Origin of the sequence: Sphingomonas sp. FARSPH, from assembly GCF_003355005.1 — a bacterium.
Classification (GTDB): domain Bacteria; phylum Pseudomonadota; class Alphaproteobacteria; order Sphingomonadales; family Sphingomonadaceae; genus Sphingomonas.
On record NZ_CP029986.1, the window covers coordinates 169,353 to 226,355 of the forward strand.

Here is a 57,003-nt window from a genome sequence, read left to right on the forward strand (position 1 = left end):
CAGCAGATACTGGATCGGTTCGAGGGTCATGCCGCTTTGCCGATCTTATGCGGAGCCGCCATCCATTCATGGCCTTTCAGCATGCCTTGCCAGTAAATCGGGGGCAGCATCCGCTCCTTCAGGAACCAGGCAGCGCGCGTCGGGCGCGTGCCGTTCAGCAGCCACGACGGAAAGCTGGGGAGCAGTTTTCCACCATAGCCGAACTCGGCGAGGACGATCTTGCCGCGCTCGACGGTGAGCGGGCACGACCCATAGCCGTCATAGTCGACAACAGGAGGCTTGCCTTCGAGTGCGGCGAGCGCGTTGACCGCCACCACGGGTGCCTGCTTGCGGGCTGCCGCAGCCGTCTTCGCATTGCTCGTCCCCGCAGCATCGCCCAAGGCAAAGACGTTGTCGTATCGCTTGTGGCGCAGCGTCGCCTCATCGACCTCGACGAAGCCGTTTGCCGCCGCGAGCGAACTTTTGGCAACGACGTCATGCGACACCTGCGGCGGCACGACGTGGAGCATGTCGAACCCGCGCTCGATCCGCTCGCTGACACCGTTCTGCTTGCGCTCGAAGGTGGCAATACGCCGATCGGCGTCGACCGCGACGAGGTTGGATTCGAGCTTGAGGTTGATCCTATACTTCTCGACATATTCCATCAGCGCAGGGACATAGGTCGCGACGCCGAACAGCGCCGCACCGGCGTTGTGAAATTCGACGTCGATCGCGGGGAGAACACCGCGTTCGCGCCAGATGTCGCAGGACAGGTACATCGCCTTTTGAGGCGCGCCGGCGCACTTGATCGGCATCGGCGGTTGCGAGAACAGCGCGCGTCCCCGCTGCAATTCCTGGACAAGCTGGTAGGTGTAGGGCGCCAGATCGTAGCGGTAGTTGGACGTGACCCCGTTGCGGCCCAACGCTTCGGTAAGCCCCGCGATCTTCTCCCACGCCAAACGCAGGCCGGGGGCGACGATCAGGACACGATAGGCGATCGTATCCCCGTCGCCCAGGGTGATCGCCTGACGCTCGGGGTCGATGGTGATCGCCGGCAGCCGGATCCATTCGACGCCCTTGGGCATGACATCGGCTTCGGCCTTGCGGGTCTGTTCGGGGGTGAAAACGCCTGCCCCGACTAACGTCCAACCGGGCTGGTAATAATGGTCCCGGGCCGCATCGACGACCGCGATCGACACCTTGGCGTTACGTTTCAGGATGCTGGCGGCGGTTGCGATGCCCGCAGCTCCGCCTCCGATGATGACGATGTCGTAGGTCATTTGCCGGTTCTTTCGGACCGGCGAGCGAGCGCCGGCTTCAGATCGGCCAGGTCGTACCCGGCTGCCTTGGCCTGACCGACGATCGTTTCGGGATCGGCATGACTCGCCTCCGCCAGCGCCCATAGGGTAGCCGCCCGCGTGCCGCTTCGGCAGAAGCCGAGCGTCGGTCCCGGCAGCGCAGTCAGCGCTTCCTTCATCCGGTCCGCATCGGCATCGGTCGCCTTGCCCGGCACGATCGGGACATGGGCGAACGCAAGGCCGTGTTCTTCGGCGATCCGGGCCATCTCGTGTGCGCTCGGCTGTCCCTGCTCCTCGCCATTTGGCCGGCTCGAAACGATCGAGCGAAACCCCGCCTGTGCGGCGGCAGCGACATCATCCCGGGTGAGCTGGGGAGCAGCCGAGAAGGACGGTGTGATCTTCTTGAAGGCCATGTAATGTCTCCTGTCCGGTCACGCCGAACGGCGTGGGATGAGTGCGAAGCGGTGGATGGCTGCGCCGAGCGCCATTGCAGCGGTGAAGAGCAGCGCGGGGGCAGGCTGGATCGCGAGCGCGGCGATGGCGGGGCCGGGGCACAGGCCGACAAGGCCCCAGCCTATGCCGAACAGGGCGGCACCGCCGAGGAGGCGCGCGTCGATCGGCGACGTGGCCGGCGTATGGAATTGCTCCGCGACGATCGGCGTAGAGCGTCCACGCACGATGAGCCAGGCTATCGCCATCGGCAGGATCGCTCCCGCCATGACGAATGCCAGGGTCGGGTCCCAGGCACCGGCGACGTCGAGAAACGCCCGTACCCGCGCAGGATCGATCATGCCGGACACGGCGAGGCCGGCGCCGAACAGCGTGCCGCTGACGAGCGAAAGAAGGCTCTGGCGCATCACGATACCACTCCCGCGAGACGCATGAGGGTCACGGTGGCGATGCCGGTCGCCATGAACGTGCCGGTCGCGACGATGGACCGCGGCGACAGGCGCGACAGGCCGCAGACGCCGTGACCGCTGGTGCACCCCGCGCCGAGCCGCGTCCCGATCCCGACGATCAGCCCGGCGACGGCGATCAGCCCGAGCGACGTCGGGAAGCGAGCTTCCACATTCACATTGGCTGCGGTCAGCGCCGCGCCCAGGGGCAGCCCCGCCGTGAAAAGCAAGGCCATCATCCAAGGCGCTCCCCCTTCAGAGAGAGCGAGGACACGCGCGAACATGCCGCTGACCCCGGCGATGCGGCCGTTGCCCAGCAACATGATCGCCGCAGCGAACCCGATCATCAGGCCGCCGATGAAGCCGGCAAGCGGCATGGCATGGGGAAATCCGGGCATCACAGCGTATCCAGTGGAATCTTGAGGTAGCGGGTGCCGTTGACTTCCGGCTCCGGCAGATGGCCGCCGCGCATATTGACCTGCACCGATGGCAGGATGAGCTTGGGCATCGACAAGGTGGCGTCCCGACTGGTGCGCATCGCGACGAAGTTGTCTTCGTCCACCCCCTCATGAACGTGGACGTTGCCGACGCGCTGCGCGCCCACGGTCGTCTCCCAGACATACCGGTCGCGCCCCGCAGCCTTGTAGTCGTGGCACAGGAACAGCCGCGTCTCGTCGGGCAACTGCATCAGTCGACGGATCGAGCGGAATAGCTGGCGCGCATCACCACCGGGGAAGTCTGCGCGTGCGGTGCCGTAGTCCGGCATGAACAGGGTATCGCCGGTGAAGACTGCGTCGCCGATGACATAGGCCATATCGGCGGGGGTGTGCCCCGGCACATGCAGCGCGATGGCCTCGATGTCGCCGATCGTAAAACGGTCGCCATCGTCGAACAGGTGGTCGAACTCGGAGCCGTCCCGTTCGAAGTCGGTGCCGGCGTTGAAAATCTTGCCGAAGACGTTCTGCACGCGAATGATGTCGCGGCCGATCGCGAGCTGACCGCCCAGCGCCTTTTGCAGATAGGGCGCCGCAGACAGGTGGTCGGCATGAGCATGGGTTTCGAGCAGCCAGTCGACCGAAAGGCCGTGCTCCCGCACATAAGCGATTACCGCATCCGCCGACGCCGTATTGGTGCGACCGGCCGCAGCGTCGAAGTTCAGGACACTGTCAACGATCGCCGCCTTTCGCGTGGCGGGGTCCCAGACGACGTAGGTCGCGGTGTTGGTCGGCTCGTCGAAGAACGAGTGAACGACCGGCGCTACCGCCGCCTTCGCACGTTCAATCTGCGCAACTGCCTCATTCAACGCCGATTCCACGATCGCCTCCAATTATTGATTTCATGGTTTATGTAGTTGTGTAATCCGCTTGCGTCAACGGGCTGCCCGTGCCATCTGAAAAGCATGGAAACGATGGATGCAGACGTACCGCGCTCGTTGCGCATCGGGGACGCGGCCCCGAATTTCACCGCCCGCACGACGCAGGGCGCGATGTCGCTCGATCAGTATCGTGGTCGTTGGGTCGTGTTCTTTTCGCACCCGGCTGATTTCACGCCGGTCTGCACCAGCGAGTTCGTGGCCCTGGCGAAGGCCGCACCGCAATTCGAGGAGCTCGACTGCGCCTTGCTCGGGCTGTCGGTTGACAGCCTGTATTCGCATGTCGCCTGGTTGCGCGCGATCAAGGATGTCTTCGGTGTAGAGGTGCCGTTCCCGGTCGTGGAAGACCCGTCGATGGCGGTGGGTTACGCCTATGGCATGCTTGACGAACAGGCCGGCGACGCCTCGGCCGTGCGCGCGACCTATTTCATCGATCCTGAGGGCATCATCCGTGCGCTCAACTGGTATCCGATGAACGTCGGGCGATCGGTCGACGAGATGCTCCGCACGGTGAGGGCATTGCAGCGATCGGCCGATGGGCAGGCCTATACGCCGGCCGACTGGCAGCCGGGTGACGACGTCCTGCTCCCGCCCGCCTTGCCGTGCAGCGCCGGTGCCGACTGGTTTCATCAGTTGAAGGCCGATCGATGACGGCGATCCATCAATCCCGCGCGATCGCCGATGCGGCGGTCGAAAAGCTGCGCGTGTTCGCTCAACCCCAGCGCCTCATGATCCTGTCCTATCTGCTGGGCGGTGAGCGGCAGGTTGCGGACATAGAGGCTGCGACCGGCGTGACCCAGCCGGCCCTCAGCCAGCAGCTTGCCGAGCTGCGCCGCGCCGAGCTGGTGAAGACGAGACGCGAGGCAAAGCAGGTCCATTACCGGCTCGCCGATGACGCAGCCGCAATGTGCGTGCGCACGCTCGAGGCGATATTCGGCGCCGATGATCTAGCCGTGCATGAGGCAGCGCCCGCTTCCCGACCGTCGCGAGCGCGCGGGGCGTCGGCTGCCACGCGGCCGCAAAATATAGGCGCAGCCGTATTTGCGAGGGTCGGATAATCATTCCGGTTTCGAAAGGACAAACCAGATGCGGCTTCCCGCTATCGCAGTTGCAGGATGCTTGGCCGTCATGAGCAGTGCCGGGTCAGCAGGCGTCACCGCGCAACAACCCGTGATTGCCGGCTATGGCAGGATCACGCCGGTAGAAGGCGCGGTTGAGCGGCCGGACCACTCGCTGCGATATCGTGTGCTGTTCAGTGTGACGAAGGCGGCGTCATCTCCCGACAAGGTCAATCCCTCGCTGGAGAAGGTCGCACGCTTCCTGAACCTGCTCGGGGCGGACGGCGTGCGGCCGGCACAGGGAGATGTGATCGTGATCGTCCACGGGCCGGCGACACCGATTATTGCCGATGATGAGGCATATGCGACGAAAACCGGTGCCACGACGAACCCCAATCTTGCCTTGATAGCGGCGCTAAGGCGGGCAGGCGTGTCCGTTCGAGTGTGCAGCCAGGCTTTAGTCGGGAATGGGATCGCTCCGGTCACGGTCGATAAGGCTATCGAAGTCGATGTCTCGGCTCTCACCACAATGGCGACATTGCAGATACGTGGTTGGGCGCTGATCCCTGACTGATCGTACCGAACTTCCTGTTTTATCATTCCAGTCCGTAACGCGGCCGGTGTCACAACCGTCTGGGCCTGTTGAAAAATGCCGGACATGCCGGGTTGCTCCTTCGTTTCACCCCTGCCGAAAGGAGCGTCGCTATGATGGGACCAGCCTGTCGCGGTAAGCGGGAAGGGGCGTCCCGCCGCACCATAGAAGCCATGTTGCCCGCAGACCACCTGCTGCGTCGCGTCGATCGATGTCTCGACATCGGCGAGTTGAGACAGGCACTGGCCGGTCACTACAGCGCAAGGGGACGGCCATCGATCGATCCCGAACTCCTCATCCGCATGGCCTTGGTCGGCCGCATTTACGCGATCACGTCCGAACGGCGCCTGTGTGAGGAGCTGCGCTACAATCTGGCCTATCGCTGGTTCTGCCGTCTCGCGCCGGGAGACAAGGTTCCGCACCACTCGACGTTCAGCAAGAACCGGCACGGTCGTTTCCGCGATGCCGACGTGTTCCGGATCCTGTTCGAAAGCACGGTCCGACGCTGCATCAGTGAAGGACTGATTGGCGGAAAAGACGCCGCGATCGATGCATCGTTCATAGCTGCGGATGCGAGCTGGCAGCGCAAGACCGTTCCTGGCTACCTGCCGTATGTCGCCAACGCGTCGCGCGCGGTTAGGGAGTGGGTGCACGACACAGGAGATGCCGTCTTTGAAATGGCGCGCTCGAAAAGCTGCCAAGGCGTCTCTCGAACGGACCCTGCCGCGGCTTGGTCGGCGCGAACGGTGCGTGGCCGGTTCGGCTACGCCCTGAATGCGCTGGTCGACACCCCGAGTGGCGTCGCTCTCGATGTGAAGGCGACACCGGCTCGGTTCGCGGAGGAAGTTGATGCGGGGCGCGTCATGCTCGAGCGATCGGCCGATCGCTTTGATTATCGTCCCAAGCGGGTTGCGGCCGACAAAGCCTATGGCAGCGCCAACTTCCTCGGCTTCGTAAGGGATCACGGCGCAATCCCGCACATTCCGGTAATCGACCGTACGCAACAGACCAAGGGCAAGCTGCCGCGAACGGCCTTCAGCTATGATCGTGACATTGACAGCTTTACCTGTCCGACCGGAAAGCCGCTCCGACATCATGCCTTCCATCTGCCCACCGGCGTACACCGTTATGCAGCCGATGCGCGTGACTGCGAGGCGTGCGTGCTTCGGAAGAAATGCACGACGGCGCGGCGTCGTACCCTGGTTCGGCTGGACGATGAGGACGTCCGCGATCTTGCCAGAGCCGAAGTGGAAACCGGGCTCTACAAGCGGTCTATGCGGTTGCGGCGCGGGGTTGAACGGTTCTTCGCTGACGCCAAGGGTAAGCATGGCATGAGGCGGCTTCACCTGCGCGGTATCCGCGGAGCGGAAGAAGAGTTCCTGATCGGCGCGGCGGTGATGAATCTGATGGTCCTGGCGCGACCCCAGCGGCTGACGGGCAAGCCGCGCCGGGGAGTATGCGTCCCCGCAGCGCTGACGCCGACTGCGATCTCGGCCCGGTCGATTGAACACGACGTGATCGCCTCGCCTGCTCGACGATATGCCTGATCGCTGAGGCGCGGCGTGATCTATCACGCGGCTTGCAGCCGTTCTTTGCGGTATGGCACACCGTCGAGCAGTGCCTGGCCCGGCGCCTTGGGCGTGCCGTCACCGTTCACGTACATATAGAGTGTCGTCGTCGTCATCCCGAGACGGCGCGCGACATCGGCTGCGATCGCGTTGCGATCGGACATGGCGGCCATCGCTATCGCCAGCGTTGCCTTGTCCATCTTGCGGGGTCGCCCTCCCATGCGCCCCCGCGCGCGTGCCGCGGCAAGGCCGGCCTGTGTGCGCTCGGCGATAAGCTCGCGCTCGAACTCGGCGAAGGCGGCAAAGATGCCGAAAGCCAGGCGGCCGTTGGCGGTGGTGGTGTCAATCTGCGCGCCGGCGCCAGTCAGTACCTTCAACCCGATGCCGCGCTCACGCAGCGCCTCGGCGGTGATGACCAAATGCCTCAGGTCACGTCCGAGGCGATCCAGTTTCCAGAGCACCAGTGTATTGCCGGGCTGCAACGCCTTGAGACAGGCAGTCAGGCCAGGACGCGCATCATGACGACCCGACGCGAGATCCTCATAAATGCGTGAGGCATCGACGCCGGCGGATAGCAGCGCGTCGCGCTGCGGTGACAGCGTCTGCGATCCGTCAGCCTTGGATACCCTCACATATCCGATGAGCATCATCACCCCGCCAGAAAAGATATCTAACACCCTGCAATGTGCCGGTGGTTTCCGCAACGGGTATTCCGACCGCTAGGAAGCTTCGATGAGGCAAAAACCGCTACCGCCAGAAAACCGGTCGTTTTTCTGGCGATCTGGCATAGATCGCTGTCCTATTACTCGCTCGTTTCGGGAAGCTGTTTCCGCAAGAGGCAGCCTTTCGAAGCTGCCGCATACAGGCATCGTAGCTCACCCATGCAGCAGGAACGAAGATGAATGATCGATAACGATTGTATTCAGCAACACTAAAACACGGATCAGACATTAGAATAACAGCGGATCGCCCGCGAGGACAACTCCGATGGACAAAAGGTTAATTTCTGCCGTTATCATTTCCAGCGTTGCTGTTGCGGGCTTTGCAGCGGCTCCAGCCTCGGCGCAGGACTATTATGGCCGTGACGGCTATCGCCAGCAATATCAGGGCGATGGGTACGACTATGACCAGGACGCGCGCTATCAGAACCAACTGCGGCAACGCCAAATCCAACGCTCCGAGCGGCAGCGCCGCGCACAGTATCAGTATGACCAGCGTTACGCACGCAATGGCTACGAGAGCTATCAGTACGATCAGGGCCCGTATTACGCCGATCGCGGTGCCTATGCCGAGCGCCGCACCTACTATCAGGGTCAGCGCTGCCGTTCGGGCACCACTGGTACGATCGTCGGAGCGATTGCGGGTGCATTGCTTGGTCGCGAGATCGGACGTGGTGGCCCCTATGACCAACCGAGCACGACCGGCTTGATCCTCGGCGCTGGCGGCGGTGCGCTGGCCGGCCGGGCCATCGAACGCAGTGGCAATGACTGCCGCTGACAGTCGTTAGAGAGGAAGGCATCATGTTCAGCATTCGCAAGCTCGCGATGGCAGCGAGCATCGCTACCGCTTCGACGATCGCACTCGCCGCGCCGGCGTCGGCACAGACCTTCGGCGGCTTCAGCCTCAGCTTCGGCTCGGGCGGGTATGGCGGCCAAGACTACGATTACGACGACGATTACTCGTCCAACGGATACTACGCCTACCGCTCGCCCCAGTATCAGCCCTATTACCAATACCAGCAGCGGGACTATCGCTGGCAGGAATGGCAGCGGCGCCAGCAGTTGCAGCGCTGGCGTGCCGAGCAGCAGCGGCGGCTCTACTGGGAGCGCGTTCGTCGCGAGCGGGAACAGTGGCGCTACGACGACGACTATTGAGGCCAGACGATCGTTCGCACCCGGCGTTCAAATAGCGTCGGGTGCGCGTCGCTTCTTCGTTTGTCTAGCGGGTTGCTCGTCCGACGTCTTCCGCGTCCCATTCGGTGAGGTAGACGAGAGGTGGCCAGCAGGTGGTTATACCGGTAGGCTGGCCGTGGTGTTCTTGCAAGCCGCCTTACCATAAGGGCCTAATCTTCGGCGGAGATAAAAAGCTGTGCGCTGGCTGACACTCAGCGGCGATATTGACCAGTACTTTACACCGGCTGAAAAATCAATGCTTGTTGATTCACTTATTCTTTAATTGGACCCAGTATGGAGGCGTGGCCAGCTCGATACTGGGTCTTGGCTTATTTCAACAATCAGACTTTAAAATATTATATCAAATGATTCAACATAATTTATGTAGAAATCGTGAGTAAACTCTCTTACGAGTAAGAATCTCGCCGGTTGAACCGAGTAGACATGTTTTTTCTGGTCAGTGATTATCGGCATGATTCTCTGCCAAATTATTTCTCACAATGTCAAAATCGGTCAGCGTTCATCACCTTTGTCCAAGCCGCGGCGAAGTCGTTGACAAACTGCTGTTGCGACCCACGGGTTGCGTAGACTTCGCTAACCGCTCGAAGCTCGCTGGTGTAACCGAACGACAGATCGACCGGAGTCGCATACCAGCGGATCTGGCCGCCGTTGCGATCCTTGCCGACAAACCGGGTGTTGGTGGCGTCCATCGGGGCCCACGCCGTGTTCATGTCGAGCAGGTTGACAAAGAAGTCGTTGGTAAGCAGGCCGGGTCGCGTGGTCAGGACACCGGCACTCGACCCGCCGGCATTGGCGTTGAGCGCGCGCATACCACCGATCAGCACCGTCATTTCACTCGTGGTCAGACCCAGGGTGCTCGCTTTGTCTACCATCGCTTCGGGTGCGGTCAGACGCTGGCCGGGCAGGTAGTAGTTGCGGAAGCCATCAGCCTTCGGCTCCAGATAGTTGAAACTTTTGACGTCGGTCTGTTCCTGGCTCGCGTCAGTGCGTCCGGCCATAAAGGGGATCTTTACGGGTGTGCCAGCGTCCGCTGCCGCCTTCTCCACCGCGACGGAGCCGCCCAGCACGATCAGATCGGCCAGCGAGACCGGCCGGTCGCGGTGGCGCCCGTTATACTGATCCCGGATCGCCTCGAGTTTCGGCAGCACGACGGCTAGCTCCTGCGGATCGTTGACTGCCCACGTCCGTTCCGGCGCGAGCGCCAACCGTCCGCCGTTCGCACCCCCGCGCCAATCTGTATTGCGGAAACTCGCCGCGGCGGCCCATGCGGTACGTACCAGCTGAGGGACAGTCAGTCCTGATGCCATGATCTGTCGACCAAGGTCTGCCACGTCGCTGGTAGATAGCGTCTTGGTCGGGGCTGCGGGGACGGGATCCTGCCAGATAAAATCCTGCGCCGGCACCTCGTTGCCCAGATAGCGAGATTTCGGGCCAAGGTCGCGGTGGGTCAGCTTGAACCACACGTCGCCAAACTCGCTTTTGAACTGATCGGGATGCGCGCGATAGCGCTCGATCGTCGCGAGCCACGCCGGGTCGAGCTTCAGCGACACGTCCGTCGTCATCATCATCGGCGCATGGCGCTTCGTCTTGTCGAACGCGTCGGGCACCAGATTCTGTGCGCGCTTGTCGTCGGGTTCCCACTGCGTGCCGCCGCCGGGGCTCTTGGTCTTCACCCAGTTATATTTCAGCAGGTTCTCGTTGTAATTGTTAGTGAAATGCGTCGGGTCCTGCGACCACGCGCCCTCCAACGGCGAAGTAATAGCGTCCTTGCCCACCCCGGTCGCGCAGGTGCTGTGCCAGCCAAGGCCCTGTGATGCCATATCGGCCGCAGCAGGTTCCTTGCCTTGGCACGTTTTCTGATCGTGCGCGCTGTGCGCCTTTCCGATGGTATGTCCGCCCGCGATCAGCAGTGCCGTCTCGCGGTCGTCCATTCCCATGTTCGAGAACGTCTGGCGAATATCGTCGATCGCATGAACCGGATCGTGATCCTTCATGTGACCCTCGGGATTGACGTAGATCAGCCCCTGCGTGCTGTTTGCAAGCGGCTCGATGAGCTTGCCGTCCTTGTCGTATCGCGCGACCGTGAGCATCTCGCGTTCCGGACCCCAGAACATCTCTTCCGCGGCCCAGTCGTCGCGTCGCCCGCCACCGAATCCGATGACCTTGAAGCCCATCTGCTCAAGAGCGACATTTCCGGTCAGAACGATGAGATCGCCCCAGGACAGCGCCCGGCCGTACTTCTGCTTGATCGGCCAGAGCAGCCGTCGCGCTTTGTCGAGATTGGCGTTATCGGGCCAGCTCGATAGCGGTTCGAACCGCTGCTGCGCACCATCCTCGCCACCACGTCCATCAGCCGCACGATAGGTGCCGGCATTATGCCACGTCATGCGAATGAAGAAGGGCGCGTAGGTGCCGTAGTCGGCCGGCCACCATGGTTGCGACGTCGTCAGCAGCTTGGCAATGTCGGCCTTGACGGCCGTCAGATCGAGTTTCGAGAATTCAGCGGCGTAATCAAAATTTTGATAGGGGTTGCTGCGCTGTTCGTTACGACGGAGAGCCGTGAGGTCGAGCCGATCCGGCCACCACTCCTGGTTGGTCTTTCCCGTGACCCGATCTTCAGCGGTCTTTGGCGTAGGCGCTAGAGGCTTGGCCATCGGCGTCGGCTTCGTCAACGGCAACTGGGCGAGCGCCGGGGTTCCGATGGCCAGCAGCGGCAAACCAATGGATGTCATTGTTTTGAAAAATTTCGGCATCGCCATACCCTTTCGCTTCGGATTTTTTCCCGGCCTAACCCGGAGGATATTGAGGTGAAAGAGTTTGGGGGCACCGAGATTCTAAAATCGGGTTTAGTTTTGAATGCTTATGAGGATGAATGGCTGACCTAATCGTCACTAGTGCAAATAGCTGTTTCCTACTATCCAAAGCGGCTACAGCCAACGTTAGGTAACTGGAAGATCTACGTTTTCGCGATTAGACCTCTGTGGGCGGCTGGGTGGACGTCGAGAGTCTGTCAGGGAGTGCCCCCTACAGCGCTTGCAAGAGCCTGGATGACGGTACGCCTTCGCACGCGGAGCAGCATTGTAATTCCATCGACCCAAAATTAGTCGTCTGTCGAACCCAACCCGATTGACGTTGCCTCGGTGTAGGCATGGGAGACCACTATGCGCGCCTTGGCTCTGGCCGGCTCGGTTTTGATCGCAGCCACCCCCGCGGCTGCCCAGACGACGAATTCGATTACGCTCGATGCCTTGGTCCAGGATGTCATCGCGAACAATCCCGAGCGGCAATTCTATCAGCGGCAGATCGAAACCGCCGGCGTCGAGCGGAACGCGGCCGGACGCTGGGCCGATCCGGAGGCTGTGGTCGAGTTCGGCCAGCGGCGTGCGCAGAACCTCGCCAACAATGCGGTAACCGGTGAGGGACGGACATATGCCGTGTCGGTGGTCCAGCCGATCGAGTTCGGCGGCCGGATCGCATTGCGGCGTGCGATTGCCGATCGTCAGGTTTCACTCGCCCGTATCGGTTTGCAGCAATTCGACGCAACACTCGCCGCACGCGCCCGATCGATCGGCTATGGATTGTTTGCGGCAGACGAGAAGGCTGCCGCCGCGCGTGAGGTGGCGGGGCGGATGCGCACGCTCGCCCGTGTCATCGTTTCACGTGATCCCGCCGGTCCCTCGCCGCAGCTCGAGGCGGCATCGTTGGTTGCCAGCGCGATCAGCGCAGAGCGGTCAGCGGCGATGGCCGATGCCGAAGCGAACTCATTCCTTTACGAACTGAATCAGCTACGCGGAGCGCCCTTCGCTGCGCGTATTCGCATCGTTCGTCCGGATATGTCGCTCCCGGCACTTCCCGCGGGCCCGCTTCTGGCCGCGAACGCCGCGCAGAATAACTTCGAACTGAAGTCGCTGCGCGCCCAGTTCGAGCAGCAGGGACTGCGTGTCGATCTGGCGAAGAAAGCGCGTATCCCGATCATCAGCGTTGGCCCCTACTTCGACCGTGCGCGATCGGACATTCGCGAAACGAATTATGGCGTCCGCTTGTCGACCACACTCCCCTTGTGGAATCGGCAGGCGGGCGACGTCGCAATCGAGCAGGGTAGACAAGCGCAGGCTAATGCAACGCTGATCAACGCCGAGCGGCGAATTCAGCGCGACGTATTTGATCAAGCTGCTCAATATGAAGCGAAACGTGAGGCGCTGACGAAATGGGACGGCGAGAGCCCCAAGCGCTTCGCGGAAGCCGCTGCCGACGCTGACCGGAATTATCGGCTCGGCGCGATCCCACTGACGACGTACACCCAGATGCAGCAAAGCTACATGGACGCCGTAAACGCAGTGCTCGACACCCGACGTGAAGCGTTGGAAGCGCTTCTGCAGTTGCGCGCCCTCAATGGCGGGACGCAGCTCGCGCGATGAACAGTTGGCTCCGCTACGTCACCCACCACCGGCTCGCGGTCGCCCTGGTCACCGCGTTGGTCGCGACGATCGGTCTATGGTCGTTTGCGAACCTGCAGATCGATGCCATTCCCGACATCACGGGGGTCCAGGTCCAGATCAATACGCAGGTGCCGGCACTGGCCCCGGAGGAGATCGAGCGGCTGGTCACGCAGCCGATCGAGCGTGCGATGGGGGGGCAGCCCGGTCTTGACCAGACGCGATCACTGACGAAGACGGGCCTCAGTCAGGTCACGCTTCTCTACAAGGACGGGACCGACCAGCTGAAAGCGCGCCAGCTCGTTACGGAACGCCTGACCGCCGTCCAAAATCAGCTGCCGCCTGGCAGTACACCGCAGCTGGCGCCCATCACGACCGGTCTCGGGGAAATCTATTATTACACGCTTGAATGGCGCCGTCCCCCACCAGGGATGGACCAGCAGCGCCAGCTTATGGAGCTGTACGAGGCTCAGGAATATACCGTCCGCCCCATGATGCGTGCCGTCCCCGGCGTCGCTGACGTCAACACGAATGGCGGGTTGGAGGAACAGTTCGTCGTCCAGCCGGATCCGGTGCGGTTGACGATGCACGGTGTTACGGCGGGGGAGCTCGCGGCCGCTGTTTCAAAGAACGTCGAGAACGCTGGCGGCGGGATCATTCGCCGCGGTGCGGAACGTTTCACGGTTCGGACCGATGCGCGGGTGATGAACGCGACGCAGATTGGCGCCATCCCCGTGAAGTTTGCAGCCGGCGTACTTCCAATACAGGTACGCGACCTTGCCGATGTCGTGATTTCATCGGCCCCACGTCAGGGCGCGGCGACGCAAAACGGCCGCGAAACCGTCCTTGGCACAATCATGATGCTGGTCGGGCAGAACAGTCGCGAAACTGCTGTCGCCGTCGAACAGGCACTGCCCGGCATCCAGGCCGCGATTCCCAAGGGTATGGTGATCGATCGTCAATACAGCCGTGCCGACCTGGTCGAACGCACGATTTCTACTGTCGAGCACAATCTGGGTGAAGGTGCCCTTCTCGTTGCCGTTGTCCTGCTCCTGGTGTTGGGCAATTGGCGCGCGGCATTGATCGTGGCACTCGTCATTCCGCTCGCCTTCCTCGTCACCGTAACGGGTATGCGGACGATCGGCGTCTCAGGAAATCTGATGAGCCTCGGTGCGCTCGACTTCGGCCTGATCGTCGACGGGGCGATCGTGGTGGTCGAGAACAGCTTGCGCCTTCTCGCCGTTCGCCGGCGTGAAAAGGGTGAGGACCTTACCAGCGAAGAGCGTCGGGAGACGGTCGCACATGCTGCGCGCATGGTTGCCCGCCCGACGTTCTTCGGCATCGCCATCATCGCGCTGGTTTACGTCCCGGTGCTCAGCCTCGGTGGCGTCGAGGGCAAGCTGTTCCAGCCGATGGCTCAAGCGGTGATGCTGGCGATCGTTGCGGGGCTCGCCTGGACCTTCACGATTGTCCCGGCGCTATCGGCCTGGCTCCTGCGCGCGCCGGCAGGCAGCGATGATACGGAGCATCACAAGGGCTTCGTTGGCGTCGCCGAACGTGCCTACACGCCGGTTTTGGAACGCGCGCTCGGCCATCCCGCCCTGCTCGCCATCGGCGCGCTTGCGCTGCTCGCGGCGACCTTTCTCGTCTTCAAGACATTGGGCTCCCAATTCACTCCCAGGCTCGACGAGGGCGCGATCACGGCGATGGTGTACCGACCGGTCGGCATGTCGCTCGAACAGAGCCTGGCGATCGAGAAGCAGACCGAGATCGCTATCCGTCGCGCATATCCCCAGGTCACGCGTACCTTCTCGCGGATCGGCACCAGTGAGGTCGCGACCGATCCGATGCCGCCCGACCAGAACGACCTCTACATCTTCTACGGCCCGATGAAGGACTGGCCGACCGGCGACGGCATGCCCACAACGAAGCAGGAGCTTGTCGCCGGCATCCAGAAGGTGGCTCAGCAAGTCTACAAAGGCCAACACTTCGAGTTCGCCCAACCGATCGAGATGCGCTTCAACGAGATGCTGGAGGGCGTTCGAGCCGATGTGTCGGTCAAGGTCTTTGGCGACGATTACGACACGTTGGAAAAGGCAGCGACAAAGGCCAAGGCGATTCTTGAGAAGCTGCCTGGCACGGCAGGCGTCGCATTCGAAACGGCTGGCCGCCCGAAGAGCATCGTCGTTCAACTCGATCACGCAGCACTGTTGCGCCTCGGCCTTGGCACCCAGGCCGTAAACGAGGCGATACGGGACGCGCTGGCCGGAGCGGAAGTCGGCTTCATCCCTCATGGTCCTGCCCGCCACATGATCGTCATCCGTATGCCCGAGAGCCTGCGCGCTGATCCCTCGGCGATCCTGGCCTTGCCCTTGCGCGTCGGCGATTATGGGATGGTCCCCCTGTCTCGCGTTGCGCGCCTTCAGGAAACAAGGATCGTCGAGCCCATCCTCCACGACGACGCCAATCGTCGTGCCGCGTTGATGGTCAACCTGTCGACCAGCGATCTCGAAGGCTATGTCCAGAAGGCAAAGGCTGCGATTGACGGGCAGGTGAAGCTGCCTCCCGGTTACCGGATTGAGTTCGGCGGCCAGTATCATCAGTTGGAAGCAGCGCAGAAGCGTCTGTCGATTGTCGTCCCCGCCGCACTGATCCTGATCTTCGCGTTGGTCTACGCAGCGCTTGGCAGCGTCCGGGAGGCGGCAATTGTCTATACAGGAATACCGTTTGCGGTGACGGGCGGCGTGCTGGCCTTATGGCTTCGTGGCATGCCGTTCTCGATTACCGCTGCGATCGGTTTCATTGCGCTGTCGGGTATCGCAATGCTTAACGGCCTCGTCCTGATTGACCATATCAACAGCTTGCGTGATGGCCGGGAGGGCGATCCGCTACCTGTCGAGGACGCTGTTCGGCAGGGTGCGCACGACCGCTTGCGTCCCGTGCTGTCGACAGCACTCGTTGCCTCTGTCGGCTTCATTCCGATGGCAATAGCGACAGGGGCAGGTGCAGAAGTGCAGCGTCCGCTCGCTACCGTAGTCATCGGCGGCATCATCACTTCGACGATCCTGACGCTGCTGCTGCTCCCGAGCCTGTACGCCTGGATCGAGCATCACTCGACGAAGGCGGCTACCCCAGGTAAGCGTCCGGTGACGGCGTCACCTCAAACGGGCCGGTAGTTCCACGGCAGCAGTTCAGCGACCCGGCGGGCCGGATGGTCTGCGATGCGTCTGATGGTGTCGGCCAGCCAGGCCTCGGGGTCGACGCCGTTGAGCCTGGCGGTTTCCACCAGGCTGTAGATGCTGGCGGCGCGGTGCCCGCCCTGGTCGGAGCCCGCGAATAGCCAGTTTTTGCGCCCGACGGCGATACCGCGCAGCGAGCGCTCGGCGGCATTGTTGTCGATCTCCAGGCGACCATCGTCGGCATAGCGGGTCAGCGCCTGCCAGCGGGCGAGCGCATAGCGGATGGCGACCGCAAGGTCGGAGCGCCGGGACAGCTTCGGTCCGGTCGCGTCGAGCCACTGGCGGAAGGCATCGAGCAGCGGTCCGGCCCTGGCCTGGCGCGCGTGCCGTCGCTCGTCAGGGAGCCGGCCACGCACATCCCGTTCGACGGCATAGAGGCCGGCGATATGGTCCAGTGCCTCGCGGGCCGTGGGGGAGCCGGTTGCGGCATGGACGTCGAAGAACTTGCGCCTGACATGCGCCCAGCAGGCCACCTCTGCGATGCGGTCGCCATAGAGGCGGTCGAACCCGGCATAGCCATCGGCGTGCAGATCGCCCCGGAACCGGGCAAGATGTCCGGCGGGTCGTTCGCCCTTGCGGTCGGGCGCGTAGTGGAACAGCACGGCGGGCGGAGCCTCGCCGCCAGCCCCGCGCTCGTCGCGTACATAGGTCCACAGCCTGCCCGTCCTGGTGCGACCGGCACCAGGGGCCAGTACCGGCACCGGCGTGTCGTCGGCATGGAGGGTCGCGCCGCCCATGACGTGGCGCTCGAGCGCGTCGACCAAGGGGCCGAGGAGCGCGGCCGAGCGCCCGACCCAGTCGGCGAGCGTGGAGCGGGCAAGGTCGACGCCCTGGCGAGCATAGATGCCCGACTGGCGGTAGAGCGGCAGATGGTTGGCGTATTTGGACACCAGCACATGGGCGAGCAGCCCCGCACCGGGTCGACCGCGCTCGATGGGCATGGACGGCAACGGCGCCTGCACTATGCGCTCGCATGACCGGCAGCTGAGCCGCGGCCGGACGTGGCGCACGACCCGGAACGAGGCGGGCACATAGTCGAGCTGTTCCGTAACGTCCTCGCCCATGCGCCGCATGGCACCACCGCAGTCGGGGCAGACGCACGGTGCCTCATGCACGACCTCGGTGCGGGGCAGATGATCGGGCAGCGGCTGTCGATACGGCCTGGCGGTCTCCCGTGTCCGGGTGACCACCGGCATCGCCGCAGTGGCGGCTTCCGCCTCGCGCTCTTCCAGCCCGAGTTCCAGCTGGTCAGCCTGGTGCGTCAGCTTCTCCGACGAACGGCCGAAGGCCATGCGCCGCAGCCGCGCGACCTGCATCCGCAACTGCTCCAGCTCGGCGCCGGCAGCAATGAGCATGGCCTTCAGAAGGGCGATATCGTCGGGCAGCGAGGCGGCATCGGGCGACACGCCCGCTTATACCAGAACCCCCGTGCCGATACACGCGAAAGCCGCAGGAAACCGTACTTTTTACCAGGCCAAGGTCGGCTGCGAGGACCGGATCGGATGCCGCCAGTCCACCCCTTCGAGCAGCATCGACAGCTGCGCCGGGGTCAGCACCGCGACGCCGTCCGCGGTCGCCGGCCAGGTGAACCGGCCCCGCTCCAGACGCTTGGCATGGAGCACGAGACCCTGACCATCCCACCACAGCAGCTTGACCAGATCGCCACGCTTGCCCCGGAAGGCGTACACCGCACCGCCAAACGGATCCTGGCGCAGCCGCTGCTGTACCAGCGCGGCCAGCCCGTCGAAGCCCTTGCGCATGTCCGTGACCCCGGCCGCCAGATACACCCGGACACCGCCCGGCGGCCCGATCAAGCAAACCCCGCCAGCACGGTCTTGAGCACCCGCGCGTCGATGGGAGGTGCCAGGCGGATGCGTTGCCCGGCCGGGCCGACCACTTCCACCACACCCGGTCCGAGCGGCTCCGAATGCGGCACCATGGGCGCGCCCGCCACCTCGACCGGAATGAATGCCGGCCCCGGCAACGGCAATGCTTCGCTCGCCACCCCGTCGCGCAGCAGCGTGCGTCGCCAGCGATACACCAGCGACGTGCACACCCGGTGTCGCCGCGCCACCTCCAGCACGCTGGCACCCGGCATCATCGCCTCCGACACGATCCGCGCCTTGTCATCTTCGCTGAACCGCCGGCGCGGTTCAGGCCCAACCATCTCGATAATTCGCGTCGCCATGATGCCGCACCGGTGTCTGCCACAGTGCCGAACCTGTGGCTTGCGCATCACCTCGTCAGCAAGGTGGAGAAGACCGGACGCTTACTACCCCAGCATCTGAGTGATCGATCTGTGGTCGGTTCCGGGCGCTTCCACCTTACACCCTGTGGAGGCGCTCGGTCACGGCGAATGACGTAGGTGGCGATGAATTCAAATACTGGCCAGTTTTAGACCACGGTGCCGGTAAGAGCGCCGATCAGCGCTGTCATCCCCATGGCGAGGGCACCGAGCAAGACCACCCGGAGCATGGCTCGGCCAGCAGGGGCGCCTCCTGCCCTGGCACCGAGCGCGCCCAGCAGGGCGAGCAATACGAGCGCTGTTACCGGCACTACATAAAGGACGGCGCCATGCGGTGCTAGGGCTGCAAGCACCGGCAGGATGGCCCCTGCGGCGAACGCCAGTGCAGACGACACCGCTGCCTGCAGGGGCAGTGATTCGCCGTCATCGGCCAGGCCAAGCTCGTCACGGCGATGTGCTCCAAGCGCATCATGCGCCATCATCTGCTCCGCAACCCGATGAGCGAGGAGTGGTTCGACCCCCCGGCTCTCATAGATCGCCGCCAATTCCCGTGTTTCAGCCGCAGGTGACCGCTTCAGCTCAGCGGCTTCCCGTGCCAGATCGGCCTTTTCTGTATCCGCCTGTGAGCTCACCGAAACATATTCGCCGGCGGCCATTGCTAGAGCACCTCCGACCAGGGCCGCCACACCGGCGATAAGAACAGTGCTCGCAGAAGCACCGGGGGCTGCTGCGACACCGACAATGAGACTGGATACCGATATGATGCCGTCATTAGCGCCAAGTACCGCGGCGCGAAGCCAGCCGGTGCGGTGGACCAGATGATGTTCACCCGGAGCATGGTCGATGGCGTCGGTCGTCATTGGCTTTCCTAAAGTATCCTGGACCAAGTAGGCTGCCGGTTGGGCGGGAATTAGTTTGTATATGGCTCCGCCCGGCGGTTCATGGGTGGTATCGCTACGCTGGATGCGTTGCGACACGAACCTGACGAACACCTGACAAGGCAATGCCGCATATGATTTAGGAATCAGGCCTTGAGCTGAACTCGAAACAGAGCGCCACCACCTGCTGCGTTTTCAACGCTGACCGTTCCATTATGCGCTTCGGTCAACCGCTGCACAATGCCAAGGCCGAGGCCCGCTCCGTTAGAGCTGCGGCGATCCTTGCGCCAGAAGCGGTCGAAAACGTGAAGAAGGTCGACCTCCGCAATCCCCGGCCCGTAATCACGGACCGCCAGCTGTGGACCCGGTCCCGCGGTTACGTCGATGGGCGTCACGCCAGGCGCGTGTGACAGCGCGTTGTCGATCAGGTTGCGATAGATGCGGAAAATCGCTTCGGGATGTCCGATCGCCTGCGTGTCGCCTAAGCTCTCGAAACGTAGATCGCGCTGCGCGGCAAACACCTTTGGCGCCATCGCGGCCACGACGTCTCGGCCGATGTCGGCGAGGTCGATGGCAAGGTGGCCATCGACGGCCAGCGCGTCGGCCTGGGCAAGATCGAGCATCTGTTCGACAAGACGGGTCAAGTGCCGAGCATCCGCGTGCAGTTCGTCCCGCTGCTTGCCTGCGGGGAGCTGGTCGAGCGACAGCTGCATGATCGACAGCGGCGTGCGCAACTCGTGCGCGGCATTGGCAGTGAACTCCCGCAGGGTCGCCATCGCTGCATCGAGCCGGCCAAGCGCCCGGTTGACGGCACTGACGAGCGTATTGACCTCGCGCGGCTCACTCGGCTCTGAAAGGCGAAGCAGAGTGTTGTCGGGTTCCAGCGCATCCACTTCACGCTCGGCATGGCGAAGCGGCTGGAGTACTCGCCGAACGGCGAAGACGTTGAACAGTAGCAGCAACAGCGACAACGGGATCAGCGGTAGCAAAACGTGCTGAATGATCTCGTTCACGATCACCGGCACATAGGGACGGATGCCGTCGCCCTCGAACTGCATCGCCAGCCATCGCCGCTCGTTGCCACGATCGATCGCGCGGACGCCCGATATCCGATAGCCGTGAGGAGTCTGTTCGCGCCGCGTCCAGTCGACCAGGGTCGACGCACCGTCGATCCCGGCCTGACCCACCCGCCGGAGTTCGGGCGATCCCGGTTCGACATAGCGCGCGGACCAGGATTCGGCCCCCGGCGGCCCCGCCAGCAGATCCGGCGATAGAACCCCACCTGCCGGAGCCTTTGCGGCTTCGAGCGTCAGCAGTTCCTGCGCGAGAGATTCGGGCTGCCGACTGTAGGTGAAGACGACGATCCCGACGTCGAGCGCCGCGAATAGCAGCGTGAACGCCGCCAGACGCGCTGCGATCTGTCGGAACAGGGTCGGGGGCCGTCGCCTTGGCCGGACGGTGCCCGACCTACTCACCGGATACGCTCGGCGCAAAAAGTGCATAGCCGACGCCGTGCACGGTGCGGACCTGCACGTCCGCCCCGGCGGCGGTCAGTCGCTTGCGCAGCCGCGATACCGCTGCTTCCAGCGCATTGGGCGTTACCTCCGCATCCATCGCATATAGCGTATTCTCGAGTGCCGGCTTGGCGACGACGTGTCCGGCGCGGCGGAGCAGAACCTCAAGCAGGTTAATTTCACGCGGCGTCGCCTCGATCGCCGCGCCGCCCACCTCGGCCGACCGTGAGGCACAATCGAGTACGACGTTGCCCGCGGCGAGCTGAGTGCCGAGCGACGCCCCGGGCCGTCGCAGCAGGGCACGGCACCGTGCAGCGAGTTCGGGAATCTGGAACGGTTTCACCAGATAGTCGTCAGCGCCCGCGTCCAGTCCGGTCACGCGGTCGTCGAGGCCACCTCGCGCCGTTAGGACAAGGATCGGCGTCGCATTCTTGTCCCGACGGGAGCGGCGGACGATGTCCAGGCCGTCTCCGTCGGGCAGGCCAAGGTCGACCAGTAGCAGGTCATATGTCGCCACCTTCATCGCCAGCTCGGCGTCCTCGACGGTCTCGACCCAATCGACCGCGAAACCCTGCGGGATCAGACCGTCGCGAACCAGGCTACCGAGCCGGACGTTGTCTTCAATCAGCAGCAGGCGCATGGTCGATGTCGGTCCCCGTTGGTGCACGTTTGTAGCCAGTGACCATCGCCAGCGGCAGGTTTTCCCGGTGCCGTACGCTCTCGACGATCGCACCGATGACATGCAGGGCTACCGCGCCGATCAGAACATTGGCGGCAGTTTCGTGCAACGTCTCGACCCAGCCCACACCCCAGAATTGGTCGAGCCCCATCATCCATCCGCTGGTCCCCACCGTCGCCAGCAGGACAAGGAGGACGACGATCATCGCGCCCCCGGCCGGGTTGTGACCGATGTAGCGCGGCTCGCGCCGGGCAGCCATCGCGCGGAAATAGCGCAGCAGCCCGACTGGGCTGGGCACGAAGCTGGCGAACCGTGCGTGACGCCGGCCGATGATGCCCCAGATCAGCCGGACCGCCAGCGCCGTGACGACGACGTAGCCGACATAGATATGCGGCGTCTCCTCGTGCCGAAGGAACGTCAGGTTGGCGATGACACCTCCTGCCACGGTCCAGTGAAAGATGCGGACGATCGGGTCCCAGACCTTGACCCTGCCGCGGTTGCGAACAGGGTCTCGGGAAGGAGCCGCTGGAGCGACGTGGTTCATCGTCAGTCGACGTTGTTCTGAACGATCGCGCCGTTCACCGGGTTGAAATAGACCTCGGCGCGCTTGCCGTCCTTGGTGTGGGCGTAGATCTCGTAGCAGCTGCCCGACACCTGAAAGACCTTGACGTCGCGATAGCCCATCTTCGCGACGCGGCTTTTCATCTGTGCCGGCGTCATCCATTTGGCCTGTGGTGCCTTCGTGCAGACGGGTGCCGCCATCGCCATCGGCGCGGCTGCAATGGCGGCGAGAAAGCCTGCGACCTTCAGGGGGGCGAATCGGATCATCGAACGAGCTCCTGTCAGAGGCGGGATAGCCTCGATGACCGGAAGATCGCAGCAGCGCCTGACCGAATCCTGACAGCGCGGCGAGTATTTCCCACGTCTCGAAAAATGCGCTGGCCATCGGCCTGTCAGGTCGTCGTCAGGACCGGGTTCGATAGCGGGGCAGCCGCATTTCCGGCGGCAATGGAGTATCGACCATGATGAAGTCCTTGATCGTCGCTGCCGCCGGTGCCGCGACCATTTTCGCCGTCAGCGTGACCGCCGCGCCGTCGGAGCCGACCCGCCCGCTCGCCGCCAGCACGCGGGCGAACCTCGAGGCCGCGATGCATGGGGAGGCCTATGCCAACCTGAAGTATCTGCGGTACGCCGACCAGGCGCAGGCGGCGGGAAAACCCGAACTCGCCAAGCTCTTCCGCGCGTCAGCCAACGTCGAAGCCAACGAGCACTTCGATCGTGAAGCGCAAGCGCTGCGGCTCGGCAGCACCAACAATGTGAATCTCGAGGACGCCATGAAGGGTGAGCACTACGAGAATGTCACGATGTACGTGAATTTCGCCAAAGAGGCGGAGGCGGCCGGCGACACCAAGGTGGCGCAGATGTTCCGCCAGATCGCGGTCGACGAAGGCACACATTACGCGGCTTACAAGGCTGCCCTGGCAAAGCTCCCCCGTCGCTGAGCCAGCTGCAGTCGCCGGCCCGTCCATGCCCCTCGGCGGGCCGGCGCATCAAGTCGGGATCGTTAGATAGTATACTAGCACCCGCCCACCGAATAGAACTTGAGAGCGCATCCACTCTCTCAATCGCGTGGCATCAGTTCGAACGGGATATTTTCAACAGCCACGTCCAGTTGTGACACCGGCGGGACACCCCAGCATTTCCGCCGTTTTACAGGTGGCGGAATGCCTTGTCAGAATGGGAGTTTGGAAACGATTATGCGCAGATATCCTGCGGTGGCACCCAGGGTCTCGCTCCGTAGCTCCGCGCGTTGACCGATGCGCGGTGCGGTTCGGTCTAACACGACCCGCAGGTGAAACATGGATAGTACTCAGCTGGTCCTCTGCGGCTGAGCTGCCCTCGAGCGGTGGAGCGCGGTCACGCGCTTGACATGGGCGATGCTGCACCCGGCGAGCTCTGCCGTCTTCGCGATGCTCATGCCCGCCTCCCGCAGACCTACGATGCGCCGGTGGTGGGCGAGGTCCGGCTTGCGGCCGGTGTACCGCCCCGCCCGCTTGGCGATCTCGATCCCCTCGCGTTGCCGCTCGCGCCGGGTCTCGTAGTCGTCCCGCGCCGTCTGCAGCGCGACCCTCAGCAGCATGTCCTGCACCGCCTCCAGCACGATGCGAGCCACACCGGCACTGTCAGCTACTAGGTCCGACAGGTCGACGATGCCCGGCACCGCCAGCCGCGCCCCCCTGCCCCGGATTGTATCCACCAACAGTTCCGCTTCCTGCAGAGGCAGGCGGCTGATGCGGTCGATCTTCTCGGCCACTACCACCTCGCCCGGCTGCAGGTCCGCCACCATCCGCAGCAGCTCGGGTCGGTCGGGCCGCGCGCCCGACGCCTTCTCCCGGTACACCGCCGCGACGTAAAAGCCGGCCGCCCGCGCGCCGGCCACGATGCTCTCCTGACGCGTCAGGTCCTGCTCGTCCGTGCTCACCCGCAGGTACACCCGCGCCGCTCTAACCTCACTACCTGCCACCTGCTCGTCACTCCTGCCCGGCGTTCTTGTGTATACTCAAATAAGCGACCGGCTAAATGGAACCCGACAAGCTCATCGGAGCCGAGAACGAAGTGTAATCTGGTGATTATTCGAGCCTGAACGGCATGACCGCCGGTTCAGGATAAGGATCATCGCTTTCGCTTTGTCGAACATCGGCTTGGGGCCGCGTTCAAGCTCCAAGAAATGGCAGGGTTGCAGCCGCGCACAGCGGGCAACAGACAAGCGTGTACAGCATGAAGCGCCGCCACCCGCACGCAGGTCGAGCGAACAGGATCGAGGCTATGGTGATGCGGGACATTGCTACTGATGCGTCTAACGGTGAGCCGCTGCCAAATCTTCGGGATGATGATGTCTGTACGAAGCGGCCAGCAATGGTCGCGCAGCCTCACCGATCAGCAGCAGCGTCGGATCGTCATCGGCGATCGTGCGGACCAGGAACGGCAGGGCAGCGAGCGTGCCGTGGATCAGTCGCTCGGTCGGCAACGACACGTCGACCGCGATCATCACGGGAGTTTCGGGCGCGCGTCCGGCCGCGATAAGGGCGTGCGCGATCTCCGGTGCGGCGACGCGCCCCATGTAAACGGCAATCGTTGCGTCGCCGGTAGCGAGAGCTGCCCAATCGTGCTCCAGCCGTTCACCGGCACGGGCATGGGCGGTGAGAAAGGTCAGCTTGCGCGCGAGCCCACGCAGAGTGAGCGAGGCAATGCCGCTTGCCGCGGCGGCGCTTGCGGCGGTGATGCCCGGGCAGATCCTTACCGGTATGCCATGGGCAGCGCACGCTTCGATTTCCTCGGTAGACCGGCCGAAGATCGACGGATCGCCGCCCTTGAGACGGACGACGCGCCGGCCGTCGTGCGCGGCGTGGACAATGAGCTCGTCGATGCTGGCCTGATCCCTGGAGTGGCGCCCGGCCCGCTTGCCGACGCTGACCAGCTCCGCCTGTGCCGCGATCGCTAGGATCCCGGAGCCCACCAACGCATCGTAGAAGACGATGTCTGCCTGGCTCATCAGCCGCTCCGCCTTGCGGGTGAGGAGGTCCGGGTCGCCGGGGCCAGCGCCGACGAGCCAGACCATGCCGCGTGGAAAGAGATCATCCATTGGCAGTTTTCCTCGATTGCGCGATCAACCGCGCGAGCGCCGGGCGGCAGGATCCGCAATTCATTCCCGCCCCGAGCGCAGCGCCGACGGCGGCCACGTCGACAAGGCCCTGTTCCGCGATGGCGGCGACGATCGTCTTCATGCCGACATCGAAGCAGACGCAAACGACAGCCCCACGGTCAGCCTGCAGGCCCGGCGCGCGACCGGCGAGGACCGCGGGGCCGTGGCTCATGTCCAGCTGGGCGATCAGCCAATCGCGCGGCGGAAGGTCGCCCGAGCGCGTCGTGAATAGGATTGTGGCCAGCCTGCCGTTGCGCAGGATCGCGACACGGCGCGTGCCGCGCGCGTGATCGATCGCCTCGATCCGCTCGCCCTTGGGCAACGCGCGTTCGAGGCGCGCGGCATCGCCGTTGCCGGCCACCTCCCACAACAAACCGCCGGGCACGCGGACCTTTGTCGCCCACAGGCATTTCGGCGCTTCGATGTCACCATGCACGATCAGAAAACCGCGCCATTCGGTCGCGACCGGCTCAATCCGCGCCGGCGTCGCCTTAAACCCGGGCTGGCCTGAATGCGGGTCGGTCAGCGGACGCGGGAGCAGCCCGGTGCGGCCGCCGGTCGCCTGCTGGTCGGTCCAGTGGATAGGCGTGAACAGTTCGCCCTGGCGCTGGGTATCGGCGGCCGCCACCCGGAACAGGCTGTTCCCTTGCGGCGTCGAAACACGGGCGAGACCGTGATCGGCGAGGCCGAGCGCCGTCGCATCCGCGGGATGAACCTCCACCAGCGGTTCCTCGCGATGACGGGCGAGCTTGGGACTGAGTCCGGTACGCGTCATGGTGTGCCACTGGTCACGATAGCGACCGGTATTGAGCGTCATCGGCCAGGAGACGAGCGGTGCCGCGACCGGCGCTTGCTTGACCGCGACCAGCCTAGCCCGTCCATCCGGCGTCGGAAAACGCCCGTCGGCAAACGGTTTTCCTCCCCAGCGGAACGGCTCCATCGCATCATAGGCGGCGTTGCCGATGGCGGTGTGCGGCTTCAGGTTCAGCACGCGCGCGCCCTCGTTCTGATAGGCGGTGAGCCGGGCATGCTCGCGCCAGATGTCGGCCGGGCGGCCGTAGGCGAACTCGCCGACCCAGCCCATGCGCTGCGCGATCTGCGAGACGATCCACCAGTCAGGCTTCGCTTCGCCCGGCAGCGGCAGCAGCCCGCGCTGGCGTGAGACGGTACGGTCCGAGTTGGTGACGGTGCCGTCCTTCTCGCCCCATGCCGCGGCCGGCAGGCGGACATGGGCGTGGACTGACGTATCAGTGGTCTCCATCACGTCCGAGACGACGACAAAGGGACACGCGGCCAGCGCCTCGCGCACCGCACCCGCGTCGGGCAGCGATACCGCCGGATTGGTGGCCATGATCCACAACGCCTTGATCCGCCCCTCGCCGACCGCGCGGAACAGATCGACCGCCTTCAGCCCGGGCCGGGTCGCCATCCGCGCCGCCGCCCAGAAGCGACCGACGCGAGCGACGTTCTCGGGTGCGAAATCCATGTGAGCGGCGAGCGTCGAGGCGAGCCCGCCCACTTCGCGACCGCCCATCGCGTTGGGCTGGCCGGTGATCGAGAACGGTGCCGCGCCCGGCTTGCCGATCCTGCCGGTGGCCAGATGGACGTTGACGATCGCGTTGACCTGGTCTGTCCCGCGGATCGACTGGTTGATCCCCTGACTGAACAGCGTGACGGTGCGCGGCGTGGCAGCGAAAAGCTCGTAGAAGCGGCGGAGATCGGCCGGCGGCACGTCGCAGGTGCGCGCGGTCGACCAGAGGTCGTTTCCCTCCCCCAGCGCAGCCCAGAAGTCGTCGGGGACCGCCACATGCGCCGAGAGATACGCCTCGTCGACGACGCCGGCTTCGCGGCACCAGGCGAGCAGCCCGTTCATCAGCTGGACATCGGTGCCCGGCCGGACCGGCAGGTGCAGGTCGGCGTCCTCGCAGGTTTCGGTCCTGCGCGGATCGATGACGACGATTCTGGTGCCGCGCGTGGCGCGGGCTGCCACGATCCGCTGATAGACGACGGGGTGGCACCAGGCCGTGTTCGATCCGACCAGCACGATCAGGTCGGCAGCATCGAGATCGTCGTAGCTCGCGGGCACGACATCCTCGCCGAAGGCACGGACGTACCCGGCCACCGCGCTCGACATGCACAGCCGGGAGTTTGTGTCGATGTTGGCCGAGCCGATGAATCCCTTCATCAGCTTGTTCGCGACGTAGTAATCTTCGGTGAGGAGCTGACCCGAAACGTAGAAGGCGACGCTGTCCGGCCCGTGACGCTCGATCGCATCGCGGAAGCGACCGGCGACGAGGTCCAGCGCCTTGTCCCAGGAGGCGCGGCGTTCACCGACCATCGGGTGAAGGAGGCGACCTTCGAGGCCGACCGTCTCGCCGAGGTGCGTGCCCTTGGAGCAGAGCCGACCGGCATTGGCCGGATGTGCCGGATCGCCCGCGATCGTGACCGTGCGCTCGCCCGTTCGGGAGGCGGCGATCCCGCAGCCGACGCCGCAATAGGCGCAGGTGGTGCGGACAGGATCGCTCACGTCAGGCCGCAGCCTTGAGTGCCGACGCGCGGCAGATCAGTACACGGTTGCCGCTAACTTTCACCGGAATGACGGGCGTGCAGCCGCTGTCCGCCCCCTGCGCCTCGCCGGTCGCCAGCGCGATGTTCCAGTTGTGGAGCGGGCAGGCCACCGTGTGCCCATGCACGATCCCCTGGCTCAGTCGCCCTCCCTTGTGCGGGCAGCGGTTGAGGAGCGCGAACACCCGGCCGTCGCCGGTACGGAACACGGCGATCTCCTCGTCGCCGGGGATCGTCACCGTTCGCGCGCCGCGGACGGGGATTTCATCGACCCGTCCGATGTCGAGCCAATCGCCGCTCATGCCGGTTCCTCCACCTGCGGCTTAAAAGACGCCATTGGCGCGTGCTGCTCGCGGTCCTCGCCGGCGACCCGCTTCGCCCAGGGATCATTCTGCGTGAAGCGCTGCGAGAAGCGGAACCGCTCGGCATAGGCCGGGACGGCGTCGGGATCGTCGAGCAGGCGCGACGTGATGTGATCGAGGCCGACGCGCTCGATCCACGGCGCGGTCCGCTCAAGGTAGCGCGCCTCCTCGCGGTAGAGCTGGATGAAGGCGGCGCAGTAATCCATCGCCTCCTCCTCGGTCGCGACCTTGCAGAGAAGGTCGGTCGCGCGCACCTTGATGCCGCCGTTGCCGCCGACGTGGAGCTCATAACCGCTGTCGACGCAGACGACGCCGAAATCCTTGATCGTCGCCTCGGCGCAGTTGCGCGGGCAGCCCGACACGGCGATCTTGAACTTGTGGGGCATCCACGATCCCCACGTCATCCGCTCGATCTTCACGCCCAGCCCGGTCGAATCCTGCGTGCCAAACCGGCACCATTCGGACCCGACGCAGGTCTTCACCGTGCGCAGCGACTTGCCGTAGGCGTGGCCCGACACCATGCCGGCGGCGTTGAGGTCCGCCCAGACCGCGGGCAGGTCCTCCTTGCGGATGCCGAAGATGTCGAGCCGCTGGCCACCGGTCACTTTGACCATCGGCGCGTTGAACTTGTCGACCACGTCGGCGATGGCGCGCAGCTCGCGCGGGTTGGTGAGGCCTCCCCACATCCTTGGGACCACGGAATAGGTGCCGTCCTTCTGGATGTTGGCGTGCATGCGCTCGTTGACGAAGCGGCTCTGCTGGTCATCGACATATTCGCCGGGCAGCGCGCAGAGCAGATAGTAATTGAGCGCGGGGCGGCAGGCCGAACAGCCGTCCGGCGTCGACCAGTGCAGCTTCTGCATGACGTCGGGAATCGAGCGCATGTTCTGCGCGACGATCTCGCGCCGCACATCGTCGTGGCCGAAACTGGTGCACTTGCACAGCGTCTTGACCGACCGTTCGCCGCCGTAATCGCTGCCGAGCGTGATCGACAGCAGTTGCTCGACCAGCCCGGTGCAGGACCCGCAACTCGCTGACGCCTTGCAGGTGGCGCGTATCGCGTCGAGGCTGGCCGCACCGTCGACGATGGCCTGGCAGACCTTTGCCTTGGAAACGCCGTTGCAGCCGCAGATCTCGGCATCGTCCGAGAGCGCCGCAACGGCCGCCTTAGGGTCCGCCTGCCCACCTCCGGAGGCAAAGGCCTGGCCGAAGATCAGCAGGTCGCGGATCGCGCCCACGTCCTCCCGCTTCTTCAGGAGGTCGAAATACCAGTTGCCGTCGGCGGTGTCGCCGTACAGCACGCAGCCCGCGATCCGGTCGTCCTTGACGACGACACGCTTGTAGATGCCGCGCGAGGCGTCGCGCAGCACGATATCCTCCGCCCCGTCGCCGCCCGAGAAGTCGCCCGCCGAGAACACGTCGATCCCCGACACCTTGAGCTTGGTCGAGGTGACCGATCCGCGATAGCCGCTGTGCCGCTCGACCAGCCCGTCCGCCAGGCTGCGGCACATGTCCCAGAGCGGCGCCACGAGACCGTAGACCGTGCCGTTATGCTCCACGCACTCGCCGACCGCGAGCACGTCGGGGTCGGACGTCACCATGTGATCGTCCACCCTGATGCCGCGGCCGACGTCCAGTCCGGCGTCGCGGGCCAGCGCGATCGACGGGCGGATGCCGACCGCCATGACCACGAGGCTGGCCGGGATCTCGCGCCCGTCCTTCAGCCGCACGCCCTCCACCTTGCCGTCGCCATAGATCTCGGCGGTGTCGGCCCCCGTCAATACGGTCTGGCCGCGGCGCTCCAGCTCGGTTTTCAGCAACCAGCCCGCCGCCTCGTCGAGCTGGCGTTCCATCAGGATCGGCATGATATGCAGCACCGTGACCTTCATGCCGCGCAGCGTCAGCCCGTGCGCCGCCTCCAGCCCGAGCAGCCCGCCGCCGATCACCACCGCCTGGCCGCCGCCCGCCGCCTTGCCGTCTTCGGCGGCGGCCAGCATGTGGTCGACGTCCTTCATGTCGCGGAAGGAGATGACGCCGGGCAGATCCTTGCCGGGCACCGGAATGATGAAGGGATCGGAGCCGGTGGCGATCAGCAGCTTGTCGTAGCCGACTTGGCGGCCCGAACGCGCGGTCACCGTCCTGTTCGACCGGTCGATCGCAACGACGGGGTCGCTGGCGATCAGCTCGATGCCATTGTCGGCATACCAGTCGTGACCATTGATGACGATCTCCTCGAAGGTCTTCTCGCCCGCCAGCACCGGCGACAGCATGATCCGGTTGTAATTGACGTGCGGCTCCGCGCCGAAGATCGTCACCCGGTAGCGGTCGGCGTCGCGCGCGATCAGCTCCTCGACGGCCCGGCAGCCCGCCATGCCGTTGCCGATCACCACCAGATGCCGGGGCGGGCGATCCACTGCCGTGACCGGTGCGGGTGCGTCGTCCCGTTCGGGTTCGCGATGGTCGTGAAAGTCCATCCGTCGTGCTCCAAAACGAAAAAGGCCGCCATCCCGACCCCGACGTTGCGGAGCCCGGATGGCGGCCTTGCCATCTGTTTTAACCGTCGCGATCCGTCCTTGGACCGTCCCGGCTATCTTGTTGAGGCAGCGATGCCTCCTGCAGCGCAGCATTACCGCAAATTGCAGGCCTGCTCAAGCCGTCTCGTCAGTAGGTCCAGTCGATTTGCACCCAGGCCTTTTCCGTATCGGTGGCGAAGGCGTCCGCGCGGTACCGCGCATAGCGTGCCGAAACGGTGGTGCGTCCGACCTTGGCACCGGCGATCAGATCGATTTCCTTGCCGTACGCTTGACCGAGCCGACCGCTGCGGAAACGGTGCCATGTGCCCGAGAGCGCGATCGTATCGGCGCCGAGCGCCTTCTTCCAGCCATAGCCGCCACCCGCATAGAGATCGCGCACGCCGTTCGGCGGCGTGGTCAGGAACTTGTCGGCCCAGCCCTGGAACTTGAAATTGGTGCCGAGCGGCGTCTGGAAGCTTGTGAAGACCATTCCCCGGTCAGCGCCGAGCACTTCATAGCCGCCATTCAGCGACCAGCCGCCCATCCCCAGCGTCGCATCCGCGAGATAATAGTCCGCGCCGTAGCGATTGGGATTGCGGTGCCAGTCGCTCTGGCGGGCGTAGCTGAGCTGGTAGGCGAGCTTCATAGCTTTCGACAGCACGCGCGCGCCTGCAAGCCTTGCACCGTATGTCTGGCTCGACAGGCGAAACCCCTGCACCGCCGCCTCGTCCTGGTCGACCAGATACGCGAAACCGACCAGATTGCCGATCGGTGTCGCATAGGAGAGGTTGGCGAAGACGTTGTCGCCACTCACCGCCTGCTGCCGCGCGCCCGTGCCGTTGATGCCCCAGATCGTCCGGACGCCCCACGCATAAGTGACGTCGAGCTTCAGCTTGGGAATGGCCGTCACCTCGGCGCGCACCGCGTCGAACGTCTGGCCATTGTCGCGGAAGGCCACATTGCCGACGAAACGTTCGTCGTCGAGCACGATGCGCTGCCTCCCGGCGGTGACCGCCAACGCCTTCGTCCGATACTGGAGTTGCGCCCGGTAGAGCGCGACGTTCTCCGGATCCGCGACCAGCGGGCGGGTGGCGGCGCCCTGGACGCCATCATAATAGTCGTCGATCGCCGCCAGCGTGCCCTGCGCCTCGATCAGCGTGCTCCACGGGCCGCTCGTCGCCTGCACGCCACCTCGCACGCGAACGGTGAGCGCGTCGGCGTCGCGCGCAATTCCGTCCTGATCGACATGCTCGTAGCGGACGCGGCCGTCGATTAACGGCGTGAGCTTGATGTCCTGGGCGCAGGCCGGCCCAGCGACGGCCAGCGCAGCCGTCGTCGCAAATAGCGTTCTCATGTGATCCCCCCTCGGGATGGACCCTCTCCGACCAGGCCGGGGCAGGCGTCCGTGCGCCCGCCCTCGGCCGCGTGCGTCAGATGCGGGCAGCTTTGCCCCAGCGGGATCGCCAGCCGCGTTTGACCGCCGTGAGTCCGGCGAGCGCGAGCAGCGCCAGCCCGGCGAAGATCAGGAAGCCTGGGGAAAAGCTGCCGGTGAGCTGCTTGGCGAAGCCGAGCGACGAGGCGAGATAGAAGCCGCCGATGCCTCCGGCCATGCCGACCAGCCCCGTCATCACCCCGATCTCCGCTTGGAAGCGTTGCGGCACGAGCTGGAACACCGCGCCGTTGCCGGCGCCCAGCGCCAGCATCGCCACGACGAAGATCGCCAGCGCGGAGCGGACGCTCGGCATGTATCCGACGAACGCCAGCGCGATTGCCGCGACCACGAACACGACCGAGAGCGCCTTGACCCCGCCGACCGCATCGGCAAGCGCGCCCCCCATCGGCCGAACCAGCGAGCCGGCGAAAACGCAGGCCGCGGTGCAATAGCCGGCCATCACCGGCGTCAGGCCGAAGCGATCGGTGAAGTAGATCGGCAGGCTGGCGGCGAGCCCGACGAAACCGCCGAAGGTCACCGAGTAGAACGCCATCAGCCACCAGGCGTCGGCGGTCTTGAGCGGCGTGAAATAGTCCACCATCCGCTTGGGCGCGGGCGGATTGGGCGCGTCCTTCGCCATCGCCATGTAGGCGACGAACACCAGCCCGAGCGGCAGGCAGGCGAGACCGAGCACGGCATTCCAGCCGAACAGCTTGGCGAGGGTAGGCGCGAAGAGCGCGGCGAACACCGTGCCCGAATTGCCCATGCCCGCAAGCCCCATTGCCTTGCCCTGATGCTCGGGTGGGTACCAGCGGCTCGCGAGCGGCAGCGCGATCGCGAAGCTGGCGCCGGCGAAGCCCAGGATGACGCCGAGCGCCAGCGTGCCGGCGAAGCTGTCGACGCCCAGCAGATAGGCCGAGAGCAGCCCGCCGATCACGATCAGTTGGCTGATCGCACCCGAACGTTTCGGCCCGATCCGGTCGACCAGCAGACCGTTGACGACGCGCAGAACGGCCCCGGCGAGCGTCGGCGTCGCCACCATCAAACCCTTCTCGGCCGGCGTAAGGGCGAGTGCCTTGCTGATCTCGGGCGCCAACGGTCCGAGCACTACCCAGACCATGAACGCGAGGTCGAAGTAGAGGAAGGCGGCGATCAACGTCGGCTTGTGACCTGCGCGCCAGAAGCTCTTCTCGTTCGCGGGGACGGCAGGCGATGCGCCGTCCAGATATGCCGTTGCCATGATGGTGATCCCCCGATCTGGGATGGACATGAAAAAAGCCGCATGACGGGGACGCGCGTAGGCGGCACCCTGTCAGCGGCTCTGCTGCTTCATCAGGAAGAACGGCCCTGCGTCCCGGCCCTGGGACACGCCGTCCAATCGCGCGCGCATCGTTGCGCGTGGCGATCGATCATCGCGCGAAACGATTCATCTTGCAACGGCAAAGATCAGGGGGTGCTGAAACCCGCCAGATAATCCTCGATCCGATCGGGATCGAACACCCGTCCGTCGAAAAAGCGGTCGGGACCTAACGTGAGCGCACCTCGAGAGGACCCCACCGGCAGTGGCGCGCCCAGCGCACCTTCCACCTTCATGCTGGCACCCGGCATGGGCGTGTCACTACCGGCCAGGGCACGGCGGTAAACGTCGGGGCGGAAAACCCTGCCTGCGGCGGCCTCGCCGGCGTCCGTTCGCTCGATCATTCCCCAGCGGACCAGCTGCGAATAGATCCATAACGCCTGGCTGCGCCACGGAAAGCCGGTCGCTTCCCGCGAGAACAGCATGAAGTCCGGAAATCGAAGCGACGCTTCACCGACTCGGGGCATCATCGTTCCAGCTATGGCGCGCTCGACCACGTCGCTCGGCTGATCGACATAGTCCGGCCGGGCCAAGAGGGCGGCCAGAGCGGCATGGTTGTCGGGAGCGTCACACCACGCCGCCGCAGCCGCCACGGCGCGCACCAGCCGATCGACCGTGTCGCCATTCTCCTCCAGCCAATCCTGCCGGAACGTCAGCACCTTCTCGATTCCACGCCGCCAGATCCGCTCACCGATCGCCACCGCTTCGGCAAGGCCGCCCTTCACCGCCACGCTGCCCCACGGCTCGCCGGCGATGAAGCCGTCGATCTCGCCGGCACGCGTCGCCTCGACCATCAGCGACGGCGGCAGGACGCGCAGCACCACGTCGCGATCGGGATCGATCCCGGCGCTCGCCAGCCAATACCGCAGCATCAGTGCATGGCTTGAGAAGCGATGGACGACGCCGATCACCGGCTTGCGTCGGAACAGCCCGATTGCCGCGGCAAAATCGTGCGCGGTGCCAAGCGGATCGTCGAGCCTCTGCCCGAGGTCGGGTGCGAGCGCCGCGGCGAAGTCGCCCGACATCACCACCATGTTCCCGTTGACGTTCAGCTTGCAGGGCGCTGCAAGCGCGGCAGGCTGCTGGCTGAGCCCCAGCGTCACGGCGATGGCGAGCGGCGCCAGCATCTGCGCCGCCTGGACCTGACCGTAGACAAGCCGATCCCGAAGCGTCGCCCAGCTCGTCGTGCGGACAAGCGTGAGATCGATACCCTCGGCTTCCGCGAAGCCGTATTCGCGTGCCACGATCAGCGGCGCAGCGTCGGTGAGCTGCAGAAAGGCGATCAAAACCGGCGTCATACGCCGCCTCCGAGCAGGTCGCTTGCGGTGATCAACGCCGATGCGACATCGACGATCTTCTTGTTCTGGTTCATCGCCGCCTTCCTGAGCGCCGCATAGGCGTCCGGCTCCGATAATCCGCGTGTCGCGATCAGGATCGCCTTGGCCCGATCGATGATCTTGCGATCCGCCAGCTCCGTCCTGGCCTCGTTCAGCTCGGTCTGCATCCGCGCGAATGCGTTGAAGCGGCGTACAGCGAGATTTATGATCGGCTTGACCCGCTCCTTGCGCAGCCCGTCGACGACATAGGCGGAGATGCCCGCATCGATCGCGGCCTCGATCATCGTATCGTCCGATTGGTCGACGAACATCGCGATCGGCTTGGCCAGGGCCCGACTGACGGTCAGCATCTCTTCCAGCGTATCGCGGCTCGGGTTGCCCAGATCGATCAGCACCACGTCCGGCGCCATCCGCTCGATCCTCGCCACGAACGCTCCCCGCGGCGGGACGAGGTGGATGTCGTCATAGCCCGCCTCGCGTAGACCCTCCTCGAGGACGGTCGCGCGCAATCCGCTGTCATCGACGATGACGATCCGCAAGCTATGCTGTTCCTTTCAATCCTATCAGACTGACGGTCATGCTGCACTGCGTCAATCCGTCTGCGTTGTAGCCCGATGCAGCGCCGTCACACGCTTCACCTGAGCGATGCTGCACCCCGCCAAATCGGCGGTGCGCGCAATGCTCATCCCCGCTTCGCGTAGCCCCACAATACGTTTGTGCAGCGCCGTGTCCGGCTTTCGGCCATTGTACCGACCTGCCCGTTTGGCGATCTCGATCCCCTCACGCTGGCGCTCGCGCCGCGTCTCGTAATCGTCACGCGCGGTCTGCAGTGCAACGCGCAGCAGCATGTCCTGCACCGCCTCGAGCACGATGCGCGCGACACCGGCGCTGTCGGCAACCAGGTCGGACAAGTCGACAATGCCCGGCACGGCGAGCCGCGCGCCTTTGGCTCGGATCGTCGCCACCAACAGTTCGGCTTCAGGCAGAGGCAGGCGGCTGATCCGGTCGATCTTCTCGGCCACCACCACCTCACCTGACTGCAGATCGGCGACCATGCGCAGCAGCTCTGGCCGGTCCGACCGCGCGCCCGACGCTTTCTCGCGATACACCGCCGCGACGTAATAGCCTGCCGCGCGTGCGCCGGCGACAATCGCTTCCTGCCGGGACAGGTCCTGCTCGTCGGTGCTGACTCGTAGGTACACCCGTGCAGCGCGTACTAGTGGAAGTGTGCTGTCGTTCTTCATGGCCAATCTACCTATACCTTTGTGAGCCATCACTGCGGCAACCGGCTCGGAATCGCAATGACCGATGCTGCGGAGCCCAGCCAAACGAGCGGAGTCTAAATGGCCTGTATCCGATAAGGCAGTTTATCGGACAAAGGCCGTCTTGGCTTAAGGCGGGGCTCTTGCCTCATCGGGCAGAACACGCCACACTAGAACCCGTCCGCCACAACAAGGCAAAGAGGGTTTGCGATGACATTACAGGTCACAGTGACGGCCAGTGGTCGCATGAGCCTTCCGGCTGACATCCGAAAACGCTTAGGGCTTGCTCAAGGCGGCGCGGTATATGTCGACGAGACGGACGACGGGATTGTGCTCCGCACTGCAGCACAGGCCGTGGCGCGCGCTCAGGCGCTCGCCAAACAATTCACCGGCGGCAACCCCGAGGCGTCGGTCGACGCCTTCCTTGCCCGCCGACGCGACGAAAGCGGCGAATGAGCGTCGTCTTCGATGCGTCTGCCCTCATCGCCATGCTCAAAGGCGAGCGCGGCGCGGCGAAGGTGGCCGGTGCCATCGCCGACGCGCGGGTGAGCAGCGTGAACTATGCCGAGGTTGTCAGCCACTTTATCCATGCCGGCATGCCTGCCCGCGAGGTCGACGCAATGCTCGATCCGTTGCCGATGAGTGTGGTGCCGGTCGATAAGAGTCTCGCTCAGCTTGCCGGCCGGCTTCGTGCCGTCACAGCCGAAGCGGGGCTGAGCCTGGGCGACCGGGTCTGTCTCGCGTTGGCGCAGCGCGACGGTCTGCCCGCCTGGACCAGCGATCTCGACTGGAAGAAGGTCGCCGACGCTGCCGGCGTCAAGGTCGTGGCGATCCGGTGATGCCTGATCCCAACGCAGGCGCGTCATTGACGATCGGCGCGCAATGGCATCGCTGGGACCCGCACGTTCACGCGCCCGGCACCAAGCTGAACGACCAGTTCGGCGGCGCCACCTCATGGGACGACTATCTCGGTCGACTCGAGCAGGCGCAGCCAACGCTGCGCGCGATCGGCGTGACCGACTATTACAGCCTGGACTGCTATGAACGCCTCCGCGCGGATAAGAGCGCCGGGCGGCTTCCTGACTGCGCCCTGCTGTTTCCGAACATCGAGATGCGCCTTGGGATCGGCACGGTCCGGAACGCCTTCGTCAATGTGCATCTTCTGGTCAGCCCTGAAACCTACGATCATGTCAGCCAGATCAAACGCCTGCTCACCCGCCTGACCTTCCGTGCCCATGGCGAGACGTTCGCCTGCACGCCTGAGGAGCTGGCGGCGCTGGGACGCCGCAGCGACCCCGAGATCCGGGACACGGTAACGGCGCTCTCAGAAGGGTCACGGCAATTCAAGGTCTCGCTCGACCAGCTGCGCGACGCCTATGCGAACAGCGACTGGGCGCAGGAGAACGTGCTGATCGCGGTCGCCGGCGGCAGCACCGATGGCGCTTCGGGCGTGCGCGACGCAGCCGATCGGACGCTTCGCCAGGAGATCGAGGCGTTTGCGCACATCATCTTCGCAAGCACACCGTCGCAGCGGGACTATTGGCTGGGTTACAAGTCGTCGACCGCGGACATTATCGGCCGCTACGGCGCGCTGAAGCCCTGCCTCCACGGCAGCGACGCGCACAGCCTGGAGAAGGTGGCGGCTCCCGACCTCAACCGCTACTCGTGGATAAAGGGAGCACCACACTTCGACGCCGTGCGCCAGGCGCAGATCGAGCCAGCCGGCCGGGCGTGGATCGGGGACGCACCGCCTGCGACCGCAAGCTTTTCTCAAGTATTGTCGACCGTCGATCTGGTCGATGCGCCATGGGCGGTGACGCCCCGAATCCCGCTAAACCCCGGACTTGTCGCCATCATCGGTGCGCGTGGCTCCGGAAAGACCGCACTCGCGGACGCGATCGCGCACGGGTGCGACGCAACCGAGGATCCACCCAATGCCATGTCGTTCCTGGCGCGCGCTTCCGAGCTGCTCGCCGGCAACAGCGTCCGCCTGACCTGGGGTGACGGCACGACCGACACGCGGCCACTCGACGGCAGCTATGATCCCGACGCCTCGGATTATCCGAAAGCCCGTTACCTGTCCCAGCAATTTGTCGACGGCCTGTGCTCGGCCGACGGCATGACCGACGCTTTGCTCGCCGAGGTCGAGCGTGTCGTGTTCGATGCCCACGACGCGACCAGCCGTGATGGCGCAGTAGATTTCCAGGATCTCCTGGAAGCCCGGGTCAGCCGCCACCGTCTCGCACGAGAACGTGAGGAAGAGGCGCTGATCTCGCTGTCCGACCGCATCGGCAGCGAGATCGAGAAGACCAAAGGCGTGGCTGCCTTGGCCAAGCAGGTCGAGGACAAACGCCAGACGGTCGCCCGGTACACCGCCGATCGTGCGCGGCTCGTGTCGAAGGGGACGGAAGAAAGAGCCGAGCGTCTGGCGGAAGTCGCAACGGCTGCGGAGAAGGCGGCAGGCAATGTGCGGTGGTTCACCAACCGCGAGGCGGCGCTGCTCGTCCTGCGCGACGAAGTGGCCGACCTGCGGACCAACCGCGCACCGGCCACGCTGCGCGCCACGAAGGAGCGTCATAAGGCCAGTCGGATCAAGGGGCCGGATTGGGCACCATTCCTGCTGGACTATGAGGGCGACGTCGATGCTCTCATCACGGCCGAGGTGGCGAGCGCCCGTTCCGGCGCCGCGGGCTGGCGTGGAAAGCCGGTGGCCGTACCCGCGGACATGACCGTCCCGTTAATCGCCGCCGACGCCGACCTGTCGAAGCAGACGCAAGCCTTGCTCGACGCCGAAGTCGCACGGCTCACAAAGCTGGTGGCGCTCGACACCGACACCCAAAAGCGCTTCACCGCCCTGACACAGAAGATCGCGGCCGAGAACATCGAGCTCGGCAAGCTGTCTGATCGCCTGGCGGACTATCAGGCCGCCAAGGATCGTATCCCACCGCTGCTGCAAGATCGGGAAAGCGGCTATGCGCGGGTCTTCGACTTCATCCTCGCCGAAGAGCAAGTCCTGCGGGATCTATATGCACCAATCCGGCAGAGGCTGGAGGCCGAGAAAGGCACACTCGGCAAACTGTCATTTAGCGTGCGCCGGTCGGTCGATGTGGAACGCTGGGCCACGGCTGGGGAGAAGCTGCTCGACCTTCGCCATACCGGGAAGTTTCAGGGCCGCGGCTCCGTGGCGGAGCGAGCCGAGCGTGGCTTGGCGTCGGCGTGGCGCACCGGCAACGCGGCAGCGGTGACAGCGGCCATGGCCTCGTTCCGTGACGACAACCAGGACGAGCTGCTGGAGGCTGCGCGTGTGCCGAAGGGCAACCCCGTCGACTACCGGGCGTGGCTCAAGCGGTTCGCGCAGTGGCTCTATAGCACCGATCACATCCAGGTTCGCTACAGTGTCGATTATGACGGCACCGACATCCGGAGCCTGTCCCCCGGCACGCGCGGGATCGTGCTGCTCCTGCTCTATCTCGCGCTCGACACGGAAGACGATCGCCCGCTGATCATCGACCAACCCGAAGAGAACCTTGATCCCAAGTCCATCTTTGACGAGCTCGTCGGGCTGTTCATTGCTGCCAAGGCCAAGCGCCAGGTGATCATGGTCACGCACAATGCCAACCTCGTCGTCAACACGGACGCAGATCAGATCATCATTGCGGAAGCCGGGCCACGTGAGGCGGGCGGCCTGCCGGAGATCAGCTACATGGCGGGCGGCTTGGAGGACGCGGCCATTCGAGAACGCGTCTGCGAGATCTTGGAAGGCGGCGAGCACGCCTTCCGCGAACGAGCACGGCGGCTTCGCGTCCGCTTCCGGCGTTGACCTAACATGGCGTCGATGAAGTCGCGCTTCCTGCAGCTTGTCGACCTTCCGCCGTTCCATCCCGATCTTAAGTTCTCGAAAAGGTGCTGAGCATTGGTTGGAACAGCTGAAGCCTGATGGGGTCAGCCGTTTCGCGTCTCCGCAAGGAGCTCGTCAAGCTCGCTGAAATGATCCCAATCGGCACCCATTATTACGCGCAATCTAGTGAACCATTCGCGCGTCACGGACAGACCGTCCTGAACCTCATCTCTACAATGAGCATTGTAGATGCAACGTAAGCGTCCGGTCTTCTCCACCTTGCTGACGAGGTGATGCGCAAGCCACAGGTTCGGCACTGTGGCAGACACCGGTGCGGCATCATGGCGACGCGAATTATCGAGATGGTTGGGCCTGAACCGCGCCGGCGGTTCAGCGAAGATGACAAGGCGCGGATCGTGTCGGAGGCGATGATGCCGGGTGCCAGCGTGCTGGAGGTGGCGCGGCGACACCGGGTGTGCACGTCGCTGGTGTATCGCTGGCGACGCACGCTGCTGCGCGACGGGGTGGCGAGCGAAGCATTGCCGTTGCCGGGGCCGGCATTCATTCCGGTCGAGGTGGCGGGCGCGCCCATGGTGCCGCATTCGGAGCCGCTCGGACCGGGTGTGGTGGAAGTGGTCGGCCCGGCCGGGCAACGCATCCGCCTGGCACCTCCCATCGACGCGCGGGTGCTCAAGACCGTGCTGGCGGGGTTTGCTTGATCGGGCCGCCGGGCGGTGTCCGGGTGTATCTGGCGGCCGGGGTCACGGACATGCGCAAGGGCTTCGACGGGCTGGCCGCGCTGGTACAGCAGCGGCTGCGCCAGGATCCGTTTGGCGGTGCGGTGTACGCCTTCCGGGGCAAGCGTGGCGATCTGGTCAAGCTGCTGTGGTGGGATGGTCAGGGTCTCGTGCTCCATGCCAAGCGTCTGGAGCGGGGCCGGTTCACCTGGCCGGCGACCGCGGACGGCGTCGCGGTGCTGACCCCGGCGCAGCTGTCGATGCTGCTCGAAGGGGTGGACTGGCGGCATCCGATCCGGTCCTCGCAGCCGACCTTGGCCTGGTAAAAAGTACGGTTTCCTGCGGCTTTCGCGTGTATCGGCACGGGGGTTCTGGTATAAGCGGGCGTGTCGCCCGATGCCGCCTCGCTGCCCGACGATATCGCCCTTCTGAAGGCCATGCTCATTGCTGCCGGCGCCGAGCTGGAGCAGTTGCGGATGCAGGTCGCGCGGCTGCGGCGCATGGCCTTCGGCCGTTCGTCGGAGAAGCTGACGCACCAGGCTGACCAGCTGGAACTCGGGCTGGAAGAGCGCGAGGCGGAAGCCGCCACTGCGGCGATGCCGGTGGTCACCCGGACACGGGAGACCGCCAGGCCGTATCGACAGCCGCTGCCCGATCATCTGCCCCGCACCGAGGTCGTGCATGAGGCACCGTGCGTCTGCCCCGACTGCGGTGGTGCCATGCGGCGCATGGGCGAGGACGTTACGGAACAGCTCGACTATGTGCCCGCCTCGTTCCGGGTCGTGCGCCACGTCCGGCCGCGGCTCAGCTGCCGGTCATGCGAGCGCATAGTGCAGGCGCCGTTGCCGTCCATGCCCATCGAGCGCGGTCGACCCGGTGCGGGGCTGCTCGCCCATGTGCTGGTGTCCAAATACGCCAACCATCTGCCGCTCTACCGCCAGTCGGGCATCTATGCTCGCCAGGGCGTCGACCTTGCCCGCTCCACGCTCGCCGACTGGGTCGGGCGCTCGGCCGCGCTCCTCGGCCCCTTGGTCGACGCGCTCGAGCGCCACGTCATGGGCGGCGCGACCCTCCATGCCGACGACACGCCGGTGCCGGTACTGGCCCCTGGTGCCGGTCGCACCAGGACGGGCAGGCTGTGGACCTATGTACGCGACGAGCGCGGGGCTGGCGGCGAGGCTCCGCCCGCCGTGCTGTTCCACTACGCGCCCGACCGCAAGGGCGAACGACCCGCCGGACATCTTGCCCGGTTCCGGGGCGATCTGCACGCCGATGGCTATGCCGGGTTCGACCGCCTCTATGGCGACCGCATCGCAGAGGTGGCCTGCTGGGCGCATGTCAGGCGCAAGTTCTTCGACGTCCATGCCGCAACCGGCTCCCCCACGGCCCGCGAGGCACTGGACCATATCGCCGGCCTCTATGCCGTCGAACGGGATGTGCGTGGCCGGCTCCCTGACGAGCGACGGCACGCGCGCCAGGCCAGGGCCGGACCGCTGCTCGATGCCTTCCGCCAGTGGCTCGACGCGACCGGACCGAAGCTGTCCCGGCGCTCCGACCTTGCGGTCGCCATCCGCTATGCGCTCGCCCGCTGGCAGGCGCTGACCCGCTATGCCGACGATGGTCGCCTGGAGATCGACAACAATGCCGCCGAGCGCTCGCTGCGCGGTATCGCCGTCGGGCGCAAAAACTGGCTATTCGCGGGCTCCGACCAGGGCGGGCACCGCGCCGCCAGCATCTACAGCCTGGTGGAAACCGCCAGGCTCAACGGCGTCGACCCCGAGGCCTGGCTGGCCGACACCATCAGACGCATCGCAGACCATCCGGCCCGCCGGGTCGCTGAACTGCTGCCGTGGAACTACCGGCCCGTTTGAGGTGACGCCGTCACCGGACGCTTACGATGCAACATGCGGCGTAAAGCGCCTGCTTGTCAGCCTCATAGGCGCTTGACCGTTCACCATGGCGCTTTCGAGTGCCTATGCTCCCCACATAGGCTAAACGCGACTCCATCATCTGCCCTGCTCGCGCGAAAAGCTGGTCGAGAGTTGCCCGTGCTCCCTCGGGTCGAATGCAGCCAAGTGCCTATCATAGGCTCTGTCATCGCGAGGACGTAGAAGACGTCGAGGAGTGGCTTTCGTCACGGCCACCGGAGCTGCGGCCCTAGGACGAGCCGCAAGGCTCTCGTGGGGCCGTTGCGCGGCGCCCGGCTCTGGGCGATCACGGCCCGGATGCCTCGATCGCCCTTCGTCCGGCCGAGCGTATCGCCCGACTTCCCGATCAGCTGAGCAACCCGGCCGCGTGTTCCGGTGGTGGTGGCATCGAAACTGACTCGCTGCGGCGCTTGCAGGTGACTCATAGCAGCGGAGCGGCGCGATGTTCGAGAGCTGCCTCTCCGCCTTGGGCGCTTACCGACGTTTGTTGAACACCAACCGCTGCAAGGGGCGGAGTGGATTGGCGAACTCTGAGGTGGTGCCGGTTCTCTGGACAGGAGGCTAAGCTATCCCGGACGTGAGGGATGGACGGCAATGAAGACGACGCGGAAGCGGTATACGGGCGATTTCAAGGCCAAGGTGGCGCTGGAGGCGATCCGGGGCGACCTGACGCTGGCGGAGCTGGCGACGAAGCATGGCATTCACCCGACGGTGATAGCGACGTGGAAGCGGCAGGCGATTGACGGCATGGCCGCGACCTTCTCGGGTGCGACCGAGGCGGCGAAGGCCGCGGGCGACACCGAGATCGAGAAGCTGCACGCCAAGATCGGGCAACTGGTGGTGGAGCGGGATTTTTTGTCCAAGGGGTTCGCGCGATGAGTGTCGCGCGACGGCGGCAGATGATCGAGCGGGAGCATGCCAGCCTGTCGATCGCGGCGCAGTGCCGGCTGGTGTCGATCAGCCGGTCGTCATTTTACTATGTGCCGACGCCGGAGACGGCCGAGACGCTGGCGCTGATGGCGGTGATCGACGCCTCGTTCCTCGACTACCCCTGGTATGGCAGCCGTCAAATGGCGCGGCACCTGTGCCGCCTCGGCCATGCGGTCGGGCGTCGGCGGGTGCGGCGGCTGATGACGAAGATGGGACTTGCGCCCATCTACCAGCGCCCACGGACGAGCGATCCGCACCCGGAGCACCGGATCTACCCGTACCTGCTGCGCGATCTGGAGATCACCCGGCCGGGTCACGTCTGGTGCGCCGACATTACGTACCTGCCGATGCGGCGGGGCTTCCTCTATCTCGTCGCCGTCATGGACTGGGCGTCGCGGAGGGTGCTCGCCTGGCGGTTGTCGAACACGATGGACGCGGAGTTCTGCGTCGAGGCTTTGAAGGAAGCGTTGGCGCGCTTCGGCAGGCCCGAGATCTTCAACACGGATCAATGCAGCCAGTTCACCAGCGCCGACTTCACCGACGTGTTGCGCGATGCCGAGGTGCGGATCAGCATGGACGGAAGTGGCCGCTGGATGGACAACGTCTTCATCGAGGGGCTTTGGCGGTCGCTGAAGTACGAGTGCGTCTACCTGAACGCGTTCGAGACCGGCTCCGAGTTGCGGACCGGGCTCGGCCAGTGGATCAGCTATTACAACGGGCAGCGGCCTCACTCTCGCCTCGGCGGCAGAACGCCGGACGAGGTGTACGGGCAGATCGCGGCAACGCCATATCCGGGGCATGCCCCGGATATGGCGTTCACCAGAATGGCGGCGTAAACCAACTGGGGTATAGCTTAGCTCAGCCGCCAAACTAACCAGAAAGGCGAGACCACCTCACCGTCGATTGGCCCTGCATTTGATAGCAATGAGTTAGCGCGACCCGTCCTCGACCGACCTTAAAGCGCGTTTCTGACCGTATACGTAGAGGATCGTCAGGCAGACGAGTGCCCAACCCGATCCCACTGCCCAGCCTGCAAGCACGTCCGTTGGCCAATGAACACCGAGGAACACGCGCGAAAAGCCAATGCCCATGACCAATGCGATCGATGCGCCGACAAGGAACACGCGGCCACCACGGGTCGGTGCCCATTGCGCGGCTAGCAGGGCGATCGATAGATAGACGATCGCCGAATTCGCCGAATGGCCGCTTGGAAAGCTCGCGGAACTGAAAGGCGCCCAGTGCTCCACCACATCGGGACGCGCCCGGCCGAACCAGGGTTTCACGAGCGCTGTGATCGACGTCCCAACACCTGCCTCGGCTACAACGAAGGCAGCCAGAGCCGTTTTTCTACTGGCGGCGGCGAAACCGGCGGTGAGCATCACGACGAGGGTCAGGGTTGCGGTATCCCCCAATGCGGTGAGATCAAGCATCGCGGCACGTAGGGGTGCGATGCCACCCAGATGGTCTCGCACCCAATAAAGGGCTGAACGATCGAAGGCATTTGTTTCGCCTTCCCGGATCTCGGAGCCGAGTTTCCAGACAACGAAGCCGACGATCGCAGCCACGGCCAACGTGACCATCAACAGGAGCTCAGGCCGGCGCCGCAAACGGTCCCACACCATCGTTAACGTCGCCATGTCGCTACCCGCCAGACATAGGCAACCACGAGCAGGACGATGATTCCAAGCGAGATCGGTCCGACGAAACGCTCGACCGCGCCATAGCCCTGCCCCAAGGCAGAGCCGGCGACGGCTAAGATCGACGTCCAGGCGGTGGTACCAAGGAGAGACCAGAAAACGAACTGGCCGAATGGCATCGCCAGAAGTCCTGCCGGGATCGATACGATCGAGCGGATCGTCGGCACGAGACGTCCCACGCAAACGAAGAGCGCTCCCCCGTTGGCAAAGAGGCGTTGCCCGCGGTCGACGTCGTTCCGGCTTATAGTGAGCCATCGGCCATACCGTTCGATCAAACCGTCGAACCGCGTAATGCCAAGCGCGCGTGCGACGAGATACCAGGCGATGTTTCCTGCCATCGCACCCGCGGTTCCTGCGGCGATCACTCCCGGCAGCGCCATCACGCCGCGACCCGACTCCATGCCCGCAAATGGCATGATTACCTCGGAAGGCAGTGGCGGGAACACCGTTTCTGCAAACATCAAAGCCGCGATACCGAGGTATCCGAGCTGCGCGATCAGGTCTTGGATCCAGCTGTCCATCGTTCACCAATTTAGACCGATGGCGCGGCCAGGGAATGGCCGCAGGATTGTGATTTCCCAATCTTAGGGGCCGAGTGCCGGTTTTTGCGGCGTGTATTGGGAGATTGTATAGTTCCGGCAAGTCGGAGCCAATCGACTGCACCTATGCCGGCGCCATGCGCACACCCTTTCTTCTCGTCCCGTTAATCATCGCCGGCTGCGGCACCGAACCGTCCAAGTCGCCCGCAGGTCCGCCGGCCCATGCCGAGCCGGTCGCGCACGAGGCCGAACTGCTGAAGCTGACCCTGACGCCGCAGGCCCAGCAGCGACTCGGGATCGCTCTCGTCCGCGTCGCGAGCGGTTCGGTCAGCGCCGCGCGACAGGTGGCCGGCGAGATCGTGGTACCGCCGACCAGCGCTAACGGCGTGCCCGTCAACTCGACCACCAATCTTCAGCAGATCGGCAGCCAGCAGGCCGCGGCGGACGCCGAACTGGCGCGCGCGACCGCACAGGCGCGGCTGGCGCGGATCGCCCTCGACCGCGCCGCCAGCCTGGTGCGCGAGGAAGCGGGCAGCGTGCGCGGTCGCGACGAGGCCGCCGCGGCGCTGGCTGCCGCCCAGGCCGCGCTCGGCGCCGCACGCCAGCAGCGACAGCTCCTCGGACCGGCGGTCGCGTCGATAGGGTCCCAGGCAACCCTGTGGGTGCGCGCATCGGTGTTTGGCAGCGACGTGGGCAATGTCCGCCGTGACGGCGCCGCAACCGTTCGCAACCTGGGTGAAGGCGGTGCGCCGCGATCCGCACGACCGGTGCAGGCTCCGCCATCGGCCAACACCAACGCAGGCACCGTCGATCTCTACTATGCGGTCGACAATCGCGACCGGGCGTTCCGGGTCGGTCAGCGTGTTGCGGTCGACTTGCCGCTCGCCGGGCAGACCGAGGGACTTTCGGTGCCGTCGGCCGCGATCCTGCGCGATATCTATGGCGGCGAGTGGGTCTATCGGAAGACCGCGCCCGACACCTTCGTCCGTCAGCGCGTCGAGGTCGCATCGGAGAGTGGCGGTTGGGCGTTACTCGCGCGCGGGCTAGCGTCGGGCGCGGAGGTCGTGACCGATGGCGCGGCGGAGTTGTTCGGGACCGAATTCGGGGCGGCGCACTGATGCTCGGCCGGTTCGTCCATTTCGCGCTTGCGCAGCGCGTCCTCGTCCTCGCGCTCGCCACCTTGCTGGTCGTGCTTGGCGTCCGCGCCGGGCGAGACGTGCCGCTCGACGTGTTCCCCGAATTCGCCCCGCCGATGGTCGAAATCCAGACCGAGGCGCCGGGCCTGTCGACCGAGGAGGTCGAGAGCCTGGTGACGGTGCCGATCGAGACGGCGGTCAACGGCGTGCCCGGCCTTATGACGCTGCGCTCCAAGTCGGTGCTGGGACTATCGTCGGTACAGATATTATTCGAGCGCGGGTCCGACGTGGTTCGCGCGCGCCAGATGGTCGGTGAGCGGATCACGCAGGTCCAGCCGCGCCTGCCGCTCGCGGCGCGTCAGCCGGTGCTGATGCCGCCGCTGTCCTCGACCAGCCGCGCGATGAAGGTCGGGCTGTCCTCGAAGAAGCTCGACCAGATGCAGATATCCGAGCTGGTGCGCTGGACGATCCGGCCGCGGCTGATGGCCGTCCCCGGCGTCGCCAACGTCGCGGTATGGGGCCAGCGCGATCGCCAGCTTCAGGTGCTGGTCGATCCCGACCGCCTGCGCGCCGCCGGCGTGACGCTGGCCGAGGTCCGCGCCGCAGCGGGCGACGCGGTGCTGGTCGGCGGCGGCGGGTTCGTCGATACGCCCAACCAGCGCCTCGCGGTCCAGCAGGCGGGCACGGTCCAGACTGCGGCCGACCTGAGGCAGGCGATCGTCAAGCAGGCGGGCGAAGCGCCGGTCCGCATCGGCGACGTCGCTCGCGTGGTCGACGGTTTCGCCGCGCCGATCGGCAACGCCATCATCGACGACGGCCCCGGCATCATGCTGATCGTCGAGAAGCAGCCGACCGCGAACACGCTGGAACTGACCCGCGCGGTGGAGGTCGCCTTCGCGGAGCTGAAGTCTGGCCTGAAGGACGTGAAGGTCGATACCACGATCTTCCGCCCCGCGACCTTCATCGAACGGTCGATCGACAACCTCACCCGCGCCCTCCAGATTGGCTGTGTGCTGGTCGGGGTGGTGCTGTTCCTGTTCACTCGCGACTGGCGGCAGGCGACGATCAGCCTCGTCGCGATTCCGCTGTCGCTGCTCGGCGCGGGCCTAGCATTGCTGTGGTCTGGAGCGACGATCAACGTGATGATCATCGCCGGGCTCGTCATCGCGCTGGGCGAAGTGGTCGATGACGCGATCATCGATGTCGAGAACATCGCGCGCCGCCTGCGGCTGAACCGCGAATCCGCCGATCCGAAGCCTGCGTTCGACGTGGTGCTCGCCGCCTCTTTGGAGGTGCGTTCGGCTGTGGTGTTCGCCTCGCTGATCGTGATGCTGGTCTTCGTGCCGATCTTCTTCCTCGGCGGCGTCGCCGGCACCTTCTTCCAGCCGCTCGCCGTCGCCTATGTTCTGGCGATCGGCACGTCGCTGCTCGTCGCGCTGACCGTCACGCCGGCGATGTGCCTGCTCCTTCTCCCGAATGCGCCGCTCAAGGAGGAGCGCGACACCCGGTTCGTGGCCGCTCTGAAGCGTCGCTACGTCGGCTTCCTGCCGCGCGTCGTCGGGCGGCCGTCGCTCGCGGTCGGCATCGTCGCCGGCGGGCTGCTGCTCGCCGGGGTCGGCTATGCGACCTTCAAGGACCAGTTCCTGCCCAATTTCCGCGAAACGGACTTTCTGATGCACTTCGTCGAGAAGCCGGGCACTTCGATCGAAGCGATGGACCGGATCACGATGCGCGCATCGAAGGAATTGCGCGCGATCCCCGGCGTGCGCAATTTCGGCGCGCATATCGGCCGCGCCGAGCAGGCCGACGAGGTGGTCGGCCCGAATTTCACGGAATTGTGGATCAGCCTCGACGAGAACGCCGACTATGACGCGTCGGTGAAGCGGATCAAGGACGTGGTCGAGGGCTATCCTGGTCTCTTCCGCGACGTGCTGACCTATCTGCGCGAGCGCATCAAGGAGGTGCTGACCGGCGCCGGGGCCACGATCGTGGTTCGCATCTATGGTCCAGATCAGGAAGAGCTCCGTGCGGCGGGCGCGCGTGTCCGGTCGGCCATCGCCGGCATACAGGGCATTTCTGACTTGAAGCTCGAAAGCCAAGTGCTCGTACCACAAATTCGTGTCCGCCCGAAACCGGCCGAACTGGCGCGGCTCGGACTGTCGGCCGGCGAGGTCCGGCGGCAAGCTCAGATTCTCGTGGCGCAGCAGAAGGTCGGCGAAATCTATCGCGACCAGAAAGCGTTCGACGTCGCGGTTTGGGGCGAGCCGGCCGTCCGCAACAACATTCACGCATTGCGCGATCTGATGATCCAGGCTCCGACGCTTGGTGGCGCGCTGCCGAGTAGCGGCAGTTGGTCGGGTGCCGGTGCGCCGGTACGGCTCGGCGATATCGCCGATGTTGATATCGTCCCCGCCCCCAACGAGGTGAAGCGCGAGAACGGCCAGCGTCGGCTGGACGTGACGATGAACGTCGCGGGCGCAGACTTGGGAACGGTGGCGCAGGCGGTCGATGCCGCGGTCGCCAAGGTGCCGTTCGCCACCGGCTATCACCCCCAGGTTCTGGGCGAATATGCCGCGCTGAAGGATTCGCGTCAGCGGCTCTGGTCCACCGGCGCGTTCTGCCTGATCGGCATCCTGCTCCTCGTGTGGATCGAGTTCCGCTCACGCCGCATCACCGCGCTCGTCGGCGTCAGCCTGCCGTTCGCGCTGGTCGGCGGCGTGGCGGCGGTGGCGCTCACCGGCGGTGTGCTGTCGCTGGGCTCGCTCGTCGGGTTCGTCACCGTGATCGGCATCGCGGCACGCAACGGCATCATGCTGCTCTCGCATTATCAGCATCTGGAACGTCACGAAGGCGTGGCGTTCGGGCGCGAACTGGTGCTGCGCGGTGCGGAGGAGCGGCTGGTGCCGATCCTGATGACCGCCGCATGCGCCGGTCTGGCGCTCGTGCCCTTGATCGTCGCAGGCAACGCGCCTGGGCACGAGATCGAGCACCCGATGGCGATCGTGACCCTCGGCGGCCTCATCTCGTCTACCGCGCTTAACCTGCTGCTGCTGCCGGCGCTCTACGCTCGCTACGGAGAGGAACGCGCGGCCTCGCCCTCGCCCGAGCGCAAGGAGGCGCTGGCATGACGCATCGCTGCCTGACGCCGATCCTCGCACTGCTCGCTTCGGCGTGCATGAGCGTGCCGAGGTCGCCGCCCACGGTCGCGCCGGGGAGCGCCACGGGCGGGTTCGCGACGCTACCCATCGCGTCCATCGCGCCCGTTCCGGACGACTGGTGGCGGCTCTACGACGATCCGGTGCTGGACGGGCTTGTGCGATCGGCACTGGCCGCAAATGCCGATCTGCGCGTCGCCTACGCCAATCTCGACGGCGCGCGCGCTGCGCTGCGGCAGGCACGGGCCGCGCGACTACCGCAGACCACGATCGAAAGCGCGCTGGGCGTCGACAACCCCGCCTCGCAGCCGAGCGCATCGGGCAACGTGCCCACGACGGATTACGATATCGCCGCGACGGTGAGCTGGGATATCGATCTGTTCGGTCGGCTGCGCTCCGCTGCGACCGCGACGCGTGCCGATGCCGACGCGCAGGTCGCCGTCGTCGACGGGCTGCGGGTCGCGGTCGTCGCCGACACCGTCCTCGCCTATGTCGACCTGTGCGGGTCGACCCGCGCGATCGCCGCCGCGCGCGCGGTCGCAACCGCGCAGGATCGCTCCGTCGGTCTCGTGCGCGAACAGCTCCGCGCCGGTGAGGTGTCACCGCTGGAGGTATCGCAGGTCGCGACGATCGCCGCCGCGACCCGCGCCGCAATCGCGCCGTTCGAGGCGCAGCGTGCCAACGCGCTCTACCGCCTCGCAACGCTTCAGGGGCGGCCACCCGCTGAAGCACGCGACTACAGCTTCGCCTGTACCGCCGCGCCCCGCTTGCGCACCGCCGCGCCGGTCGGCGATGGGACTGCCCTGCTGCTGCGTCGCCCCGACGTGCGCGAGGCGGAGCGTCGCCTTGCCGCCGCGGCGGCGCGGGTCGGTGTCGCCCGCGCGGACCTCTACCCGCGCGTCAATCTCGGCGGCGCGTTGGGGCTGCTCTCCGGTGGGATCAAGGCGGTCGCCTCGCCGCTCGTGACATGGGCTTTTCCCAATCAGGCGCCGGCGCGTGCCCGGCTCGAGCAGGCCCGTGCGACCGAACGCGCCGCGCTCGCCGGTTGGGACGTCGCCGTGCTACGATCCCTGCGCGAAGTGGAGACAGCGCTGGCCGCCTATGACGCGGAGACGCGGCGCAATCGCGATCTGGAAACGGCCGCACGCGAAGCACAGGCCTATGCCCGCCGGGCCGCGGCTCGCGTCCGCCTCGGCGACGCACCGGGCCTGCTCCAGGTCGACGCGCAGCGCGCGACCGCGGCCGCTACGCTCCAGCAGGCTCAGTCCGACCTGGCAGTTTCGCAGGGCGAGGTCGCCTTGTTTCGCGCGCTCGGCGGCGGGTGGCGAACGGGAACCGCTTCCGAGTAGAATATGGTCATGCGCATCCTGATCATCGAGGACGATCTCGAAACCAATCAATTCGTCGCCAAAGGTCTGAGCCAAGCCGGCCATCAGGTGAGTACGTGCGCCGATGGCCGAGATGGACTGTTTCAGGCCACCGGCGGCGACTTCGACGCGATCGTGCTTGACCGGATGCTGCCCGGCCTCGACGGCCTGGCAGTCGTCAAGGCGCTGCGGGCAGCCGGCGACGCGACGCCGGTCATCATGCTGACCGCGGTCGGCGGCATTGCCGACCGGGTGGAGGGGCTTGAGGGCGGCGCCGACGACTATCTCGTAAAGCCCTTCGCCTTCTCGGAGCTTGCGGCGCGGCTGAACGCGCTGGGCAGGCGGCCTGCCGCGCGGGTGGAGTCACCTACTCTCACCGTCAGTGGAATCGCGCTTGATCTGCATCGGCGGACCGTCGAGCGCGACGGTCGTCGGATTGTCTTGCAGCCCCGCGAGTTCGCCTTGCTCGCCGAGCTGATGCGCAACCCTGGCCGCGTCATGACCCGTACCATGTTGCTCGAGCGGGTCTGGGATTTCGATTTCGACCCGCAGACGAATATCGTCGAAACCCATCTCTCCCGCCTGCGATCGAAGCTGAATGCCGGTTTCGAGAGGGACGCGATCGAGACCGTTCGCGGCGCCGGCTACGTGCTGCGGGCCGAATGATGCTGAACCGCTTCAGGCGCTCGACCTCCGGCCTTGTCACCCTCGTTGCGCTCCTTCTCGGCATGGCGACGGCTGTCATCGGAACGGTCGCCTACGAAGTGACGCACGAGGCGCTGGAGCAGCAGCTCGATCACCGGATCGAGGCGGAGATGCGCTCGCTGATTGCGGAAAGCCGCGGTACGATGCCGGGCCTGACCGCCGCGATCAGGCGCAGAAGTGCCGCCCGATCTACCTCCAGCCTCGATTACATCCTCCTCGATCGCGAGGGGAATGCAATCGCCGCGACGATCGTGACCGATCATCCCGCCGCTCCCGGATACGAAGAGTTCCTGCACTATCGACGCGGAGAAGCCGTCGGGGTCGCCCAGGCGCTGACGACATCTCTTGGGGCCGGCACGTTGATCGTCGCGGCGGATCGCAGCGGGCTCGACGAGATTGATCGAACGCTCATGCAGCTGTTCGCCGGCGCTCTGGCGGTGACGCTGCTCATGGGGAGCGTTTCCGCGCTGCTCGTCGGCTGGATTACGCGGCGGCGGCTTGCGCGGATCGACGCGACCGCAAAGGCGATCATCGCAGGCGATTTCACGCGCCGGGTGCCGGTCGACGGCTCGGGGAGCGAGTTCGATCGCCTCGCCCGGACCATCAATTCGATGCTCGAGCGGATCAATACCCTGCTCGACAATCTGCGGCAGGTATCGAGCGACGTCGCACACGACCTGCGGACGCCGCTCACGCGCCTCTACAATCGTCTGGATGGCGCGCTCTCGGGTCATGAGGCGGAGCCGCAGCGGGGTGCAATCGAGGCGGCGAGGAGCGAAGCGGCCGAATTGCTGGAGATTTTTGCGGCGCTGCTGCGGATCGCCGAGATCGAAGGAATGCAGGATCGATCCCGGCGACAGCCAGTGGACCTGACGGCCTTGGTGGAGCAAATGGGTGAAACCTACGCGCCCGATTTCGAGGCGAACGGACATCGCTTCGAAGTCGATGCAGGCCCTGGCGCCGTTATCCACGGGGATCAGCGGCTCCTCAGTCAGGCCGTGGCCAATCTGCTCGACAATGCCTTGCGCCATACGCCTGCAGGAACGCTGGTGCGGCTTGTCGGCGAAACCGGCGGCCGGACTGCGAGCATCACCGTGCGGGACGACGGACCAGGCGCGGCGGTTGCAGACCCCAGCACGTTGTTCCGCCGGTTCGTGAGGGTCGAGCACGCCAGGGCCTCCCCCGGCAACGGCCTGGGGTTGGCCTTGGTGGCTGCGATCGTTTCCGCGATGGGAGGTGACGCCCGGATCGATAGCGGACCGGGGTTCGCGGTGATCCTCACTTTTCCGACCGTCGATGTCGGCCTGAAACCTGCCTGACGGACCACGGCGTTGGTAGGATCACCGCCAAAATTACGATTCCCCAATGTGGCCGAGTGTTCGATTGTCATCGTCCTCGAAGTTTTCCATTTTCGGCGGCGGGAGGCGCGAGTTAGGTGGAGATGATCAAGCCCGTTGAAAGTCTGCCGCTCGATGTCCTCTACGGCGTGCATCGCGCCGAGCTGCTGCGCTTTCTGATCTCGCGTACGGGCGATCCGTCCGAAGCCGAGGATCTGGTGCAAGACCTTTGGCTCAAGGCAAGCCGCGTCAGTGCTGGTCCGACGGCGAACGGCCGGGCCTATCTGTTCCGAATGGCGCAAAACCTGATCGTCGACCGCGCACGCGAACGGCAACGCCGAATGCGGCGTGAGCGGTTGTGGATCGACGACGGGGCACCACCCAGCGCCGCGTGCGAGGAACGCGTCGATCCCTCGCGTGACGCCGAGAAAGCGCTGATCGACCGCGAGGAGCTCGCTCGCTTGTCGCAGGCGATCGAAACGGTTCCCGACGGAGCGCGTCGGGTCTTTGATCTGCACAAGTTGAAAGGACTGTCGCACGCGGAGGTTGCCGCCCAGCTGGGCATCTCCCACAGCGGTGTCGAAAAGCACATGGCGGTTGCGATGAAATATCTTCGTCGCGCGCTGGCCGACTGAGGGCGAACGATATGCGTGTCGTCTTTGATCGCTTAGGATTTTTCGGAAAGGCTACCGCGCAATGAGCGCGCCCCGTCAAAGTGACGATGACGTCTTCGAGCAGGCCGTTGCCTGGCACCGCGCCCTCGCGCGTGACGACGCCGATTGGGACGCGTACATGTCATGGCTCGACCAGGATCCAGCGCACCGGGTCGCCTTTGATGAGGTCGCATTGCTGGACCGCATGATCGAGGATCATGCTCCTTCGCTGCAGCGCGAAGAGGACGCGGGCGTCGCCGATCATGCCCCGCAAAACACGCGCAAGCCCCTCTGGATCGGAGGCTCGATCGCCGCAGCGCTCGCGGCAGCGATCGCCTTGCCCATGCTGACGAAGACCCCGGCCGACATGGTCTATCACGCCGCCGCACAATCTCGGAGCATCACGCTCGCCGGCGACACGCGCGTGACGCTCGCTCCCCGGTCGAGCCTTGTCGTTCAGGCTGGCGATCCGACGAGACTGCGGCTTGCAGCGGGCGAGGCCTATTTTGCCGTGCCTCATGTCGCCGGTCGCACCTTGTCGATCCGGGCGGGTGATTATGACGTTCGTGATATCGGTACGAAATTCTCGGTCAATCTTACGCCGTCCTTCCTGACCGTTGCCGTGGCGGAGGGAAATGTGTCCGTCCAGCCGCATACGGGCAACGCCGCGGCCGTTCCGGCCGGCAAACAGCTTCTCGCCGAGCGCGGGCGCGGCCGCGCTCGTCTTTCGACGGTGGTTGCATCCGACGTCGCCAGCTGGCGACGCGGCCGGCTCGTATATGCCGACGCGCCGCTCGACGTCGTCGTTGCCGACCTCTCTCGTTATACGGGCAAGCGGGTGAGCGTCGATCAAAGGCTGCGAAACCGCAAATTCTCGGGAGTGCTAGCGATTGCCAATGGTCCGGGGATGTTTCGCGATCTTGCAGAGCTCATGTCTATCTCAAGCCGCCCTGATGGTGCTGGTGTCCGCTTCATTCCTGTCGGTGAGCGCTGAAGCGGTTGCACAAGCATCGGTCCGACTCGAAAAATCTACCGCCATCACCATCGACCTGCCGGAAGGCACGCTTGAAGCAAGCGTCGCACTGCTCGCGCAGCAGGCGGGCATCGCGGTCGCGTGGCTCAGTCCGCTTCCGAAAGCCATGGTCCCGCGCCTCCGCGCGCGGCTGACACCGCTGGCTGCCCTGCGGCGATTGCTGGTCGGTACAAAACTGACGGTCACGCAGGTGGGGCCGAGAACATATCGCATCGAATCCCGCGGGAATCTGCGGCCCCGGACGCAACCGGTGCCGCGCACGCCCCGCGCTGCGCCGCCCATCGCGGTCCCGGAAGAGCTGCAGCAACAGGAAATCGTCGTCACGGCGCGAAAGATCATCGAGCCGGTCAGCGGCGTTCCGGGCGGGATTGCCGTCCTGCAAGGCGCCAGGCTTCCGGGCGGCCGCCTCGGTTTCGCGTCGACCGACGTCGCCCTCGGGCTGGAGGGGCTGTCACTGACGAATCTGGGACCTGGCCGGAACCGGCAATTTATCCGCGGGGTCGCCGACAGTCCGTTCAATGGCCCTAGCCAATCGACCGTCGCGGTCGTCCTCGACGAGGCGCGCATCACCTTCGACGCGCCCGACCCCGATTTGCGACTGGTCGATATGGAGCGGATCGAGCTGCTGAAAGGGCCTCAAGGACCGCTCTACGGCTCGGGTGCGCTGGGCGGCGTCTATCACATGGTGACGAGGAAACCCGACCTCGCCGCACATCAGTTCCACACGAGTGTCTCGACCGAGATCGTGCAGAGCGGCGGGGTAGGCGCCGGCATCGAGGGAATAGTCAACCTGCCGCTAGCCGACGATCGCCTGGCCATACGCGGCGTGGGATATGCGTCGCGCGAGGCGGGTTGGATAGACCGCGTTGGACAGAAGCGGAACGCCAATCGCGCAGAAACGACCGGGGGACGGCTGGCGGTGCGCTGGCAGCCCGATCCGGTCTGGAGACTGGACGTCGCCGGCACCCTGCAGAATGTGAATACGCGGGACAGCCGTTATGTCGTCCAGGAGGACGTGGTCCGCCGCCCGGCCGGTATCACCGAACCCAGTGACAACGACTTTTCGGCGCTCAGTGGATCGCTCGCAGGTCGTATCGGGGATTTAAGACTTCTGGTCTCTTCCAGCTACGTCCATCACGCGGTCGACTATGTCCAGGACGCGACCGATGCCGCGCCGGCGTTCGGGCGTGTCGGCCCCCTTCGCTTCAGCGACACGCGACGCTACTCTGTCCGCAATTACGAAGCGCGACTGTCGTCGGCGACGCCGGGCGCCTGGTTGATCGGCGCCTCGTACATGCGCGCTGTTAGTGATGAAACCGGAACGATTGAATCGATCAGCCGCGATCCCAATTCGGCTCAGGTGCAAAGCCGGTTGCGGCGCGTGGTGGAGATTGCCGGGTTTGGTAATGCGACCCTCAACGTCGCGCCGCGCGTTCAGGCGACTGTCGGCGCCCGCGTCTCCCACACGGCCGACGAGGACGAAACTGCGGAGGAAGCTGGCGCTACCGTCAGTCGGATCGGGAAAACGACGCTCTCCCCCAGCCTCGCCGTATCGTGGCGCCCGCCCGGCAGGGGACTGGTCTATCTGCGTTACGCCCGCGCGGTGCGCCCAGGCGGCCTCGCGCCCAATGCGACCACGCAAGCGACGCGCTTCGATGCCGACGAGTTGGGATCTGCCGAACTGGGTTATCGGGGATATCTGCACGGCGACACGCTTCGCTTCGACGTCGGCGCCTTTCATACGAGCTGG

The 57,003-nt window shown here is 65.2% G+C and carries 52 protein-coding genes (2 of these 52 running past the window's edge); 24 read left to right on the top strand and 28 right to left on the bottom strand.

What is annotated here, in order from left to right; translation table 11 throughout:
* The 6 genes in view from DM480_RS16705 to DM480_RS16730 are tightly spaced (at most 18 nt apart) and all read right to left on the bottom strand, a layout consistent with a single transcriptional unit that may run on beyond the window.
* Positions 1–30, bottom strand: partial view of a sulfite exporter TauE/SafE family protein gene (locus DM480_RS16705; protein ID WP_115381678.1) — the 5' end (the start) only. Its footprint begins 753 nt before the window's first position; 30 of the gene's 783 nt are visible here — the first part of the coding sequence; it begins with the start codon at positions 28–30; the stop codon falls past the left edge of the window.
* Positions 27–1,259 (bottom strand): NAD(P)/FAD-dependent oxidoreductase, encoded by a 1,233-nt coding sequence (locus tag DM480_RS16710; protein ID WP_018251197.1) that lies wholly within the window; start codon positions 1,257–1,259, stop codon positions 27–29. Before DM480_RS16710 ends, DM480_RS16705 begins: the two co-directional genes overlap by 4 nt.
* Positions 1,256–1,690, bottom strand: coding sequence for a TIGR01244 family sulfur transferase (locus tag DM480_RS16715; RefSeq protein ID WP_018251196.1), 435 nt, complete (start codon positions 1,688–1,690; stop codon positions 1,256–1,258). Before DM480_RS16715 ends, DM480_RS16710 begins: the two co-directional genes overlap by 4 nt.
* An 18-nt stretch (positions 1,691–1,708) precedes the next feature.
* The gene (locus DM480_RS16720) at positions 1,709–2,134 is read right to left on the bottom strand and encodes a DUF6691 family protein (RefSeq protein ID WP_018251195.1); all 426 of its coding nucleotides are present in this window, start codon (positions 2,132–2,134) and stop codon (positions 1,709–1,711) included.
* Positions 2,134–2,571 carry a YeeE/YedE family protein gene (locus DM480_RS16725; protein WP_170172224.1) on the bottom strand — a complete coding sequence of 146 codons (438 nt, stop codon included), beginning with the start codon at positions 2,569–2,571 and terminating at the stop codon, positions 2,134–2,136. The genes DM480_RS16720 and DM480_RS16725 overlap by 1 nt, the downstream gene beginning before the upstream one ends.
* Positions 2,571–3,491, bottom strand: coding sequence for an MBL fold metallo-hydrolase (locus DM480_RS16730; protein ID WP_026189133.1), 921 nt, complete (start codon positions 3,489–3,491; stop codon positions 2,571–2,573). Before DM480_RS16730 ends, DM480_RS16725 begins: the two co-directional genes overlap by 1 nt.
* An 81-nt stretch (positions 3,492–3,572) precedes the next feature.
* Between DM480_RS16730 and DM480_RS16735 the strand changes: the two genes are divergently transcribed.
* The 4 genes from DM480_RS16735 (at position 3,573) to DM480_RS16750 (ending at position 6,742) form a co-directional block, all read left to right on the top strand.
* The gene (locus DM480_RS16735) at positions 3,573–4,196 is read left to right on the top strand and encodes a peroxiredoxin (protein WP_018251192.1); all 624 of its coding nucleotides are present in this window, start codon (positions 3,573–3,575) and stop codon (positions 4,194–4,196) included.
* Entirely contained in the window at positions 4,193–4,603 is a 411-nt protein-coding gene (locus tag DM480_RS16740) for an ArsR/SmtB family transcription factor (protein ID WP_018251191.1), read from the top strand. The genes DM480_RS16735 and DM480_RS16740 overlap by 4 nt, the downstream gene beginning before the upstream one ends.
* Before the next feature lie 70 nt (positions 4,604–4,673).
* Complete coding sequence (locus DM480_RS16745) at positions 4,674–5,177, top strand: DsrE family protein (protein WP_018251190.1); 504 nt, start codon at positions 4,674–4,676, stop codon at positions 5,175–5,177.
* A gap of 131 nt (positions 5,178–5,308) precedes the next feature.
* Positions 5,309–6,742: a transposase gene (locus DM480_RS16750; RefSeq protein ID WP_232834220.1), complete on the top strand. Its 1,434-nt coding sequence runs from the start codon at positions 5,309–5,311 to the stop codon at positions 6,740–6,742.
* 23 nt (positions 6,743–6,765) lie between these two features.
* Here DM480_RS16750 and DM480_RS16755 read toward each other — a convergent pair whose 3' ends face one another.
* On the bottom strand, positions 6,766–7,410 hold the full coding sequence (locus DM480_RS16755) for a recombinase family protein (RefSeq protein ID WP_115381764.1): 645 nt from the start codon (positions 7,408–7,410) through the stop codon (positions 6,766–6,768).
* A 340-nt stretch (positions 7,411–7,750) separates the two neighbouring features.
* On the opposite strand from DM480_RS16755, the gene DM480_RS16760 reads away from it, so the two are divergent.
* The gene (locus DM480_RS16760) at positions 7,751–8,260 is read left to right on the top strand and encodes a hypothetical protein (protein WP_018251187.1); all 510 of its coding nucleotides are present in this window, start codon (positions 7,751–7,753) and stop codon (positions 8,258–8,260) included.
* A gap of 23 nt (positions 8,261–8,283) precedes the next feature.
* Positions 8,284–8,637 (top strand): hypothetical protein, encoded by a 354-nt coding sequence (locus DM480_RS16765; protein ID WP_018251186.1) that lies wholly within the window; start codon positions 8,284–8,286, stop codon positions 8,635–8,637.
* Positions 8,638–9,158: 521 nt separating this feature from the next.
* On the opposite strand, the gene katG is transcribed toward DM480_RS16765, so the two are convergent.
* A complete protein-coding gene (gene katG, locus DM480_RS16770) occupies positions 9,159–11,429 on the bottom strand; it encodes a catalase/peroxidase HPI (protein WP_231376779.1) in 2,271 nt (756 codons plus the stop codon).
* Positions 11,430–11,837: 408 nt separating this feature from the next.
* Here katG and DM480_RS16775 point away from each other — a divergent pair, with 408 nt between their 5' ends.
* Both DM480_RS16775 and DM480_RS16780 read left to right on the top strand, forming a co-directional pair.
* Entirely contained in the window at positions 11,838–13,094 is a 1,257-nt protein-coding gene (locus tag DM480_RS16775) for a TolC family protein (RefSeq protein WP_018251184.1), read from the top strand.
* Positions 13,091–16,288 carry an efflux RND transporter permease subunit gene (locus tag DM480_RS16780; RefSeq protein ID WP_115381683.1) on the top strand — a complete coding sequence of 1,066 codons (3,198 nt, stop codon included), beginning with the start codon at positions 13,091–13,093 and terminating at the stop codon, positions 16,286–16,288. Before DM480_RS16775 ends, DM480_RS16780 begins: the two co-directional genes overlap by 4 nt.
* On the opposite strand, the gene tnpC (DM480_RS16785) is transcribed toward DM480_RS16780, so the two are convergent.
* The 8 genes from tnpC (DM480_RS16785) to DM480_RS16820 form a co-directional block, all read right to left on the bottom strand.
* A complete protein-coding gene (tnpC, locus tag DM480_RS16785; RefSeq protein WP_115380751.1) occupies positions 16,273–17,706 on the bottom strand; it encodes an IS66 family transposase in 1,434 nt (477 codons plus the stop codon). The two genes, DM480_RS16780 and tnpC (DM480_RS16785), sit on opposite strands and share 16 nt — an antisense overlap.
* Before the next feature lie 111 nt (positions 17,707–17,817).
* Positions 17,818–18,165, bottom strand: coding sequence for an IS66 family insertion sequence element accessory protein TnpB (tnpB, locus tag DM480_RS16790; RefSeq protein WP_076711207.1), 348 nt, complete (start codon positions 18,163–18,165; stop codon positions 17,818–17,820).
* Complete coding sequence (gene tnpA, locus DM480_RS16795; RefSeq protein WP_056439051.1) at positions 18,162–18,539, bottom strand: IS66-like element accessory protein TnpA; 378 nt, start codon at positions 18,537–18,539, stop codon at positions 18,162–18,164. Before tnpA (DM480_RS16795) ends, tnpB (DM480_RS16790) begins: the two co-directional genes overlap by 4 nt.
* A gap of 206 nt (positions 18,540–18,745) precedes the next feature.
* Entirely contained in the window at positions 18,746–19,456 is a 711-nt protein-coding gene (locus tag DM480_RS16800) for a VIT1/CCC1 transporter family protein (protein WP_018251182.1), read from the bottom strand.
* 164 nt (positions 19,457–19,620) lie between these two features.
* Entirely contained in the window at positions 19,621–20,976 is a 1,356-nt protein-coding gene (locus DM480_RS16805) for a sensor histidine kinase (RefSeq protein ID WP_043060762.1), read from the bottom strand.
* Positions 20,942–21,628: a response regulator gene (locus DM480_RS16810; RefSeq protein ID WP_026189132.1), complete on the bottom strand. Its 687-nt coding sequence runs from the start codon at positions 21,626–21,628 to the stop codon at positions 20,942–20,944. Before DM480_RS16810 ends, DM480_RS16805 begins: the two co-directional genes overlap by 35 nt.
* Complete coding sequence (locus DM480_RS16815) at positions 21,609–22,211, bottom strand: cytochrome b/b6 domain-containing protein (protein ID WP_043060773.1); 603 nt, start codon at positions 22,209–22,211, stop codon at positions 21,609–21,611. The genes DM480_RS16810 and DM480_RS16815 overlap by 20 nt, the downstream gene beginning before the upstream one ends.
* 2 nt (positions 22,212–22,213) lie before the next feature.
* The gene (locus DM480_RS16820) at positions 22,214–22,495 is read right to left on the bottom strand and encodes a PepSY domain-containing protein (RefSeq protein WP_018251178.1); all 282 of its coding nucleotides are present in this window, start codon (positions 22,493–22,495) and stop codon (positions 22,214–22,216) included.
* A gap of 194 nt (positions 22,496–22,689) precedes the next feature.
* On the opposite strand from DM480_RS16820, the gene DM480_RS16825 reads away from it, so the two are divergent.
* Entirely contained in the window at positions 22,690–23,169 is a 480-nt protein-coding gene (locus tag DM480_RS16825; RefSeq protein ID WP_043060760.1) for an acyl-ACP desaturase, read from the top strand.
* Positions 23,170–23,537: 368 nt separating this feature from the next.
* On the opposite strand, the gene DM480_RS16830 is transcribed toward DM480_RS16825, so the two are convergent.
* The 10 genes from DM480_RS16830 to DM480_RS16875 form a co-directional block, all read right to left on the bottom strand.
* Complete coding sequence (locus DM480_RS16830) at positions 23,538–24,161, bottom strand: recombinase family protein (RefSeq protein WP_232834221.1); 624 nt, start codon at positions 24,159–24,161, stop codon at positions 23,538–23,540.
* A 363-nt stretch (positions 24,162–24,524) separates the two neighbouring features.
* Positions 24,525–25,310, bottom strand: a complete 786-nt coding sequence (gene cobA, locus DM480_RS16835; protein WP_018251175.1) for a uroporphyrinogen-III C-methyltransferase — start codon at positions 25,308–25,310, stop codon at positions 24,525–24,527.
* The gene (locus DM480_RS16840) at positions 25,303–27,897 is read right to left on the bottom strand and encodes a nitrate reductase (RefSeq protein WP_018251174.1); all 2,595 of its coding nucleotides are present in this window, start codon (positions 27,895–27,897) and stop codon (positions 25,303–25,305) included. Before DM480_RS16840 ends, cobA begins: the two co-directional genes overlap by 8 nt.
* A 1-nt stretch (position 27,898) precedes the next feature.
* Positions 27,899–28,237, bottom strand: a complete 339-nt coding sequence (gene nirD, locus DM480_RS16845; RefSeq protein ID WP_018251173.1) for a nitrite reductase small subunit NirD — start codon at positions 28,235–28,237, stop codon at positions 27,899–27,901.
* Positions 28,234–30,771: a nitrite reductase large subunit NirB gene (nirB, locus tag DM480_RS16850; protein ID WP_018251172.1), complete on the bottom strand. Its 2,538-nt coding sequence runs from the start codon at positions 30,769–30,771 to the stop codon at positions 28,234–28,236. Before nirB ends, nirD begins: the two co-directional genes overlap by 4 nt.
* 187 nt (positions 30,772–30,958) lie before the next feature.
* The gene (locus DM480_RS16855; protein ID WP_018251171.1) at positions 30,959–32,164 is read right to left on the bottom strand and encodes a hypothetical protein; all 1,206 of its coding nucleotides are present in this window, start codon (positions 32,162–32,164) and stop codon (positions 30,959–30,961) included.
* Positions 32,165–32,240: 76 nt separating this feature from the next.
* Positions 32,241–33,482 carry a nitrate/nitrite transporter gene (locus DM480_RS16860; RefSeq protein WP_018251170.1) on the bottom strand — a complete coding sequence of 414 codons (1,242 nt, stop codon included), beginning with the start codon at positions 33,480–33,482 and terminating at the stop codon, positions 32,241–32,243.
* Positions 33,483–33,688: 206 nt separating this feature from the next.
* The gene (locus DM480_RS16865) at positions 33,689–34,897 is read right to left on the bottom strand and encodes a CmpA/NrtA family ABC transporter substrate-binding protein (RefSeq protein WP_018251169.1); all 1,209 of its coding nucleotides are present in this window, start codon (positions 34,895–34,897) and stop codon (positions 33,689–33,691) included.
* The gene (locus DM480_RS16870) at positions 34,894–35,475 is read right to left on the bottom strand and encodes an ANTAR domain-containing response regulator (RefSeq protein ID WP_018251168.1); all 582 of its coding nucleotides are present in this window, start codon (positions 35,473–35,475) and stop codon (positions 34,894–34,896) included. The genes DM480_RS16865 and DM480_RS16870 overlap by 4 nt, the downstream gene beginning before the upstream one ends.
* Before the next feature lie 51 nt (positions 35,476–35,526).
* The gene (locus DM480_RS16875; protein WP_037477043.1) at positions 35,527–36,180 is read right to left on the bottom strand and encodes a recombinase family protein; all 654 of its coding nucleotides are present in this window, start codon (positions 36,178–36,180) and stop codon (positions 35,527–35,529) included.
* A 228-nt stretch (positions 36,181–36,408) separates the two neighbouring features.
* Here DM480_RS16875 and DM480_RS16880 point away from each other — a divergent pair, with 228 nt between their 5' ends.
* The 7 genes from DM480_RS16880 (at position 36,409) to DM480_RS16910 (ending at position 44,467) form a co-directional block, all read left to right on the top strand.
* On the top strand, positions 36,409–36,654 hold the full coding sequence (locus DM480_RS16880) for an AbrB/MazE/SpoVT family DNA-binding domain-containing protein (protein ID WP_115381690.1): 246 nt from the start codon (positions 36,409–36,411) through the stop codon (positions 36,652–36,654).
* Positions 36,651–37,037 (top strand): type II toxin-antitoxin system VapC family toxin, encoded by a 387-nt coding sequence (locus tag DM480_RS16885; RefSeq protein WP_064311444.1) that lies wholly within the window; start codon positions 36,651–36,653, stop codon positions 37,035–37,037. Before DM480_RS16880 ends, DM480_RS16885 begins: the two co-directional genes overlap by 4 nt.
* The gene (locus DM480_RS16890) at positions 37,037–40,018 is read left to right on the top strand and encodes a TrlF family AAA-like ATPase (protein WP_115381692.1); all 2,982 of its coding nucleotides are present in this window, start codon (positions 37,037–37,039) and stop codon (positions 40,016–40,018) included. Before DM480_RS16885 ends, DM480_RS16890 begins: the two co-directional genes overlap by 1 nt.
* A 359-nt stretch (positions 40,019–40,377) precedes the next feature.
* On the top strand, positions 40,378–40,755 hold the full coding sequence (gene tnpA, locus DM480_RS16895; protein ID WP_056439051.1) for an IS66-like element accessory protein TnpA: 378 nt from the start codon (positions 40,378–40,380) through the stop codon (positions 40,753–40,755).
* On the top strand, positions 40,752–41,099 hold the full coding sequence (gene tnpB, locus DM480_RS16900; RefSeq protein ID WP_076711207.1) for an IS66 family insertion sequence element accessory protein TnpB: 348 nt from the start codon (positions 40,752–40,754) through the stop codon (positions 41,097–41,099). The genes tnpA (DM480_RS16895) and tnpB (DM480_RS16900) overlap by 4 nt, the downstream gene beginning before the upstream one ends.
* A gap of 111 nt (positions 41,100–41,210) precedes the next feature.
* Positions 41,211–42,644 (top strand): IS66 family transposase, encoded by a 1,434-nt coding sequence (gene tnpC / locus DM480_RS16905; RefSeq protein ID WP_115380751.1) that lies wholly within the window; start codon positions 41,211–41,213, stop codon positions 42,642–42,644.
* 651 nt (positions 42,645–43,295) lie between these two features.
* Positions 43,296–44,467, top strand: a protein-coding gene (locus tag DM480_RS16910; protein ID WP_115381694.1) for an IS3 family transposase whose coding sequence is annotated in 2 segments (ribosomal slippage) — positions 43,296–43,551 and positions 43,551–44,467 — 1,173 coding nt in all. Because the reading frame shifts where the segments join, the coding sequence is not laid out codon by codon here.
* A 93-nt stretch (positions 44,468–44,560) separates the two neighbouring features.
* On the opposite strand, the gene DM480_RS16915 is transcribed toward DM480_RS16910, so the two are convergent.
* Together DM480_RS16915 and DM480_RS16920 are read right to left on the bottom strand one after the other, a co-directional pair.
* Positions 44,561–45,268, bottom strand: a complete 708-nt coding sequence (locus tag DM480_RS16915) for a phosphatase PAP2 family protein (protein ID WP_115381696.1) — start codon at positions 45,266–45,268, stop codon at positions 44,561–44,563.
* Positions 45,256–45,849: a DedA family protein gene (locus DM480_RS16920; protein WP_115381699.1), complete on the bottom strand. Its 594-nt coding sequence runs from the start codon at positions 45,847–45,849 to the stop codon at positions 45,256–45,258. Before DM480_RS16920 ends, DM480_RS16915 begins: the two co-directional genes overlap by 13 nt.
* Before the next feature lie 155 nt (positions 45,850–46,004).
* On the opposite strand from DM480_RS16920, the gene DM480_RS16925 reads away from it, so the two are divergent.
* The 8 genes from DM480_RS16925 to DM480_RS16960 all read left to right on the top strand — a co-directional run.
* Positions 46,005–46,985 carry an efflux RND transporter periplasmic adaptor subunit gene (locus DM480_RS16925; RefSeq protein WP_115381770.1) on the top strand — a complete coding sequence of 327 codons (981 nt, stop codon included), beginning with the start codon at positions 46,005–46,007 and terminating at the stop codon, positions 46,983–46,985.
* Positions 46,985–50,131 (top strand): efflux RND transporter permease subunit, encoded by a 3,147-nt coding sequence (locus DM480_RS16930; protein WP_115381701.1) that lies wholly within the window; start codon positions 46,985–46,987, stop codon positions 50,129–50,131. The genes DM480_RS16925 and DM480_RS16930 overlap by 1 nt, the downstream gene beginning before the upstream one ends.
* Positions 50,128–51,507, top strand: a complete 1,380-nt coding sequence (locus tag DM480_RS16935; protein WP_115381703.1) for an efflux transporter outer membrane subunit — start codon at positions 50,128–50,130, stop codon at positions 51,505–51,507. Before DM480_RS16930 ends, DM480_RS16935 begins: the two co-directional genes overlap by 4 nt.
* Positions 51,508–51,516: 9 nt before the next feature.
* A complete protein-coding gene (locus tag DM480_RS16940; RefSeq protein ID WP_064311321.1) occupies positions 51,517–52,191 on the top strand; it encodes a response regulator transcription factor in 675 nt (224 codons plus the stop codon).
* Positions 52,188–53,549 carry a sensor histidine kinase gene (locus tag DM480_RS16945; protein ID WP_232834222.1) on the top strand — a complete coding sequence of 454 codons (1,362 nt, stop codon included), beginning with the start codon at positions 52,188–52,190 and terminating at the stop codon, positions 53,547–53,549. Before DM480_RS16940 ends, DM480_RS16945 begins: the two co-directional genes overlap by 4 nt.
* Before the next feature lie 122 nt (positions 53,550–53,671).
* Positions 53,672–54,202: an RNA polymerase sigma factor gene (locus DM480_RS16950; protein ID WP_115381704.1), complete on the top strand. Its 531-nt coding sequence runs from the start codon at positions 53,672–53,674 to the stop codon at positions 54,200–54,202.
* 61 nt (positions 54,203–54,263) lie between these two features.
* Positions 54,264–55,214 (top strand): FecR family protein, encoded by a 951-nt coding sequence (locus DM480_RS16955; protein WP_115381706.1) that lies wholly within the window; start codon positions 54,264–54,266, stop codon positions 55,212–55,214.
* On the top strand, positions 55,174–57,003 hold the 5' portion of the coding sequence (locus DM480_RS16960; RefSeq protein ID WP_198665975.1) for a TonB-dependent receptor. Its footprint extends 528 nt past the window's final position; the window shows 1,830 of its 2,358 coding nt (coding positions 1–1,830); the start codon lies at positions 55,174–55,176; the stop codon falls past the right edge of the window. Before DM480_RS16955 ends, DM480_RS16960 begins: the two co-directional genes overlap by 41 nt.

Excerpts from the sequence above, each read along its gene's own strand:
- DM480_RS16810 (WP_026189132.1), bottom strand. The coding sequence starts at position 21,628 with ATGCGCCTGCTGCTGATTGAAGACAACGTCCGGCTCGGTAGCCTGGTT.
- DM480_RS16860 (WP_018251170.1), bottom strand. The coding sequence starts at position 33,482 with ATGGCAACGGCATATCTGGACGGCGCATCGCCTGCCGTCCCCGCGAAC.
- DM480_RS16935 (WP_115381703.1), top strand. The coding sequence starts at position 50,128 with ATGACGCATCGCTGCCTGACGCCGATCCTCGCACTGCTCGCTTCGGCG.
- DM480_RS16710 (WP_018251197.1), bottom strand. The coding sequence starts at position 1,259 with ATGACCTACGACATCGTCATCATCGGAGGCGGAGCTGCGGGCATCGCA.
- DM480_RS16800 (WP_018251182.1), bottom strand. The coding sequence starts at position 19,456 with ATGACGACCGACGCCATCGACCATGCTCCGGGTGAACATCATCTGGTC.
- tnpA (WP_056439051.1), top strand. The coding sequence starts at position 40,378 with ATGGCGACGCGAATTATCGAGATGGTTGGGCCTGAACCGCGCCGGCGG.
- DM480_RS16735 (WP_018251192.1), top strand. The coding sequence starts at position 3,573 with ATGGAAACGATGGATGCAGACGTACCGCGCTCGTTGCGCATCGGGGAC.
- DM480_RS16755 (WP_115381764.1), bottom strand. The coding sequence starts at position 7,410 with ATGCTCATCGGATATGTGAGGGTATCCAAGGCTGACGGATCGCAGACG.
- DM480_RS16725 (WP_170172224.1), bottom strand. The coding sequence starts at position 2,571 with ATGCCCGGATTTCCCCATGCCATGCCGCTTGCCGGCTTCATCGGCGGC.
- DM480_RS16775 (WP_018251184.1), top strand. The coding sequence starts at position 11,838 with ATGCGCGCCTTGGCTCTGGCCGGCTCGGTTTTGATCGCAGCCACCCCC.
- DM480_RS16885 (WP_064311444.1), top strand. The coding sequence starts at position 36,651 with ATGAGCGTCGTCTTCGATGCGTCTGCCCTCATCGCCATGCTCAAAGGC.
- DM480_RS16920 (WP_115381699.1), bottom strand. The coding sequence starts at position 45,849 with ATGGACAGCTGGATCCAAGACCTGATCGCGCAGCTCGGATACCTCGGT.
- DM480_RS16865 (WP_018251169.1), bottom strand. The coding sequence starts at position 34,897 with ATGACGCCGGTTTTGATCGCCTTTCTGCAGCTCACCGACGCTGCGCCG.
- katG (WP_231376779.1), bottom strand. The coding sequence starts at position 11,429 with ATGCCGAAATTTTTCAAAACAATGACATCCATTGGTTTGCCGCTGCTG.
- DM480_RS16745 (WP_018251190.1), top strand. The coding sequence starts at position 4,674 with ATGAGCAGTGCCGGGTCAGCAGGCGTCACCGCGCAACAACCCGTGATT.
- DM480_RS16930 (WP_115381701.1), top strand. The coding sequence starts at position 46,985 with ATGCTCGGCCGGTTCGTCCATTTCGCGCTTGCGCAGCGCGTCCTCGTC.
- DM480_RS16925 (WP_115381770.1), top strand. The coding sequence starts at position 46,005 with ATGCGCACACCCTTTCTTCTCGTCCCGTTAATCATCGCCGGCTGCGGC.
- nirB (WP_018251172.1), bottom strand. The coding sequence starts at position 30,771 with ATGGACTTTCACGACCATCGCGAACCCGAACGGGACGACGCACCCGCA.
- tnpC (WP_115380751.1), top strand. The coding sequence starts at position 41,211 with ATGCTCATTGCTGCCGGCGCCGAGCTGGAGCAGTTGCGGATGCAGGTC.
- DM480_RS16715 (WP_018251196.1), bottom strand. The coding sequence starts at position 1,690 with ATGGCCTTCAAGAAGATCACACCGTCCTTCTCGGCTGCTCCCCAGCTC.
- DM480_RS16820 (WP_018251178.1), bottom strand. The coding sequence starts at position 22,495 with ATGATCCGATTCGCCCCCCTGAAGGTCGCAGGCTTTCTCGCCGCCATT.
- DM480_RS16915 (WP_115381696.1), bottom strand. The coding sequence starts at position 45,268 with ATGGCGACGTTAACGATGGTGTGGGACCGTTTGCGGCGCCGGCCTGAG.
- tnpA (WP_056439051.1), bottom strand. The coding sequence starts at position 18,539 with ATGGCGACGCGAATTATCGAGATGGTTGGGCCTGAACCGCGCCGGCGG.
- DM480_RS16760 (WP_018251187.1), top strand. The coding sequence starts at position 7,751 with ATGGACAAAAGGTTAATTTCTGCCGTTATCATTTCCAGCGTTGCTGTT.
- DM480_RS16855 (WP_018251171.1), bottom strand. The coding sequence starts at position 32,164 with ATGAGAACGCTATTTGCGACGACGGCTGCGCTGGCCGTCGCTGGGCCG.
- DM480_RS16720 (WP_018251195.1), bottom strand. The coding sequence starts at position 2,134 with ATGCGCCAGAGCCTTCTTTCGCTCGTCAGCGGCACGCTGTTCGGCGCC.
- DM480_RS16740 (WP_018251191.1), top strand. The coding sequence starts at position 4,193 with ATGACGGCGATCCATCAATCCCGCGCGATCGCCGATGCGGCGGTCGAA.
- DM480_RS16825 (WP_043060760.1), top strand. The coding sequence starts at position 22,690 with ATGATGAAGTCCTTGATCGTCGCTGCCGCCGGTGCCGCGACCATTTTC.
- DM480_RS16950 (WP_115381704.1), top strand. The coding sequence starts at position 53,672 with ATGATCAAGCCCGTTGAAAGTCTGCCGCTCGATGTCCTCTACGGCGTG.
- nirD (WP_018251173.1), bottom strand. The coding sequence starts at position 28,237 with ATGAGCGGCGATTGGCTCGACATCGGACGGGTCGATGAAATCCCCGTC.
- DM480_RS16750 (WP_232834220.1), top strand. The coding sequence starts at position 5,309 with ATGATGGGACCAGCCTGTCGCGGTAAGCGGGAAGGGGCGTCCCGCCGC.
- DM480_RS16815 (WP_043060773.1), bottom strand. The coding sequence starts at position 22,211 with ATGAACCACGTCGCTCCAGCGGCTCCTTCCCGAGACCCTGTTCGCAAC.
- DM480_RS16805 (WP_043060762.1), bottom strand. The coding sequence starts at position 20,976 with ATGCACTTTTTGCGCCGAGCGTATCCGGTGAGTAGGTCGGGCACCGTC.
- DM480_RS16880 (WP_115381690.1), top strand. The coding sequence starts at position 36,409 with ATGACATTACAGGTCACAGTGACGGCCAGTGGTCGCATGAGCCTTCCG.
- tnpC (WP_115380751.1), bottom strand. The coding sequence starts at position 17,706 with ATGCTCATTGCTGCCGGCGCCGAGCTGGAGCAGTTGCGGATGCAGGTC.
- DM480_RS16780 (WP_115381683.1), top strand. The coding sequence starts at position 13,091 with ATGAACAGTTGGCTCCGCTACGTCACCCACCACCGGCTCGCGGTCGCC.
- DM480_RS16875 (WP_037477043.1), bottom strand. The coding sequence starts at position 36,180 with ATGAAGAACGACAGCACACTTCCACTAGTACGCGCTGCACGGGTGTAC.
- DM480_RS16940 (WP_064311321.1), top strand. The coding sequence starts at position 51,517 with ATGCGCATCCTGATCATCGAGGACGATCTCGAAACCAATCAATTCGTC.
- DM480_RS16765 (WP_018251186.1), top strand. The coding sequence starts at position 8,284 with ATGTTCAGCATTCGCAAGCTCGCGATGGCAGCGAGCATCGCTACCGCT.
- DM480_RS16955 (WP_115381706.1), top strand. The coding sequence starts at position 54,264 with ATGAGCGCGCCCCGTCAAAGTGACGATGACGTCTTCGAGCAGGCCGTT.
- DM480_RS16890 (WP_115381692.1), top strand. The coding sequence starts at position 37,037 with ATGCCTGATCCCAACGCAGGCGCGTCATTGACGATCGGCGCGCAATGG.
- DM480_RS16945 (WP_232834222.1), top strand. The coding sequence starts at position 52,188 with ATGATGCTGAACCGCTTCAGGCGCTCGACCTCCGGCCTTGTCACCCTC.
- cobA (WP_018251175.1), bottom strand. The coding sequence starts at position 25,310 with ATGGATGATCTCTTTCCACGCGGCATGGTCTGGCTCGTCGGCGCTGGC.